Origin of the sequence: Bradyrhizobium sp. Tv2a-2 (assembly GCF_000472425.1) — a bacterium.
Classification (GTDB): Bacteria; Pseudomonadota; Alphaproteobacteria; order Rhizobiales; family Xanthobacteraceae; genus Bradyrhizobium.
The window spans coordinates 280814-338025 of record NZ_AXAI01000001.1 but is presented as its reverse complement, the minus strand read 5'-3'; the positions used below and the strand labels follow the sequence as shown (position 1 = coordinate 338025).

General features: G+C 63.9%; 50 protein-coding genes and 1 pseudogene (2 of these 51 running past the window's edge). 24 read left to right on the top strand and 27 right to left on the bottom strand.

Annotation, left to right across the window (positions count from 1 at the left end; translation table 11 throughout):
* The 7 genes from yjfF to mmsB all read left to right on the top strand — a co-directional run.
* Window positions 1-875 carry the 3' portion of a galactofuranose ABC transporter, permease protein YjfF gene (gene yjfF, locus A3AI_RS0101595; protein WP_024513888.1) on the top strand. The gene continues 106 nt to the left of window position 1, outside the view, so the window shows 875 of its 981 coding nt (coding positions 107-981); its start codon lies off the left edge, out of view; it ends in the stop codon at window positions 873-875.
* On the top strand, window positions 872-1633 hold the full coding sequence (locus A3AI_RS42000; RefSeq protein ID WP_036047263.1) for a FadR/GntR family transcriptional regulator: 762 nt from the start codon (window positions 872-874) through the stop codon (window positions 1631-1633). Before yjfF ends, A3AI_RS42000 begins: the two co-directional genes overlap by 4 nt.
* A 2-nt stretch (window positions 1634-1635) precedes the next feature.
* Window positions 1636-2724 (top strand): aldose epimerase family protein, encoded by a 1089-nt coding sequence (locus tag A3AI_RS0101580; protein WP_024513885.1) that lies wholly within the window; start codon window positions 1636-1638, stop codon window positions 2722-2724.
* Window positions 2724-3608 (top strand): SMP-30/gluconolactonase/LRE family protein, encoded by an 885-nt coding sequence (locus A3AI_RS0101575; RefSeq protein WP_024513884.1) that lies wholly within the window; start codon window positions 2724-2726, stop codon window positions 3606-3608. The genes A3AI_RS0101580 and A3AI_RS0101575 overlap by 1 nt, the downstream gene beginning before the upstream one ends.
* Window positions 3609-3685: 77 nt before the next feature.
* Window positions 3686-4759, top strand: coding sequence for a multiple monosaccharide ABC transporter substrate-binding protein (gene chvE, locus A3AI_RS0101570; protein WP_024513883.1), 1074 nt, complete (start codon window positions 3686-3688; stop codon window positions 4757-4759).
* Between the two features lie 80 nt (window positions 4760-4839).
* Complete coding sequence (gene mmsA, locus A3AI_RS0101565; RefSeq protein WP_024513882.1) at window positions 4840-6414, top strand: multiple monosaccharide ABC transporter ATP-binding protein; 1575 nt, start codon at window positions 4840-4842, stop codon at window positions 6412-6414.
* Entirely contained in the window at window positions 6411-7601 is a 1191-nt protein-coding gene (gene mmsB / locus A3AI_RS0101560) for a multiple monosaccharide ABC transporter permease (protein ID WP_024513881.1), read from the top strand. Before mmsA ends, mmsB begins: the two co-directional genes overlap by 4 nt.
* Before the next feature lie 79 nt (window positions 7602-7680).
* Here the strand turns inward: mmsB and A3AI_RS41995 are convergent, their stop codons facing one another.
* Window positions 7681-7908 carry a hypothetical protein gene (locus tag A3AI_RS41995; RefSeq protein ID WP_156927591.1) on the bottom strand — a complete coding sequence of 76 codons (228 nt, stop codon included), beginning with the start codon at window positions 7906-7908 and terminating at the stop codon, window positions 7681-7683.
* Between the two features lie 24 nt (window positions 7909-7932).
* Between A3AI_RS41995 and A3AI_RS41990 the strand changes: the two are divergent.
* Window positions 7933-8610: pseudogene (locus tag A3AI_RS41990) on the top strand (flagellin); the annotation flags it as partial.
* Window positions 8611-8782: 172 nt separating this feature from the next.
* Here the strand turns inward: A3AI_RS41990 and A3AI_RS0101550 are convergent.
* From A3AI_RS0101550 to A3AI_RS0101505, 10 genes are all read right to left on the bottom strand, one after another.
* Window positions 8783-10504, bottom strand: a complete 1722-nt coding sequence (locus A3AI_RS0101550) for a SulP family inorganic anion transporter (RefSeq protein WP_024513880.1) — start codon at window positions 10502-10504, stop codon at window positions 8783-8785.
* A gap of 175 nt (window positions 10505-10679) precedes the next feature.
* Complete coding sequence (locus A3AI_RS0101545; RefSeq protein ID WP_024513879.1) at window positions 10680-11255, bottom strand: LOG family protein; 576 nt, start codon at window positions 11253-11255, stop codon at window positions 10680-10682.
* A gap of 131 nt (window positions 11256-11386) precedes the next feature.
* Window positions 11387-12061 (bottom strand): HAD family hydrolase, encoded by a 675-nt coding sequence (locus A3AI_RS0101540; RefSeq protein ID WP_024513878.1) that lies wholly within the window; start codon window positions 12059-12061, stop codon window positions 11387-11389.
* Window positions 12062-12324: 263 nt separating this feature from the next.
* A complete protein-coding gene (garD, locus tag A3AI_RS0101535; RefSeq protein WP_024513877.1) occupies window positions 12325-13866 on the bottom strand; it encodes a galactarate dehydratase in 1542 nt (513 codons plus the stop codon).
* Between the two features lie 40 nt (window positions 13867-13906).
* Window positions 13907-15355 (bottom strand): aldehyde dehydrogenase family protein, encoded by a 1449-nt coding sequence (locus tag A3AI_RS0101530; protein ID WP_024513876.1) that lies wholly within the window; start codon window positions 15353-15355, stop codon window positions 13907-13909.
* Window positions 15356-15377: 22 nt separating this feature from the next.
* A complete protein-coding gene (gene gudD / locus A3AI_RS0101525; protein WP_156927615.1) occupies window positions 15378-16730 on the bottom strand; it encodes a glucarate dehydratase in 1353 nt (450 codons plus the stop codon).
* 36 nt (window positions 16731-16766) lie between these two features.
* Window positions 16767-17711, bottom strand: a complete 945-nt coding sequence (gene kdgD / locus A3AI_RS0101520; protein WP_024513874.1) for a 5-dehydro-4-deoxyglucarate dehydratase — start codon at window positions 17709-17711, stop codon at window positions 16767-16769.
* 124 nt (window positions 17712-17835) lie between these two features.
* Complete coding sequence (locus A3AI_RS0101515) at window positions 17836-18741, bottom strand: LysR family transcriptional regulator (RefSeq protein WP_024513873.1); 906 nt, start codon at window positions 18739-18741, stop codon at window positions 17836-17838.
* Window positions 18742-18857: 116 nt separating this feature from the next.
* Entirely contained in the window at window positions 18858-20195 is a 1338-nt protein-coding gene (locus A3AI_RS0101510; protein ID WP_024513872.1) for an MFS transporter, read from the bottom strand.
* A 134-nt stretch (window positions 20196-20329) separates the two neighbouring features.
* Complete coding sequence (locus tag A3AI_RS0101505; RefSeq protein WP_245286804.1) at window positions 20330-21991, bottom strand: FAD-dependent oxidoreductase; 1662 nt, start codon at window positions 21989-21991, stop codon at window positions 20330-20332.
* A 245-nt stretch (window positions 21992-22236) separates the two neighbouring features.
* Between A3AI_RS0101505 and A3AI_RS0101500 the strand changes: the two genes are divergently transcribed.
* Window positions 22237-23160 carry a LytTR family DNA-binding domain-containing protein gene (locus A3AI_RS0101500; protein WP_036047355.1) on the top strand — a complete coding sequence of 308 codons (924 nt, stop codon included), beginning with the start codon at window positions 22237-22239 and terminating at the stop codon, window positions 23158-23160.
* Between the two features lies 1 nt (window position 23161).
* On the top strand, window positions 23162-23782 hold the full coding sequence (pncA, locus tag A3AI_RS0101495) for a bifunctional nicotinamidase/pyrazinamidase (RefSeq protein ID WP_024513869.1): 621 nt from the start codon (window positions 23162-23164) through the stop codon (window positions 23780-23782).
* 95 nt (window positions 23783-23877) lie between these two features.
* On the opposite strand, the gene A3AI_RS49150 is transcribed toward pncA, so the two are convergent.
* The 7 genes from A3AI_RS49150 to A3AI_RS0101460 all read right to left on the bottom strand — a co-directional run bounded on the left by A3AI_RS49150 (window position 23878) and on the right by A3AI_RS0101460 (window position 35074).
* The gene (locus A3AI_RS49150; protein WP_024513868.1) at window positions 23878-24297 is read right to left on the bottom strand and encodes a BA14K family protein; all 420 of its coding nucleotides are present in this window, start codon (window positions 24295-24297) and stop codon (window positions 23878-23880) included.
* Window positions 24294-24605 (bottom strand): hypothetical protein, encoded by a 312-nt coding sequence (locus tag A3AI_RS41985; protein WP_036047259.1) that lies wholly within the window; start codon window positions 24603-24605, stop codon window positions 24294-24296. The genes A3AI_RS49150 and A3AI_RS41985 overlap by 4 nt, the downstream gene beginning before the upstream one ends.
* Before the next feature lie 3 nt (window positions 24606-24608).
* A complete protein-coding gene (locus A3AI_RS0101480) occupies window positions 24609-26072 on the bottom strand; it encodes an efflux transporter outer membrane subunit (protein WP_024513866.1) in 1464 nt (487 codons plus the stop codon).
* Window positions 26073-26135: 63 nt separating this feature from the next.
* The gene (locus A3AI_RS0101475) at window positions 26136-29423 is read right to left on the bottom strand and encodes an efflux RND transporter permease subunit (RefSeq protein WP_024513865.1); all 3288 of its coding nucleotides are present in this window, start codon (window positions 29421-29423) and stop codon (window positions 26136-26138) included.
* Between the two features lie 17 nt (window positions 29424-29440).
* Window positions 29441-32548, bottom strand: coding sequence for an MdtB/MuxB family multidrug efflux RND transporter permease subunit (locus A3AI_RS0101470; RefSeq protein WP_024513864.1), 3108 nt, complete (start codon window positions 32546-32548; stop codon window positions 29441-29443).
* Entirely contained in the window at window positions 32545-33870 is a 1326-nt protein-coding gene (locus A3AI_RS0101465; protein ID WP_024513863.1) for an MdtA/MuxA family multidrug efflux RND transporter periplasmic adaptor subunit, read from the bottom strand. The genes A3AI_RS0101470 and A3AI_RS0101465 overlap by 4 nt, the downstream gene beginning before the upstream one ends.
* A gap of 223 nt (window positions 33871-34093) precedes the next feature.
* The gene (locus A3AI_RS0101460; protein WP_024513862.1) at window positions 34094-35074 is read right to left on the bottom strand and encodes a LysR family transcriptional regulator; all 981 of its coding nucleotides are present in this window, start codon (window positions 35072-35074) and stop codon (window positions 34094-34096) included.
* 136 nt (window positions 35075-35210) lie between these two features.
* Between A3AI_RS0101460 and A3AI_RS0101450 the strand changes: the two genes are divergently transcribed.
* From A3AI_RS0101450 to A3AI_RS0101420, 7 genes are all read left to right on the top strand, one after another.
* Window positions 35211-36506, top strand: a complete 1296-nt coding sequence (locus A3AI_RS0101450) for a cation:dicarboxylate symporter family transporter (RefSeq protein WP_024513861.1) — start codon at window positions 35211-35213, stop codon at window positions 36504-36506.
* Window positions 36507-36512: 6 nt separating this feature from the next.
* The gene (locus A3AI_RS0101445) at window positions 36513-37550 is read left to right on the top strand and encodes a PdxA family dehydrogenase (protein WP_024513860.1); all 1038 of its coding nucleotides are present in this window, start codon (window positions 36513-36515) and stop codon (window positions 37548-37550) included.
* Window positions 37537-39006, top strand: coding sequence for an MmgE/PrpD family protein (locus A3AI_RS0101440; RefSeq protein WP_024513859.1), 1470 nt, complete (start codon window positions 37537-37539; stop codon window positions 39004-39006). The genes A3AI_RS0101445 and A3AI_RS0101440 overlap by 14 nt, the downstream gene beginning before the upstream one ends.
* A gap of 8 nt (window positions 39007-39014) precedes the next feature.
* Window positions 39015-40472: an MmgE/PrpD family protein gene (locus A3AI_RS0101435; RefSeq protein ID WP_024513858.1), complete on the top strand. Its 1458-nt coding sequence runs from the start codon at window positions 39015-39017 to the stop codon at window positions 40470-40472.
* A 156-nt stretch (window positions 40473-40628) separates the two neighbouring features.
* Window positions 40629-41423, top strand: coding sequence for a fumarylacetoacetate hydrolase family protein (locus A3AI_RS0101430; protein ID WP_024513857.1), 795 nt, complete (start codon window positions 40629-40631; stop codon window positions 41421-41423).
* A 61-nt stretch (window positions 41424-41484) separates the two neighbouring features.
* Complete coding sequence (locus tag A3AI_RS49145) at window positions 41485-41625, top strand: hypothetical protein (protein ID WP_245286803.1); 141 nt, start codon at window positions 41485-41487, stop codon at window positions 41623-41625.
* Window positions 41626-41905: 280 nt separating this feature from the next.
* Window positions 41906-43471 carry an FAD-dependent oxidoreductase gene (locus A3AI_RS0101420; protein ID WP_024513856.1) on the top strand — a complete coding sequence of 522 codons (1566 nt, stop codon included), beginning with the start codon at window positions 41906-41908 and terminating at the stop codon, window positions 43469-43471.
* A gap of 5 nt (window positions 43472-43476) precedes the next feature.
* Here the strand turns inward: A3AI_RS0101420 and A3AI_RS0101415 are convergent, their stop codons facing one another.
* The gene (locus A3AI_RS0101415; RefSeq protein ID WP_024513855.1) at window positions 43477-44025 is read right to left on the bottom strand and encodes a cupin domain-containing protein; all 549 of its coding nucleotides are present in this window, start codon (window positions 44023-44025) and stop codon (window positions 43477-43479) included.
* A gap of 150 nt (window positions 44026-44175) precedes the next feature.
* Between A3AI_RS0101415 and aptA the strand changes: the two genes are divergently transcribed.
* Together aptA and A3AI_RS0101405 are read left to right on the top strand one after the other, a co-directional pair.
* The gene (gene aptA, locus A3AI_RS0101410) at window positions 44176-45504 is read left to right on the top strand and encodes an omega-aminotransferase AptA (RefSeq protein ID WP_024513854.1); all 1329 of its coding nucleotides are present in this window, start codon (window positions 44176-44178) and stop codon (window positions 45502-45504) included.
* A gap of 66 nt (window positions 45505-45570) precedes the next feature.
* Window positions 45571-46836, top strand: a complete 1266-nt coding sequence (locus A3AI_RS0101405; RefSeq protein WP_024513853.1) for a D-amino acid dehydrogenase — start codon at window positions 45571-45573, stop codon at window positions 46834-46836.
* 88 nt (window positions 46837-46924) lie between these two features.
* Here the strand turns inward: A3AI_RS0101405 and A3AI_RS0101400 are convergent, their stop codons facing one another.
* Together A3AI_RS0101400 and A3AI_RS0101395 are read right to left on the bottom strand one after the other, a co-directional pair.
* Window positions 46925-47566 carry a glutathione S-transferase family protein gene (locus A3AI_RS0101400; protein ID WP_024513852.1) on the bottom strand — a complete coding sequence of 214 codons (642 nt, stop codon included), beginning with the start codon at window positions 47564-47566 and terminating at the stop codon, window positions 46925-46927.
* A 102-nt stretch (window positions 47567-47668) separates the two neighbouring features.
* Window positions 47669-48283: a cupin domain-containing protein gene (locus A3AI_RS0101395; protein WP_024513851.1), complete on the bottom strand. Its 615-nt coding sequence runs from the start codon at window positions 48281-48283 to the stop codon at window positions 47669-47671.
* A gap of 183 nt (window positions 48284-48466) precedes the next feature.
* Here A3AI_RS0101395 and A3AI_RS0101390 point away from each other — a divergent pair, with 183 nt between their 5' ends.
* Genes A3AI_RS0101390 through A3AI_RS0101375 form a run of 4 tightly spaced genes read left to right on the top strand, consistent with a single transcriptional unit; the run spans window position 48467 to window position 51959 of the window.
* A complete protein-coding gene (locus tag A3AI_RS0101390) occupies window positions 48467-49234 on the top strand; it encodes an ABC transporter substrate-binding protein (protein WP_024513850.1) in 768 nt (255 codons plus the stop codon).
* A 29-nt stretch (window positions 49235-49263) separates the two neighbouring features.
* Window positions 49264-49917, top strand: coding sequence for an amino acid ABC transporter permease (locus A3AI_RS0101385; RefSeq protein ID WP_024513849.1), 654 nt, complete (start codon window positions 49264-49266; stop codon window positions 49915-49917).
* Window positions 49914-50645, top strand: a complete 732-nt coding sequence (locus A3AI_RS0101380; protein WP_024513848.1) for an amino acid ABC transporter ATP-binding protein — start codon at window positions 49914-49916, stop codon at window positions 50643-50645. The genes A3AI_RS0101385 and A3AI_RS0101380 overlap by 4 nt, the downstream gene beginning before the upstream one ends.
* Window positions 50646-50666: 21 nt before the next feature.
* Complete coding sequence (locus tag A3AI_RS0101375) at window positions 50667-51959, top strand: NAD(P)/FAD-dependent oxidoreductase (RefSeq protein ID WP_024513847.1); 1293 nt, start codon at window positions 50667-50669, stop codon at window positions 51957-51959.
* Between the two features lie 75 nt (window positions 51960-52034).
* Here the strand turns inward: A3AI_RS0101375 and upp are convergent, their stop codons facing one another.
* On the bottom strand, window positions 52035-52667 hold the full coding sequence (upp, locus tag A3AI_RS0101370; RefSeq protein ID WP_024513846.1) for a uracil phosphoribosyltransferase: 633 nt from the start codon (window positions 52665-52667) through the stop codon (window positions 52035-52037).
* Between the two features lie 207 nt (window positions 52668-52874).
* On the opposite strand from upp, the gene A3AI_RS0101365 reads away from it, so the two are divergent.
* Window positions 52875-53297, top strand: a complete 423-nt coding sequence (locus A3AI_RS0101365) for a DOPA 4,5-dioxygenase family protein (RefSeq protein ID WP_024513845.1) — start codon at window positions 52875-52877, stop codon at window positions 53295-53297.
* Between the two features lie 136 nt (window positions 53298-53433).
* Here A3AI_RS0101365 and A3AI_RS0101360 read toward each other — a convergent pair whose 3' ends face one another.
* The 5 genes in view from A3AI_RS0101360 to A3AI_RS0101340 are tightly spaced (at most 14 nt apart) and all read right to left on the bottom strand, a layout consistent with a single transcriptional unit that may run on beyond the window.
* Window positions 53434-54474, bottom strand: coding sequence for a uroporphyrinogen decarboxylase family protein (locus tag A3AI_RS0101360; protein ID WP_198030043.1), 1041 nt, complete (start codon window positions 54472-54474; stop codon window positions 53434-53436).
* A 14-nt stretch (window positions 54475-54488) separates the two neighbouring features.
* A complete protein-coding gene (locus tag A3AI_RS0101355; RefSeq protein ID WP_024513843.1) occupies window positions 54489-55364 on the bottom strand; it encodes a fumarylacetoacetate hydrolase family protein in 876 nt (291 codons plus the stop codon).
* A complete protein-coding gene (locus tag A3AI_RS0101350) occupies window positions 55361-56026 on the bottom strand; it encodes a polysaccharide deacetylase family protein (protein ID WP_024513842.1) in 666 nt (221 codons plus the stop codon). The genes A3AI_RS0101355 and A3AI_RS0101350 overlap by 4 nt, the downstream gene beginning before the upstream one ends.
* A gap of 11 nt (window positions 56027-56037) precedes the next feature.
* Complete coding sequence (locus tag A3AI_RS0101345) at window positions 56038-56835, bottom strand: ABC transporter permease (RefSeq protein ID WP_024513841.1); 798 nt, start codon at window positions 56833-56835, stop codon at window positions 56038-56040.
* Window positions 56836-56842: 7 nt separating this feature from the next.
* Window positions 56843-57212: the 3' portion of an ABC transporter ATP-binding protein gene (locus A3AI_RS0101340; RefSeq protein ID WP_245286802.1), read on the bottom strand. 437 nt of this gene lie beyond the right edge of the window; 370 of the gene's 807 nt are visible here — the last part of the coding sequence; its start codon lies off the right edge, out of view — the gene reads right to left on this strand; its stop codon occupies window positions 56843-56845.

The window sequence follows — 57212 nt, the reverse complement described above, 5'->3', positions numbered from 1 at the left end:
ATCTCCTTACCGACAATGCCTTTCTCGGCATTGTCGCGACCGGAATGACATTCGTAATCATCTCCGGCGGCATCGATTTATCGGTCGGCTCGGTGATCGGTTTCACCACCGTGTTCGTTGCGATCGCGATCGAGCGACTGGGCATTCCGCCGTGGCTCGCCTTTGTCGCCATTCTCGTCATCTGCGCTGCCTTCGGTGCCGCGATGGGGGGCATCATCCATCTGTTCGACCTGCCGCCGTTCATCGTGACCCTGGCCGGCATGTTCCTCGCCCGTGGCGCGAGCTTCCTGCTCTCGACGGAATCGATCCCGATCAATGCGCCGATTTATTCGACAGTATCGGACTTCGCGCTGCGGCTGCCGGGCGGAGGGCGGTTGACGGCGATCGCGATCATCATGCTGATCGTGATCGCGGCAGGTGCGCTGCTGCTGCATCTGACGCGGTTCGGCGCCAATGTCTATGCGCTCGGCGGCAGCCGCGCCACCACGGCATTGATGGGTATCCCGGTTGGCTCCATGACGGTGCGCATCTACATGCTGTCGAGCGCGCTGTCGGGGCTCGCGGGTATCGTCTTCTCCTTCTATACCGCCGCCGGCTATTCGCTCTCCGCCGTCGGCGTCGAGCTTGACACCATCGCGGCTGTCGTGATCGGCGGCACGCTTCTGACCGGCGGGCAGGGAACGGTGATCGGCACTTTTCTCGGCATTCTCATCCAGGGCCTGATCCAGACCTACATTACCTTCGATGGAACGCTCTCGAGCTGGTGGACGAAAATCGTGACCGGCGTCCTGCTGTTCGCCTTCATTGCCTTGCAGCAAGCGATCATCGTCCTTGCCCGTCGCTCGGTCCTCCGCCGCGCAGGAGCAACGTCATGACCTCGCGCATCGTCGTCATCCCGACCCGGCGGGCCCATTCCAACCATGCGGAAGTCGCACGCTCCATAGGCGTCGACATCATCGCCGGCCGCTATGGCGAGGGCATGCGGCTGCCGGGCGACGCGGAACTCACCGCGATGTTCGGCGTGTCGCGGCCGGTGCTGCGGGAGAGCGTCAAGACGCTGGTCGCCAAGGGGCTGCTCTCGACCAAGGCGCGGGTCGGCACTGTGGTGCGCGAGCGCGGCGCCTGGAACATGTTCGACGCCGACGTGCTCGCCTGGCATCTCGACGCCGGCATCGACAAGCGTTTTCTTGGCGACCTCGCCGAGATTCGGCTTGCCGTCGAACCGCGCGCGGCCGCGCTGGCCGCGGTGCGGCGTACGGAGGCCGATATTGTCGAGCTCAGGCGCAGCATGGCGCGGATGCGGCAGGAGGCTTCCGACTCGATCGGTTTTGCAGATGCCGACCTTGCGCTGCATGTCGCGGTTGCCAAAGCGTCGGGCAATCTGTTCATGCGCTCGATCGGCCATGTCATCGAGGCGGCGCTGCGCGCCTCCTTCCTGCTCAGCGCACCAGTCGAGACCGACGATCGCGAGACCGTGCTGCTCTGGCACCAGCGCATTGTCGACGCCATCGCCGATGGCGACGTCGACATGGCGACCAGCGCCATGGTCGAGGTCATTCACAATGGCATGCAACGGCACGAGCGCTCGCCCGACGTGCAGGCGCCCGGCGAAGCCTCAGGACATCGGGACTGACCATGGCTGACACGAGTTCACGCGTTGCACGGGATGTGTTCGGCACGCTGCCTGATGGCCGCGCGGTGGAGCGCGTGGCACTTCGCGGTGAAAGTGGTTTTGAGGCGCGCATCATCACTTTCGGTGCCGCGATCCAGGCGCTGATCGTGCCCGATGCCGGCGGGCATTGCGACGACGTCGTGCTCGGCTATGACGACCTCGACGGTTTCCTGCGCGAGCGGAAGTTCTTCGGCGCGACCGTCGGACGCTATGCCAACCGCATTGCCAATGGTCGTTTCGACATCGATGGCAAAGTCGTGCAACTCGCCGCCAACAACGGCCCGAACGCGTTGCATGGCGGCCCCGACGGCTTCGACCGCAAGCTGTGGCAGATTGCCGACATCGGCAATGCGCCGGAGCCTTTTGTGACGCTTAGCTATGTCAGCGCCGATGGCGAGGAGAACTATCCCGGTACGCTCGACGTCCGCCTGACGTACCGGATCACGGGACCGCATGAGTTGTCGTTCGCCTTCACGGCGCGGACGGATCGGCCGACGATCATTAATCTCACCAACCACAGCTTCTTCAATCTCGAAGGCGCGGCCTCGGGGCGCGATATCCTCGATCACCGGCTGACATTGTTCGCCGAGCATTTTCTCGCCATCGATCCGACGGCGATTCCCCTGGCCGAGCCGCCGCGCGCAGTTGCGGGCACGCCGTTCGACTTCCGCACCGCGTCCGTGGTCGGCGCTCGTATCCGCGAGCATGATCAGCAGCTGCGGCATGGCAAGGGCTATGACCACAATTTCTGCCTGCCCAATGATCGCGCGCTGAAGCTTGCTGCACGGGTTGAGGCGCCGCGCTCGGGACGCATCTTCGAGCTTCTGACGGATCAGCCAGGCCTCCAGTTCTATTCCGGCAACTATCTCGACGGTTCGATTGTCGGAAAGCAGGGACGGCTGTACCGCCAGTCCGATGCTTTTTGCCTGGAGCCGCAGGTCTGGCCCAATTCACCCAACCGGCCGGATTTTCCCAGCCCGCGCCTCGTACCCGGCGAAGTCTACCGCCATCAGCTCGTCTATCGCTTCCTGTCGGGACGGGGAGAGGCGTGATGGAGCGCGTCGCGACATCGATCCTTTGTAATGAGCGCTGCCATCTCGGCGAAGGTCCGGCCTACGATGTGGCGACCGATACCGCCTGGTGGTTCGATATCATCGAGGGACGCTTGTTCGAGGCGCAGCTCGGCAGCGGCGCTACTCGTATCCATCAACTCGGCAGGATGGCGAGCGCGCTGGCGCGGGTCGATCGCGACCGCCAGCTGATCGTGGCGGAGGACGGCCTCTACATCCGCTCCCGCAGCGATGGCGCCATGCAGCTCTATCGTCCGCTGGAAGCCGACAATCCGCACACACGCTCCAACGACGCCCGCGTGCATCCGTCAGGAACGTTCTGGATAGGCACGATGGGGCGCAAGGCGGAGCAGGGGATGGGCGCGATCTACGCGCTCCATCGCGGTGAGATCTTGCAGCTCTTTCCGAACATCACGATTCCGAACGCGATCTGCTTCTCGCCCGGCGGCGCGACCGGCTATTTCGCCGACACCGGGGAGAATGTGCTCTACCGCGTCGGCCTCGATCCCGTGACGGGCTTGCCAACGGGTGCGCCGGAAGTGCTGCTGCGCCATCGCGGCGTCGGCGGTCTGGACGGGGCGGTGGTCGACGCCGACGGCTTGATCTGGAATGCGCGCTGGGGCGGCGGATGCGTCGACATCTACAACCCGCAAGGAACGCATCTGCGCTCGCTGCATGTGCCGGCGCTTCAATCAAGCTGCCCCGCGTTCGTCGGCCCCGACCTGTCGCGCCTGCTCGTCACATCGGCCTGGCAGGATATGGACGAGGCGGCGCGCGCTGCCGATCCCGATCATGGCCGCACGTTCCTGCTGGAGGCGGCCGCGCGCGGCCGCGCCGAACCGGATGTGCGGCTTGCTGGTCCTTAACCATCAACCACAGAAAGTCCTTCGTCGTAGCGTTCAATCCAACCAACCAAACCAAGACAACATCAAGGGAGTGAAGCATGCTCAAACTGAAGACCACCTGTCTCGCGCTTGCGTTTGCCGGCGTTGCCGCCGTGGCGACAAGCGGCGCCGTGCTCGCGCAAAGCAAGGGGACCGTCGGTATCGCCATGCCGACGAAATCGTCGGCGCGCTGGATCGACGACGGCAACAACATGGTGAAAGCGCTGAAGGAGCACGGCTATAGCGCCGACCTGCAATATGCCGAGGACGATATCCCGAACCAGCTCTCGCAGGTCGAGAACATGGTCGCCAAGGGTGAGAAAGCGCTGGTGATCGCGGCGATCGACGGCACCACGCTGTCCGACGTCCTGAAGCAGGCCAAGGCCGCCGGCATCACCGTGATCGCCTATGACCGGCTGATCCGCGACACCCCCAATGTCGACTATTACGCGACCTTCGACAATTTCCAGGTCGGCGTGCTGCAGGCGCAGTCGATCGAGCAGAAGCTCGGCCTGAAAGAGGGCAAGGGACCCTTCAACATCGAGCTGTTCGGCGGCTCGCCCGACGACAACAATGCCTACTTCTTCTACAACGGCTCGATGTCGGTGCTAAAACCCTATATCGATAGTGGTAAGCTTATCGTCGCAAGTGGTCAGATGGGCATGGACAAGGTTGCAACGCTCCGCTGGGATGGTGCGACTGCGCAGGCGCGCATGGACAATCTGCTCAGCGCTTACTACGGCAACAAGCATGTCGATGCGGTGCTGTCGCCCTATGACGGCCTCTCCATCGGCATCATCTCCTCGCTCAAAGGCGTCGGTTACGGCAGTGCCGACCAGCCGATGCCGGTGATCAGCGGGCAGGACGCCGAGGTGCCCTCGATCAAGGCGATCCTGCGCGGCGACCAATATTCCACCATCTTCAAGGACACCCGCGACCTCGCCAAGGTCGCAGCCGACATGGTCGACGCAGCGCTCGGCGGTAAGCAGGTCACCGTCAACGACACCAAGACCTACAACAACGGCGTCAAGGTGGTGCCTTCCTATCTGCTCAAGCCGGTCGTGGTGGACAAGGGCAATTGGGAGAAGGTTCTGGTTGACAGCGGCTACTACAAGCGCTCGCAATTCGAGTAACGGGCGTGCGCCGGCGGGCATGGAACCATGCCTGCCGGTAAGCCCTGGGGAGCCGTTCAAGGGTTGTGGGACAGGATGCGATGACGGCTATGCTTGAGATGCGCGGCGTCAGCAAGAGCTTTGCAGGCGTTCAGGCGCTGCGCGACGTCACCTTCACCGTTGAGCCCGGTGAGATCCATGCGCTCGTCGGCGAAAATGGCGCCGGCAAGTCAACGCTGATGAAGGTGCTGAGCGGCGTCTACCCCTTCGGAAGCTATGAGGGAACCATCACCTTCGACGGCGAGGAGCGCCGCTTCCGCGACGTCAACGACTCCGAAGAACTCGGGATCATCATCATCCACCAGGAACTGGCGCTGATCCCGCTGATGTCGATTGCGGAGAACATCTTTCTCGCCCATCCACCGGCGCGCTTCGGCGTCATCGACCGCGACGCGGTCTATGCGCGTACCCACGAATTGCTGGCGCAGGTCGGCTTGCGCGAGCAGCCGGACACGCTGGTCACCGATCTCGGCGTCGGCAAGCAGCAGCTGGTCGAGATTGCGAAAGCGTTGTCAAAGCGCGTGCGGCTGTTGATCCTGGATGAGCCGACCGCGAGCCTGAACGAGACCGACAGCGCCGCGCTGCTGGACCGGCTGGTCGCGTTCCGCGAGCAGGGCATCGCCTCGATCCTGATCTCGCACAAGCTCAACGAGGTTGCGCGCGTAGCCGACCGCATCACGGTGCTGCGCGACGGCCGCACTGTCGATGCCATCGATTGCCGCACCGAGCCGGTCGACGAGAACCGCATCATCCGCAGCATGGTCAATCGCGATCTCGCGGACCGCTTTCCAAAGCGCGAGGCTGCGATCGGCGCGCCCGTTCTCGAGGTGAAAAACTGGTCAGTGTATCACCCGCTGCATCCGGAGCGGCAGGTGATCAAGAACGTTGATTTCAACGTCAGGCGCGGCGAGGTCGTGGGGATCGCGGGCCTGATGGGCGCCGGCCGCACCGAATTCGCCATGAGCCTGTTCGGCCGTGCCTGGGGCACCAGGATCAGCGGTGGCGTCATGCTCGATCGACACGCCACCGATCTCTCCTCGGTGCCGGCCGCGATCGCTGCGGGCCTTGCCTATGTCACAGAGGATCGTAAGCAGCTCGGGCTGATCCTAACCGACGATGTGCGCAAGAACATCACACTCGCGAGCCTTGCGCGCGTCGCCTCGCACTGGGTGCTCGACGACGTCCGCGAGCTGAAGGCCGCGAGCGACTATCGCAACCGCATGCGCATTCGCTCATCCGACGTCTATCAGGAGACCGGCCAGCTCTCCGGCGGCAACCAGCAGAAGGTGGTACTGTCGAAATGGCTGATGACCGACCCCAAGGTGCTGATCCTGGACGAGCCGACCCGCGGCATCGATGTCGGCGCCAAGTACGAGATCTACCTTATCGTCAACGAGCTTGCCGAAGCTGGCAAGGCGGTGGTGGTGATCTCGTCCGAAATGCCGGAGCTGCTCGGTATCTGCGACCGGATCTATGTCATGAGCGAAGGTGCTTTTGTCGGTGAATTTGCCGCTGACGAAGCGACCCAGGAAAAGATCATGCATGCTATCATGCGTAACAGGGCGCTTCCGACAAGCGCACCTGCCGGCGAGTTGATGGGAGACATGCGGCCATGACCGACAAGACGGTGTCGCTGCCGGAAGAGCGCAAGGGCTCGGGCTTCATCAAGAACAATCTGCGAAACTACGGCATGCTGCTGTCGCTGGTCGCGATCATGCTGTTCTTCCAGGTCATGACCGACGGCACGCTGTTGCAGCCGCTGAACCTCACCAATCTGGTACTGCAGAACAGCTACATCGTGATCATGGCGCTCGGCATGCTGCTGGTGATCGTCACCGGCCATATCGACCTCTCGGTCGGCTCGGTCGCGGGCTTCGTCGGTGCAGTCGCGGCGGTGCTGATGGTGCGCTACCACATCGACTATCCGCTCGCCTTCATCGCCTGCCTCCTGGTGGGGGCGGCGATCGGTGCGGCACAAGGCTACTGGGTCGCCTATTTCGGCATTCCCTCCTTCATCGTCACGCTGGCCGGCATGCTGGTGTTCAAGGGGCTTGCGCTCGCGGTGCTGCAGGGCCAGTCGGTGGGACCGTTTCCGCCGGCCTTCCAGAAATTGTCGTCCGGCTTCATTCCGGAGCTGTTGCCTGGCGCCGGCACATTGCATCCTACCTCGCTCCTGATCGGGACGGTGCTGGCCTTGACGCTGGTCTATGCGTCCGCCAAGGCGCGCGCGCGCGAGCAGGCGCATCATATCGAGGTCGAGCCCTATCCGGTCTTCGTCGGCAAGAGCGCGGTGCTTTGTTTCGGCGTGCTCTATTTCACCTATCTGATTGCCTCGCATCGGGGGCTGCCCAATGTGCTCGTGATCATGACGGCGCTGATCGCGCTCTATGGCTTCGTGACGCGGCGGACCGTGATCGGCCGGCAGATCTATGCGGTCGGCGGCAATGCCAAGGCGGCAAAACTCTCCGGTATCAAGACGGAGCGGCTGACTTTTCTCACCTTCGTCAACATGGGAACGTTGGCGGCGCTTGCCGGCCTCGTCTTCGCGGCGCGACTGAATACGGCGACGCCAAAGGCTGGCGCCGGCTTCGAGCTCGACGTGATCGCTGCCTGCTTCATCGGCGGCGCCTCGGCCTATGGCGGCGTGGGGCGGGTCGGCGGCGCCGTGGTCGGCGCCATGATCATGGGCGTGATGAACAACGGCATGTCGATCCTTGGTATCGGCATCGACTATCAGCAGGTGATCAAGGGCCTGGTGCTGCTGGGTGCGGTTTGTCTCGATGTCTACAACCAGCGGCGGTGACGCATTAGCCGAATCGATGTTGCCGCGGGCTGCTATACCTCTCCTTTCGCGAGTGGTGGAAGATCCCCCATACGGCGTTCTATTCGCCGCTGGCCTGCAGCAGCGGGCGCTTGAGGAAGGAGCGGCCGTATCTGCCGCTGCGCTTCAGCTTGGCGCCGAGCAGCGGGTCGGCGAGGCGGAAGATCGCGGCGGAATCGATGATGGCGGCGGTCGAGCGCGGCGCTTGATTGGTTGACGCTCTCTCCTCGCTCAGCACCGGAAGTTTGCTGAAGGCGTCGAGCTGCAGCCGCTCGGACGGATCGGTCAACAACGTCCAGCTGCCGTCGGCGATCTGTATTCGGCGGTCGGATCGGTCACTACGCTGATCACCAACCTGCGCACCCAGCTTTCCGCGGCGACGACCGGCAGCAGCACCTCGACGGCGTCGCTGATCTCGTCGGCTCAGGACATGCTGCAGGAGATGGGCTCGATTCTCAACACGCAGTATGACGGTGAATATGTCTTCTCCGGTGCCAGCACCTCGACGGCACCGGTCGATCTCACTGGCTTCGATTCCGGGACCGGATCGCTCTCCACCGCCGACACCAGCTACTACCAGGGCGACAGCGAGACCGCCTCGGTGCGCGTCGCCGACGACCAGACGGTGGACTACGGCGTGACCGCGGACAATTCCGCCTTCGAGCAGGTGATGCGGGTCCTTAAATACATCGCCAACAACTCTTCGCTGTCGTCCTCCGACATCACTTCGGCGCTCGACATCGCAAGCAACGCGCTCGACGCGACCTCGATCGGGCAGTCGAAGCTTTCGGATGCCTCCTCTCAGATCGAGGGCGCATCATCCCGCCAGACCGACTACAAGAGCTACGCTTCCACCCTTTCAAGCGACCTCACCAGTGTCGATGTCGCAGCCGTGACGGCGCAGCTGTCGACCTATCAGGCGCAGCTGACCGCGTCCTATTCCGCGATCTCCAAGATCCAGAGCATGAACCGGGCGAGCTATCTGAAGTGACGGCCAAGCGCGCGATGCGCTTTGGCTGAATCGAGCTGCGGCAGACTCCGACCCGCCCCCCGACCCCGGGGTTTCTCCATTTTCGCGGCTTCGCCGCACCTCGCTCGCGTTTGTCGACGCGATCACGCCCGAGGTGCGCTTTACGGTCGGTCTGGCTGTCGGATTTTACGATCTAGGCTTGGGTCCCGTCCTCCCAATCCTCCCATGCCACGCGATTGACTTCGAGATAGCGAGAGACCGCGACGCCGATTGTTGGGAAAAAGCGGTTCTCACCAAGCTGAGCAAACAAGCCAAATCTCTTCAGCTTGTCTTTGACGGGATCCTTGAGTTCGGCAAAACACAACTCGATATCCTGGGCGTGCAGCGCCTCGTCCAGTTCGGCGACCATGTCGCAGGCGGTCACGTCGACGCTGGTGACCGGCTCCGCCGCAACGACCAGCCAGCGCACGGGTGTCGGCGATGTCGCCACCGCATCCAGGGCGCGCTCCTTGAAAAATTCAGCGTTGGCGAAGAACAGCGGCGCGTCCCATCGAAACAGCACCAGCCCGGGGATTCGGCGTGCGTCGGGATATCGCGTGATGTCGTGATAACCCTTGACGCCGTAGGCGCGACCAAGCACGGCCGAGTGGGGGCGCCAACCGTCCCATAGGAACTCGACGATGGCGAGAATGATGGCGAGGCCAATTCCGGGAATCACGCCGAGCACGGCGACGCCGACAAAACAGACGATCGCGAGCCAGAACTCCCACTGCTGAATGCGATAGATCCGTTTGAGATCGGCGACCTCGATCAGAGCGATGGCCGAGGCGATGACCACGGCGGCCAGCGCGGCAGTGGGCAAATGCCGAAGGAGGTTTGGGGCAGCCAGCAGGAGCAGGGCGATGGCAAGCGCGCCGACGACGCCGGTGAGTTGGGTATGAGCGCCGGCGGCTTCCGCAACGGGCGTCCGCGAGCTGCTGCTGCTGATCGAGAAGCCCTGGAAAAAGCCGGTCGCGAGGTTGGCGGCCCCGAGCCCTATCATCTCCTGGTTGGGATCAACCGGATGTCCCAATCGTGCGGCATAGGCGCGCGAAAGCACGCTGGTATCGGCAAAAGATATCAGCGCTATTGCGCAGCCGCCGGTCAGCACCGGGAGTATATCGCCGTAGCCGATCCAGGGCACGGCAAAACCCGGCAGGCCCTGAGGAAGAGGACCCTGGACTTTCACGCCATAACGCGCCCCGAGATCAAGCGCAGCGACGACGGCCGTTGCCCCGACGACCGCTATGAGAATGCCCGGCAGCCGCTTGTTGTTCTTGAGCAGTAGAATAACCATCAACGTGGCGAGTCCGACCGCAAACGCGACCCAGTTTGTCTTTCCGTCAAGGATGGCGCGGGCGATCGCCCACAGGCTCCGCAACGGTCCTTCGCTTTCGATCGAGAAGCCGAAAAGCCTTGGCAGTTGGCTGATCAATACGGTGAGTGCAATTCCGTTCATATAGCCGTAGCGTATCGGCTTGGAGAGCAGCTCGGTCACAAAACCCAGCCGTGCGATGCCCGCCAGAATGCACACCATCCCCGAGACGATCGCCATCATGCCGGCAAGGCTCACCGCGCGCAGGGGATCACCGCCAGCCAGCGGAGTGACAACCCCTAAGATGATTCCTGCCAGAGCCGAGTCCGGGCCGAGGATGAGGATGCGACTTGGGCCAAACAACGCGTAGACCAAAAGCGGCACGATCGTTGCGTACAGACCATAGATGCCAGGCAGGCCTGATGCCTCCGCATAGGCAATTCCAACCGGGACCAGCATTGTCGCCAGGACAATCCCTGCGAAGACATCCCGCGGAAGCCACGCTGCGTCATAGCGACGGAGGGTGTCGAGCCCTGGCAGCCAGCGCATCCAATGCTTCATTTGGCGGTCCCCCAAGCCCACTCGGGTCTGCTTGCCGCGCGCAATTTTCTTTTCTGCTTGTCGCGGCTGGAACGCAGCGTATTACGCTATTGGCAAGCTGAACAGGGATACGGCAGCGCAGCAAACGCAGCGCATTCCTAGGACGCGTTCTCGCTTGGGATGTTCGCGCGAATGATTACGGCTTCGGTGCGTGCGATTTCTGCGGCGGCGGGGAATAGGTCGCAAACCGCTGCAGCATCGGCTCGATCGAGGTCTCGATCACCAGCATCTCGAAATAGCGTTCGCCCGTAAAACCTTCCGTAACGGTTTTCTGCATCATCGCGATCAGCGGCGAGAAATAGTCCTGCACGTTCAGGAGGCCGCACGGCTTGCGATGGATGCCGAGCTGCGCCCAGGTCCATTGTTCGAAAAACTCCTCCAGCGTCCCGGCTCCGCCGGGCAGCGCGATGAAGCCGTCTGCCAGCTCGGCCATCTTGGTCTTGCGCTGGTGCATGGTCTCGACGACGTGAAGCTCGCTGAGGCCTGCGTGCGCAATCTCACGCTGGAATAACGCCCGCGGCATGACGCCGGCGGCGAGGCCGCCCGCTGCGATGATGGCGTCGGCGACTGCGCCCATCAGGCCGATCTTGCCGCCGCCATAGACGAGTTTCAGGCCAGCCTTTGCCAGCGCGGTTCCGACAGCGACGGCGGCCTCGTGATAGGCAGGATTTCGCCCAACATTAGAGCCGCAAAAGACGCAAACCGCTTTCATCCCGGTCGTCTCCGATTACAGCCAGCATTCGAATCGCCACCGATGGCACCACCTAGCATATCGATGCCTTCAGCGCGATGCGCTGGCCGAAGTCGAGCCCGCACGATTCGGGATGGCGTCGATCTGCGCGCTCACCTGCGCCCACCGACCTCGTCGATATGCTCCAGCAGATCGGCCGGATCCTCATAAACACGGATGGCGCCGGCCTGACGCAGCTCGTCGGTGCCATAACCCCCGCTGAGAAGCCCGACGCCGAGGGCGCGGCAGCGGGTGGCGGCAAGCATGTCCCAGATGCTGTCGCCGACCACAATCGCGCGCTCGATCTCGGCATCGAGCCGCGCGCTCGCGGCGAGAAAAAGATCGGGATCGGGTTTCGCATATTTGACCTGATCGCGGGTGACGACGGGAACGCGGTCCGGATCGACGCCGAGCGCCGCAAGGTTGACCGCGGCAGTCTCCATCCGTCCGCTGGTCGCGATCGCCCAGGGAATGCGCTGCTCCGTGAGCCACGCCAGCAACTCGCGTGCGCCGGGCAGGGGACGGATGTCGCGGCCGAGCCGGTTATAGGCCTCGGTATGCGCGCGACGCAGCCGTTCGATTCTGTCGGGGTCGATGTCGCAGCCGGTCTCGCGCAGCAGTTGATTGGTGAAGAGCCCGCCGCTCATGCCGACCTTGCGATGGATGCGCCACACGGACAGCTCGATGTTTTCGTCGTCGAGCGCCGACTTCCAGGCCAGCACATGTTGATAAACGCTGTCGACCAGCGTGCCGTCCAGGTCGAACAGAAACACCGTCTCAATACGCATCGCCATGTCTCCTTGGTTCCGTGCAGGCCAAGCTGTTAACGCGCAACCGCCGCCGTTGCTCCAAGACTATCAGATTTGATTGATGACCAGCCTGCTTCCGTTGTCCCGGCGAGTAGCAGGACGACGGAGCGATAGTCTGCGCATCTCCCCGCGTCACGATCAATGTGCGATCGGCATTGATCGATCTCGAAGAAAATTAGACCGTTCACAACTCATTCTATGCGCCCCTCACCCCGCGAGGGCGGGCAGAGGGAGGAGAAGGCTCACGTCACCGGCGCGGGATTGAACAGCGTGAGGTCGTTGTGAATGCCCCAGCGCTCCGACCAGACCTTGGTGCGGCCGGAGGCGACGTCGAGGATCAGGCGGAACAGCTCCCAGCCGGCCTCCTCGATACTCATCTCGCCGGTGGCGATGCGGCCGGCGTCGAAATCGATCAGATCCTTCCAGCGCCGCGCGAGTTCGCTGCGGGTGGCGACCTTGATCACCGGTGCCGCCTGCAGGCCGTAAGGCGTGCCGCGGCCGGTGGTGAACACCTGCAGCGTCATGCCGGAGGCCAGTTGAAGCGTGCCACAGATGAAGTCGCTTGCCGGCGTCGCCGCAAACAGCATGCCTCTCTGCCGCGCCTTCTCGCCCGGCGCCAGCACGCCCGCGATCGGGCTCGAGCCCGACTTCACGATCGAGCCGAGCGATTTCTCGACAATGTTGGCGAGTCCGCCCTTCTTGTTACCCGGCGTGGTATTAGCGCTGCGATCGCTGCCGCCGCGCGCAAGATAGGCGTCGTACCAAGCCATCTCGCGCACCAGCGCTCGGCCGACATCCGCGTTGACGGCGCGGCGCGTCAGCAGCTGGATCGCGTCCCGCACTTCCGTCACCTCGGAGAACATCACGGTGGCGCCCGCGCGCACCAGGAGATCGGCGGCAAAGCCGACGGCCGGGTTGGCAGTCACGCCGGAGAAGGCGTCGCTGCCGCCGCATTGCAAGCCGATCACGAGATCCGAGGCGGGACACGTTTCGCGCTTGCGCCGGTTGAGCACCGCAAGCCGCGTGTCGGCCATCGCGAGAATGCCATCGACAATGGCGCCGAAACCTTCGAAGGCTTCGTCCTGCATACGAACGATCGAATTGTCGACGCCTTCGGGCAAGAGACGTTCGGGCGTCAGCTTCTCGCAGCCGAGGCCGACCACCATGACCTCGCCACCGAAATTCGGATTGAGCGCGAGGTTCTGCAAGGTGCGGATCGGCACCACTGCATCGGGCGCGGTGATCGCGACACCGCAACCATAAGCATGGGTGATGGCAACGACGTCGTCGACATTGGGATATTTCGGGAGCAGCTCGGAACGAATGCGCTTGATGGCATATTCCAGCGTGCCGGCCACACATTGCACCGAGGTCGAGATGCCCAGGATGTTCTTGGTGCCGACCGATCCGTCAGGATTGCGATAACCCTCGAAGGTGTAGCCTTCGAGCGGCGGCAGGGCGGCTGGCACGGCAGTCGCTATCTCGAGATTGTCGAGCCCCGGTGCGTCGGGCATGCGAATGCGCGCCTCGTCCACCCACTCACCGGCGCTGATCGGCGCCGCGGCATAGCCGATGACCTCGCTATAGCGGGTGATCGGTGCGCCCTCGGCGATGTCGACCAGCGCGGTCTTGTGGCCCTGCGGCACAAAGCTCTTCAGTTCGAGCCCGCAGGCAAAGCGCGATCCCGCTGGCAAGCCGAAGTCGTTGACCACGATCGCGACATTGTCGCGCTCGTTGAGCTTGATGTAGCGGGGCTGCTCGACCGCGATGGACGAATGCTTCATGCGCGCTGCTCCCTGAAGATTCTCCCTGAAGATTCCTGGCTTACACCGGGTAGGTGTAGGCGGTCTTGACGGTGGTATAGAACTCCTTGGCGTAGGCGCCTTGTTCGCGCGCGCCGTAGCTCGAACCTTTGCGGCCGCCGAATGGCACATGGTAGTCGACGCCGGCGGTCGGCAGGTTGACCATCACCATGCCGGCCTCGCTGTTGCGCTTGAAATGCGAGGAATATTTCAGGCTCGAGGTGCAGATGCCCGCGGCAAGTCCGAACTCGGTGTCGTTGGCGATGGCGAGGGCCTCGTCATAGTTTTTGGCGCGGATGACGCAGGCGACAGGGCCGAAGATCTCCTCGCGCGCGATGCGCATGGTGTTCCTGGTCTCGGTGAACAGTGCCGGTTGCATGTAGAAGCCGGGCGTCTCGCGGTTCAACAGCTCGCCGCCCCAATAAAGCTTCGCGCCCTCATCCTTGCCAATCTTCAGATACTTCAGGTCCTGGTCGAGCTGGCTCTGGTCGACCACCGGGCCGAGATGCACGCCGGGCTTGAGCGCATCGTCCACCTGCAGGCCCTTCAGCCGTTCTGCCATCGCCTCGACGAAGCGGTCGTGGATGCCTTCAGTCACGATCAGCCGTGAGGAGGCGGTGCAGCGCTGTCCGGTGGAGAAATAAGCGCCGTTGGTGGCCGCCTCGACCGCGACCTTGAGGTCGGCGTCGTCGAGCACCACAAGCGGATTCTTGCCGCCCATCTCGAGCTGGAATTTCTTCATCGCCGGCGACAGCACGCAGGCCTGCGCGATCTTGCGGCCCGTGGCGACCGAGCCGGTGAAGGAAATCGCGGCGACGTCCTGGTGTTCCAGGAGCGTCTGGCCGACCACCGAGCCGGAGCCGACCACGAGGTTGAACACGCCGGCGGGAATGCCGGAGCGCGCGATGATTTCGCAGAGCGCATGCGCCGAGCCCGGCACGAGCTCGGCGGGCTTGAAGACGACGGTGTTGCCATAACAGAGCGCGGGCGCGATCTTCCAGGCGGGGATCGCGATCGGGAAATTCCAGGGTGTGATCATGCCGACGACGCCGAGCGGCTCGCGGGTGATCTCGACCTCGAGATTGGGTCGTACCGAGGGGCCCTTCTCGCCGGACAGCCGCAGCGCTTCGCCGGCGAAGAACGCAAAGATTTGCCCGGCGCGCGCCGCCTCGCCAATGCCTTCGGGCAGCGTCTTGCCTTCCTCGCGCGACAACAGGCGCCCGAGCTCCTCCTTCCGCGCCAGGATCTCGGCCGAGATCTTGTTCAGCGCGTCATAGCGCTCTTGCGGCGTGGAGCGCGACCAGGCGGGGAAGGCGGCCTTGGCGGCGGCGATGGCCTTCTCGGTCTGCGCCCGGTCGGCGCGGGCATATTCGCCGATGACGTCATTGGTGTTGGAGGGGTTGATGTTTTTGGTGATGCCAGAACCGTCGACCCACTCGCCGGCGATGAAGTTTTTAAGGATGGCTGACATGTGTTCCTCCGAAATTTCTTGTCTATCGTACGAGGCAGGGACGCTTGTCGTCAAAGGTCCAGCCGGGGATCAGGAACTTCATGGCGAGGGCGTCGTCGCGCGCGCCGAGGCCGTGTTTCTTGTACAGCGCGTTCGCAGCTTCGATAGCGCCCCGATCGATCTCGACGCCGAGGCCCGGGCGGTCGGGGATGTCGATCTTGCCGCCCTTGATCTTGAGTGGCTCCTTGGTCAGCGCCTGGCCATCCTGCCAGATCCAGTGGGTGTCGATCGCGGTGACCTTGCCCGGGGCTGCGGCGCCGACATGGGTGAACATCGCGAGCGAAATGTCGAAGTGGTTGTTGGAGTGCGAGCCCCAGGTCAGCCCGTTATCGCGGCAGGTCTGCGCCACCCGCACCGAGCCCTGCATGGTCCAGAAGTGGGGATCGGCGAGGGGAATGTCGACTGCCCCGAGCCGCAGCGCATGCGACAACTGGCGCCAGTCGGTTGCGATCATGTTGGTCGCGGTCGGCAGGCCGGTGGCGCGGCGGAACTCCGCCATGATCTCGCGGCCCGAGAAACCGGCCTCAGCGCCGCACGGATCCTCGGCATAAGCGAGGATGCCGTGCAGGTCCTTGCACAGCCTGATGGCCTCATCCAGTGACCACGCACCGTTCGGGTCGAGCGTCACGCGTGCTTTGGGAAAGCGCCTTGCAATTGCGGCGCCGGCCTCGATCTCGTCTTCGCCGCGCAGCACGCCGCCCTTCAGCTTGAAATCGGCAAAACCGTAGAGATCATGGGTGGCTTCCGCGAGCCGCACCACGGCCTCCGGCGTCAGCGCTGCCTGATGGCGCAGGCGGAACCAGTCGGTCTTCTCGTCCTCGCCAGCGACGTAGGGCAAATTGGTCTTGCGGCGGTCGCCGACGAAGAAGAGATAGCCGAGCGTCTCGACACTGGCGCGCTGCTGCCCTTCGCCGAGCAGGGCGGCGACCGGCAGCCCGAGATGCTGACCGAGCAGGTCGAGCAGCGCGGATTCCACCGCGGTCACGGCGTGGATCATCACCCGTAGGTCAAAGGTCTGCTTGCCGCGGCCGCCGGCATCGCGGTCAGCGAATTTGGTGCGGATCGCAGCGAGGATGTTGTTGCAGCCGCCGATGGTTTCGCCGATCACGAGATCGCGGGCATCTTCAAGGGTCTGCCGGATTTTTTCTCCGCCCGGTACCTCACCGAGGCCGGTATGGCCGGAATTGTCGGTGAGGATGACGATGTTGCGGGTGAAGAACGGCGCATGCGCGCCGCTCAGATTGAGGAGCATGCTGTCGCGTCCCGCGACCGGGATCACCTGCATGTCGGTGACGCGAGGTGCGCCGGAAGCGCCGGGTCCAACCGCTTGCGACATCATCTGCTCCTCCCGTTGTACCGCTTGGTCTTCGATTTATTCCGCAGCCTGCATGGCGGAAGCGCCGGTCGGCAGCTTCTTCACCAAAGCGGTGAGTTCCGCCACCTCCGCTTCGGTCAGGTCGGTCAGCGGTGGACGGACGGGCCCGGAATTGCGGCCGATGACCTTCATGCCGGCCTTGATGATCGAGACCGCATAGCCCTTCTTGCGGTTACGTATCTCGACCAGCGGCAGAATGAAATCCTTCAATCCTGCATGGATGGTGCGATGGTCGCGCCGCCGCACCGCGGCATAGAAGTTGGTGGCGAATTCCGGCACGAAGTTGAACACCGCGGAGGAATAGGTGGTGACGCCCATGTCGAGATAGGGCAGCGCAAACGTCTCGGCGGTGGGCAGGCCGCCGATATAGGTGAGACGGTCGCCGAGCTTGGTGTAGACGCGGGTCATCAACTCGATGTCGCCGATGCCGTCCTTGTAGCCGACGAGGTTCGGGCAGCGATCGGCGAGACGCGCCAGCGTATCGGGCTGCAGAATGGCGTTGTCGCGGTTGTAGACGATGACGCCAAGCTTGGTCGCGGCGCAAACCGCCTCGACATGCGCGGCGAGGCCGGCCTGCTCGGAATGGGTGAGATAGGGTGGCAGGAGAAGCAGGCCGTCAGCGCCGGCCTTTTCGGCCCCGATCGCGATCTCGCACGCGGTCGCCGTGCCATAGCCGGTGCCAGCGAGCACGGGCACGCGGCCCTTGGTCTCATCGACGGCGACCGCGACGACCTGCGGGACTTCCGCTGGTGTCAGCGAGAAAAACTCACCAGTGCCGCCGGCGGCGAACAGGCCTGCGACGTCATAGCCGCACAGCCAGTCCATGTTGGCGCGATAGCTTGCTTCATCGAAGGAAAAGTCGGCGTTGAAAGGTGTCACTGGGAAGGACAGAAGGCCGCCGCCGATACGCGCGGCCATCTCCTGCGGGGTCATCTTGCTCATGGCGCCACTCCGGTCTGGGAAACCGACGCGGGCGGTCAAGAAGGCCTCGCGTCCACCGTCTTTCTAGAAAACAGTTCGATGCGCGTCCAAGCCAATCACTGGATCGAACGATGCGCGATCAGCATCAATCCTTGGCACCCTCGGGGCCCGTGATGCTGGTTGCAATCTCAATCAGCGGCGGCAGCAGCGGGTTCTCGTGCTCGCGCGGCCAGACCAGAAAAAGCTCGACCGGGGCCGGCGTGCGCAGCTTCAGAGGGCGCAGCCGTACGTCGGCGATCTTGAGGCTCGCCGCGGCACTGGGCACAATCGCGAGTCCCAGTCCTGCGCGCACCATCGCGAGGATGGAATGAATCTGGCTCATGTGCTGGACATAGCTCGGCAGCACCTCTGCGCGCGAAAACTGCGCGACCAGGAGGTCGTGGAAGTAGCGCGCCTCGTAGGGCGAGTACATGACGAAAGGCTGGCCGTCGAAATCCTTGATCGACAGCGTCTCGGACGCTGCGAGCGGATGCTTCTTCGGGATCGCGGCGAGCAGCGGCTCGGCCAGCACGCGGCGGCTTTGCAACTCGGGCCGCGCGATCGGTGGACGCAGCAGGCCTGCATCGATCTGCCCGGAGGCGAGCGCCTCGAACTGATCGCCGGAGACCATTTCCTTCAGCGAGAAGTCGACCTCGGGAAGTTTGGCGCGGCAGGCCGCGATCAGCTCCGGCAGATAGCCATAGGCAGCCGCCGCGGTGAAACCGATCTTGAGCGATCCGGTCTTGCCCTTGGCAATGCGCTGCGCAACCTGCGAAGCGCTCTCGGCCAATTTCAGAATGCGCCGCGCTTCGGGCAGGAAGCTGCGGCCCGCGGGCGTCAGCCGCACCGAGCGGCTGGTGCGCTCGAGCAGCGGCGCGTCGATGATGTGCTCGAGCACCTGGATCTGTCGGCTCAGCGGGGGCTGGGTCATGTTGAGCCGCGCCGCCGCCCTGCCGAAATGCAGCTCTTCCGCCACTGTGACAAAACAGCGGAGCTGGTTGAGGTCGAACATCGATGCGTGTCCGGAATAGACGAGGCGCTGATTTGGCCTTTCTAGCATCGATGTCCCCAAAGACAAGGACGGCGGCAGGCTGCCGCCGTCCTGAGGTCGCGGCGCGGGCGGCGTCCTCAGGACGAGCGCAGCTGGACCCGCTCGATCTTGCCGACGATGACAAGGTAGGCGATTGCCGCGACCAGCGCGTTGGCGCCGACAAACACCAGCGCGCCGGCGAACGAGCCTGTTGCGGCCAGGATGTAGCCGATCACGATCGGCGTGGTGATGCTGGAGAGGTTACCGAAGCTGTTGAACAGGCCGCCGGAAATGCCGCCGGCCTCTTTCGGCGACGTATCGGAGACCACCGCCCAGCCCAGCGCGCCGATGCCCTTGCCGAAGAAGGCGAGCGCCATCAGGCCGACCACCATGGCTTGGCTGTCGACATAGTTGCAGCCGATGATCGCCATCGATAGCAGCATGCCGCCGACGATCGGGACCTTGCGGGCAAGGGTCAGCGAATTGGTTCGCTTCAAGATGTAGTCGGAAATCACGCCACCGAGCAGGCCGCCGATGACGCCGCACAGCGCCGGCAGGACGGCAACGAAGCCGGCCTGCAGGATGTTCAGCCCGCGCTCCTTCACCAGGTAGACCGGGAACCAGGTCAGGAAGAAATAGGTCAGCGTGTTGATGCAATACTGGCCGATATAGACGCCGAGCATCATGCGATTGGACAACAGCTGCCGCAGGTGATCCCATTTCGGCCCGCTGTCGGTGACGGTCTTTTCCTGCAGCCCGTCGAGGTCGACCAGCGCGCCGCCGTCCTTGATGTAGTCGAATTCGGCCTCGTTGATCCCAGGATGATCCTTCGGGCCGTACATCGTCTTGATCCAGACGGCGCCCATGATGAGGCCGAGCACGCCCATCACGTAGAACACGTAGCGCCAGCCGAAGTCGTGGGCGATCCAGCCCATCAGCGGCGCGAACAGCACGGTTGCGAAATACTGTCCGGAGTTGAAGAAGGCGGACGCCGTGCCGCGCTCATTGCCCGGGAACCAGGCTGCGACGATGCGGGCATTGGCGGGGAAGGAGGGGGCTTCCGCAAGGCCGACAAGGAAGCGCAGCCCGAACAGCACGATGACCGCCGCACCCGCGCTGAAAAAGCCGACCGAGCCCTGCATCATCGTGACGATCGACCACGCGATGATGCTCAGTGCATAGACCCAGCGCGAGCCGTAGCGGTCGAGCAGCCAGCCGCCCGGAACCTGCGCGATCACATAGGACCAGCCGAAGGCCGAAAAGACGTAACCCATGGCGATCGGATCGAGATGGAGTTCCTTGGAGAGGGCGGTGCCTGCGATCGAAAGCGTCGCGCGGTCGGCATAATTGACGGTCGTGACCAGGAACAACATGGTCACGATGAACAGACGGACGCGAGACCGCCTCGCCTCGGCCACGGACGCAATTGCGCTCATGCGCACCTCCTTGAAATCTTTCCTCCGGAAAACTTCCTAGAGAGATGTGCAAGCCCGGTCCAAGCCGAAGGCAGTATCGATCGATACCGTTTTTGGATCGATCGGCGGGTTCCGTTCCCGGCTGTTACGGGCGTCTAGCCTGGAATCGTTCCGGAAAAGCCATCATCGCTCCAGTTCTCGGTGCCGACGCCATGTCGGACGAAGAACAGGCCCTGCGGGTCGTATTTTCCCTTGATGGCGAGCAGGTGCGGATAGTTTGGCCCCCAATAGGATTGCTGCCAGTTCGATTCAAAATAATCGCTCTCGGCGACATACGATCCAGCTGCCGGCGCAATTCTCCTGAGCTCGCCCATCGCGCGGCTGATCTGCGCGGCTTCGTTGCGGGCGTTGGCAAGATTGGGTTCGTGGCCCGCAAGCCCAGGATAGGCCGGCGGTCCTTCGCCGGCGACGATCACGAGCATGAAGGCGCTGAGCACATCAGGATTGGTTGCGGTGTCGCGCGCGGCAGTGATGACCTCATCGGAGGCGCCCGACAGCCCCTTCTGAAAATGCAGCTCGAGCGGGTGCTGGCGGCTTGCGGCAAACAGCGTGTTCGCAAGTTGCTCCTGCCGACCTTGCGTGAGCAGGGATGCCGGCAGCCAGATCGATTGAAAGCCATAGAGAACGTGGCCGGCCTCGGCGAGGTTGCCGGCCCAGAAGATGTTGTCCGGCGAGGTGCCGGGGCGATCGTCGGTTTGGATAGCCTGCGGGAAATGGGCGCGGAGAAAATCCGGATCCCAGAGATGCCGCGCGGGGATTGCAACCACCAGCGGTGCGGAGGTGATGGTGTAGTCCGCCGGCGAGGCCTTGAGCCAATCGAAGAACGGCTGCCAGATGCTCTCGGCCTGGTCGCGCGAGAAACCCTGGAACGACATGCTGATTTCAAATGTGTTGCGGCGTCGCAGGTTGACGATCTCGCCCCAATGGGCGTTGTGAAGCTCGTCGGCGTAGAAAGCAACGAAACGGCCGATCAGCGCGCGGAACGCCGCATCGCTGTTGGCCTGCACGGACGCGAATACGCCGCCGAAAAAATCCGGCAACGGATGGGTACGCAGGGTGACGCGCGTCACCACGCCGAACGTCCCGCCGCCACCGCCTTTCAACGCCCAGAACAGGTCGGGATGCTCACTGGCGTTTGCGATCCGCAGACGCCCGTCGGCGGTGACGATCTCGGCTTCCAGCAGGCTCGCGGCTGCCGTGCCATATCGCTTAGAAAAACTGCCGAAGCCGCCGCCTTGCACGAGGCCGGCCACGCCGACCGTGCCGCAGCCGCCGCCCTGGACGTAACGGCCGGATTTGGTGGCTACCGCGTTGTAGGCATGCATCCAGATCGCGCCGGCGCCGATCGAGACAGCCTGTTGCGGCGCATCGCTGCAGCCCTGGCCGACGAAGGCGTCATGCACGATGATCTCGTCCATGGCGCGGGTCCAGATCAGAAGCGAGTCCGGCGCGTTGGAAGTGCCGAGATAGCTGTGGCCGCCGCCTTTGACGGCAAGGCGGAGATTGCGCTCGCGCGCAAAGTTGACGGCAGCGACGATATCGCTGGCCTGCCGGGCGGCCACCGCATAGACGCTCGGCTGATACGTCCAGGCGTCGATCCAGCCCAGCGTCTGCGTGACCCCGACCTGGTCGCGGATGTAGTAGGGGTTTTTCAATTCCTTGAAGAGGGCGGCGCAGGCTTCGAGCCCGTCCGGCTGCCTGCAGGCGGCGAGCGGCGTCTCGACCCTGACGAGCCTGCCGCCGACGGCTTGCTTCAACTGGTCCCAGGCCTGATCCGAGGGCCAATCCGGGCTGGACGGCCGGACGCGTTCAATGGCTCGCCCTGCTGCCAATTCGGCCGCGTCTGCAGGCCGAAGGAAAGGATCTGGTCCCACCAGGGGAACGATCGCGCAGGCCGCCAAAAAATCTCTTCGGTGCATTGGTCACCTCACGGCGCTTCGCGGCGAACCGCAAAGTTGCTAAGCTTGCCCGCAAATTCGCCCAACCCGCCGGCGCATCTGGCATGTTCGACGGCCGCAATAGACCCTCAACGACCGCATCAGTCGATCCGGCATGGGATGGCCGTGCGCCCTCGCGTGACCAGCAAGGGATCGCCGGGACGAGCGGACGCCTGAGAGGGGTCGGCGGACGGTGGCTGGCGGCCTATGGCTGGGTTGCGCTGCTCGTCGTCGCCGCCGGCTGCGTCAATGTGCTGAGTGCGGCTCAGCATGCGGGATCCGCCAGCTGGGCTGAGCTGCAGGGGCCGGTGCTGGACGAGATCACCAGCGCGCTGGTCATCATCTGCCTGTTGCCGCTGATCAAGCGCAGTGTCGATAGGCTGTCCACGACGGGCGACCGCCGCATCGCCCTGATCGTCATTGCACTGTCGATGATCGTCTATGCGCTACTGCACATTACGTTCATGGTGGCGCTGCGACATCTCGTCTACGGCATGATCGGCAGCACTCATGATTTTCACTGGCGAGACGAGTTCGTGACCGAGTTCCGCAAGGACCTCGTCTCGGCCTTCATGATCGCCTTGGTGTTCTGGCTGATCGATCGCAAGACCGCCGCGGCAGAGCCCGCTGTCACGCAGGCCCCGTCGGATGCGCGGCCGCCTGAAATCTGGCTGCGCGACGGCGCGAGGAGCATTCGGGTCGATCCTGTGCAAATCGTCTCGGTGACGTCGGCCGGAAACTATGTCGAGTTTGCGCTGGCTGACGCGCGGCACCTGATCCGCGGCACGCTGGCCGGCGAAGAAAGCAGGCTGAAGCCTTTTGGCTTCGTTCGCATTCATCGCACCCGGCTCGTCAACATGATGCGGGTGGTTGCGATTGAAAGCCGTTCCAATGGCGACTTTGTCGCGAAAATGGATACCGGCGAGATGATCGCCGGCAGCCGGCGCTACCGTGATGCGGTCGCCGCAATCAAGGGGACCGGTAACTGACATGGATACGCTGCCTTCGGACTTGCTGCTTGTGATAGACGTGCAGAACGATTTTTGCCCTGGCGGCACCCTGGCCGTCGCCGATGGCGACGCCGTCGTCCCGATGATCAACCGGCTTGCGCAGCGCTTCGCACATGTCGTGCTGACGCAGGACTGGCATCCTGCCGGTCACTCGTCATTTGCGACCAGCCATCCTGATGCCGCGCCATTTCAGACCATCACCATGGATTACGGCCCGCAGACGCTGTGGCCCGATCATTGCGTGCAGGGCTCGGCGGGAGCGGCGTTTCATCCCCAACTCGCGATCGAGCGCGCCGAGCTCATCATCCGCAAGGGCTTTCGCCGCGAGATCGATTCCTATTCCGCCTTCTATGAGAATGACCGCCATACCCCGACCGGGCTCGCCGGTTATTTGCGTGAACGCGGCTTGAAGCGGATTTTCCTGGTCGGGCTCGCGACCGATTATTGCGTGCACTATTCGGCGGTCGACGCGCGACGGCTGGGCTTTGAGACAGTCGTGATCGAAGCAGGCTGCCGGGCGATCGACCTGGCCGGCTCGCTGGCGTCAGCCTGGACAAGCATGCGCGACGCCGGCGTGCAGCGTCTGGCTGACCTCAGCTAGCGCATGATCCGGAAGTGTGTAGCGGTTTTCCGAAAAGATCATGCTCAATCAAAGACCAAAAGCGCGATGACGATTCAACCGAATCTCATCGTGCTTTAGCGCGTCGCCAGTGTGCAAGCGTGACGGACGCCGTCCTTGCCCAGATAGGTGTGAGAGGCCGGATCATAGGAGCGATAGCGCCGCGCGCAGATGCTCGTGTCGTTCGATGGTCCGAAATAGACCTGGGACGGATAGGGCCGCGGCGAGCGGTACGGGTTGCTCTCGAGCCAGCCCGCGCTGCCGATTGAAGCGGCGGGCGGGTTGGCCGCGAAATTTCCCGGAAACATGCCGTTGGTTGGGACGTCACGGTCGTCGTTGCGCGCGTCAAAGGTCCACCAGGGACTGGTGACACCGTAGCGCAGCTGACGCGGGCCGTAGTCATCGGCCAACGCCGGCGCAGTCAGCAGCAGCGAAGCGAGCAGTGCGACGCCGGCTTTGCGTGAGCGAAACATCATTGCCACAAGCTCGTCATTCATGGCCGGATCCTCCCCCAATCACCTTTCCATCCCGTGAGATGTCCCTTGCGAAATTGCAGGTACAGCCCATCGCTTCGGACGGAAAGCGCGCTGCCTTTCACATTGGGGATAGCCACCAACAGCTCATTTCCACGCGTGCCTCGAACATAATTGAGCGGCACGCCGAGCACTTGCGACGCCTGATCGGGCGTCATGCCGAAGCTGAGCGGCACGCCATTTGGCGGCACTGGGATGGTGGACTGGCCGAATGCGGGCCCCAGGGCGATGCAGGTCGAAAGAACAATCGCGCATGAATACCGTGTACGCATCGCTCACTCCACCGAGGCCGCAGCCAGTGTGCCCTGCGGCGTCCAGCCGCCGCCGAGCGCCTGGAACAGGCTCGAGGCGGCGAGCAGCTTGTTCAGTCGCACCGTGACGAGATTGTTTTCCGCGGTGAACAGCGTCTGCTCGGCCTGAAGCACAGTGACGAGGTTGACGGTGCCGCCGCGCAGCTGCGTCTCCGCGACCTCGAAGGCCTTGCGCGATGCCGCCACCGCATCCTGCTGCAGGCGCTCCTGCAGCGTAAACTTCTGCAGTCCGATCAGCGCCTTCTCGACGTCGGAGAAGGCCGAGATCACAGCCTTGCGATAGGTCTGCAGGTCCTGCAGTTGCAAGCCCTTGGCCTGCTTCAGCTGGCTCTCCAGCAGGAAGCCGTCGAAGATCGGTTGTGTCAGGCTCGCGGTCATGGTGTAGAACCACGCGCCCGGCGTGAACAGCGAGGCGAACGCGGTGCTCTGGATGCCCGTGGCCCCCGTCAGCTGGATCTGCGGAAAGAATGCCGCGCGTGCCGCCTCGACACTGAAATTGGAGGCGGCGAGCGTCGCCTCGGCCTGGCGGATATCGGGCCGCTGATAGAGCAGTTCCGACGGCAGGCCCGGGGTGACCCGCGGCACCACGATCTGGCCGGTCGAGCCGCCGCGCACGTTGAAATTCGCGGGCGCTCTCCCGACCAGCACCGCGAGTGCGGCGATGTTCTGGTCGCGCGTCACTTCAAGCGGGGGAATAGCCGCGCGCTCGGTCGCGACCAGGGCTTCCTGTTGCGACAAATCCAGCTGCGAGGCTGTGCCGCCGGCAAACTGGGTCCTGATCAGATTCAGGATCCGCTCGGCCGCGGCGAGGTTCTGCCGGGTGACGCGAATCTGATCCTGCGCGGCGAGAATCGTGAAATAGGTGTTGGCGACGGTCGCCATCGTGGTCAGCGTGACCACTTCGCGATTGTAGCGCGAGGCGGTCGCGCTTTCCTCGGAGGCCGAGAGCGTTGCGCGATTCTTGCCCCAGAAGTCGAGGATGTAGCTTGCGGTGAGGCTGGACGAGTAGACCGAGAATGTCGAGTTGCCGCTGTTGCCGATGCCGGTCAGGCTGCTGGATCCGGAGCTCGCGGTTCGCTCGCGCTCAGAGCTGGCATTCCCGCTGATGGTTGGCAACAGCGCAGCGCCGGAGACGCCGACCTGGGCATCGGCCTGGACGATCTGCGCGATCGCAACGGCAATGTCGTAGTTATAGACCTGCGCCGCATCCATCAGCGCAGTTAGTTCGCTGGAGCGGAAGCCGTGCCACCAGTCTAACGCCGGCACCGCTCTATCAGCCGCAGCCCCCTTCGGCGCGGCGCGATAGGCTGCCGGCACGTCGAGATTTAGCTCGGGCCGCTCCGAGCCGAGGATGCAGCCCGACAGTCCCGGGCAGAGGACAAGCGCAAACAGGGCGACCGCCGCGCGAGGCCTTGCGCCGACGCGCATGGGCTCACGCCGGACAAGCGCCGGGATGCCTTTGACAACTCTGGCTGATAGGGATTTCGGCATTTACTCGCCTGGCTGCAGTGACGGCCCGGGCGTGTAAGGTGCCACGTTGCCCCGACGACGTTGGCTCCGGAGGCGAAGCCTGTCCAGATACAAATAGATCACAGGTGTGGAATAAAGCGTCAGCAGCTGACTCAACGCGAGCCCGCCGACGATGGAGATGCCGAGTGGCTGGCGCAACTCGCCGCCATCGCCGACGCCGATCGCCAGCGGCACCGCGCCGAGCATGGCGGCCATGGTGGTCATCATGATCGGGCGGAAGCGCAACAGGCAGGCTTCGCGAATCGCATCGAGCGGCGAAAGGCCGCGCTTGCGCTCGGCTTCAAGCGCGAAGTCGATCATCATGATCGCGTTCTTCTTGACAATGCCGATCAACAGAATGACGCCTATCAGCGCCATGATGCTGAACTCGGTCCTGAAGGCCATCAGCGCGAGGAGTGCGCCGACGCCGGCCGAGGGCAGTGTCGAGAGAATGGTGAGCGGATGCACGTAGCTTTCGTAGAGAACGCCGAGCACGATGTAGATCGTCACCAGCGCCGCAAGGATCAGGAACGGCTGGTTGTTGAGCGAATCCTGAAACGCCTTTGCGGTGCCCTGGAAGGTGCCGCGAATCGTCGCCGGCACGCCGATCCGGTTCATGGTGGCCTCGATGGTCGCGGCCGCCGTGCCAAGTGAAACGCCCTCGGGCAGGTTGAAGGAGATGGTACTCGCGACAAGCAGGCCCTGGTGATTGACGCCAAGCGGCGTCGCGCCATTGGTGAAATGCGCGACCGCGGACAACGGAATCATCGTTTCCTGGCTGGTGCTCACGGCCGAGCCCGTCGAGGAAACGCCCTTGCCGGTGGCGCCGATCGAGTTGGTGGCGAGATTGCGCGCGGCCTGGGTATTGGCGGAGTTCGCGCTGAAGGAAGCGCCTCCGGCAACGACGGTGCCGGCCACCGCGTTGGTCGACTGCGAACCCCCGACCGATGCGCCCGACGTGCTGACATAGACGTCCTTCAGCGTCTCCGGGTTTTGCCAGTAGCGCGGTGCGACCTCCATGATGACGTGATACTGGTTGCGCGCGACATAGATGGTCGATACCTGGCGCTGGCCGAAGGCGTCATACAGCGTGTTGTCGATCTGGCTCACCGTGACGCCGAGCCTGGCCGCAGCGTCGCGATCGATCACGAGATCGGATTCCAGCCCCTTGTTCTGCTGGTCGCTGTTGACGTCGGCAAGATTGTGCTCGCGCTGCAGGGCGGTCACGATCTTCGGCGTCCACTCGCTCAGCTCTTCCAGAGTAGGAGCCTGCAGCGTGTATTGGTATTGGGCATTGCTGGCGCGGCCGCCGACGCGAATGTCCTGCACCGCTTGCAGGAACAGCGTTGCACCGGGCACCACCGCCATCTCGCGCCGCAGTCGGTTGATCACGCCATCGGCGGAGATCTTGCGCTGGCCGGTAGGGTAAAGCGAAAGGAACATGAAGCCGGAATTGGTCTGTCCGCCTCCGGTGAAGCCCACCACTGTTTCGACGGCGGGGTCCTTCTTGATGATGTTCTCGAATTGCGAGAGCTTCTGCTGCATCAGCTGGAACGAGATACTCTGATCGGCCTGGATGATGCCGATGATGCGCCCCGTATCCTGTTGCGGAAAGAAGCCCTTGGGGATGGCCTCATACAGGTAGAAATTCAGTCCGAACACCGCGAGCAGGATCAGCATCACGGACAGCGGATGCTCCAGCGCTGCTGTCAGGGTGCGTCGGTAAAAACCGAGCATCGCCTCGAAAAAGCGTTCTGACGTGCGGTAGAGCCAGCCGTGTCCTTCGGCCGCCAACGGCTTGAGCAAGACCGAACACATCATCGGCGTCGTGGACAGTGAGACGGCCAGCGAAATCAGGATGGAGATCGAGATGACCATCGCGAATTCGCGGAACAGCCGTCCGACGATGCCGCCCATCAGGAGGATCGGGATGAACACGGCAATCAGCGAGATGCTCATCGAGAGCACGGTGAAGCCGACCTCGCTCGCGCCTTTCAGGGAGGCCTCGAACGGTGACATTCCCTCTTCCAGATAACGCGTGATGTTTTCCAGCACCACGATGGCGTCGTCGACGACGAAGCCGGTCGCAACCGTCAGCGCCATCAGGGAGAGATTGTCGAGGCTGTAGCCCATGAGGTACATGGCCCCGAACGTCGCAACCAGCGAGACCGAGACCGCGACCACCGGAATGACGGTCGCACGCAGGTTCCGCAGAAACGCGAACACCACGAGGATGACGAGCAGGACGGCCAGAACCAGGGTCCGCTCGACGTCGTGCAGCGAGGTGCGGATGGTGGTCGAGCGATCGACCGCCAACCCCATGTCGATTGCCGGCGAAACCGAGGCGCGCAGCATCGGCATCAGGTCCTTCACGGCATCGACGGTCGAGATGATGTTGGCGCCCGGCTGCCGGTAAAGGATGATCAGGATAGCCGGCTTGCCATTGGCAAGCCCCGCATTGCGGATGTTTTCCTGCCCGTCGCTGACCTCGCCCACATCGGAAAGACGCACCGCCGCGCCATTGCGATAAGCGATGACCAAGGGTTTGTAGTCGTCGGCCTTGTTGGCCTGATCGTTGGCATAGATCTGATAGCGCTGGTCGCCGACGTCGATGCCGCCCTTCGGGCTATGGGCATTGGTATTCCCGAGCGCCGCGCGGACATCTTCCAGGCCAACGCCGTATTTGTAGAGGGCCTGCGGGATCAAGTCGACGCGGACTGCGGGAAGCGAGCCGCCACCGACCACGACCTCGCCGATGCCGTCGACCTGCGACAGCTTTTGTGCCAGCACGGTCGAGGCCGCGTCGTAAAGCTCGCCGCGCGTCAGCGTGTCGGAGGTCAGGGCCAGGACCAGGATCGGTGCATCGGCCGGATTGACCTTGCGATAGGTCGGATTGCTGCGCAGGCTGGTCGGCAGGTCTGCGCGCGCCGCATTGATGGCGGCCTGGACGTCCCGCGCCGCGCCATTGATATCGCGGTTCAGGCCGAACTGCAGGGTGATCCGGGTCTGCCCCACCGAGCTCGACGATGTCATCTCGGTGACATCCGCAATCTGCCCAAGATGCCGCTCGAGCGGGCTCGCCACGGTTGTTGCGACATCCTGCGGGCTCGCGCCGGGCAGCGTCGCCTGCACCGAGATGGTCGGAAAGTCCACCTGCGGCAGCGGCGAGACCGGCAGCTTGAAAAAGGCCACCGCGCCCGCCGCCGCGAGTCCGAAGGTCAGCAGCGTCGTTGCGACCGGTCGTCGAATGAAGGGTGTGGACGGACCCATTGTCTGATCGCCTTGCCTTAATGCGACCCGCTGACCTGGCCGATACCGTGTGGCCGTCCGCCGAAGCGGATCGCCAACCGGTCGAACCACAGATAGATTACCGGCGTGGTGTAGAGCGTCAGGAGCTGGCTGACCAGAAGGCCGCCGACAATGGACACGCCGAGCGGATGGCGCAGCTCCGAGCCGGCGCCGGTGCCGAGCATCAGCGGCAGCGCGCCGAGGATTGCTGCCATCGTCGTCATCAGGATCGGCCGGAACCGCAAGAGGCAGGCCTGGTAGATGGCATCGCGCGGCGCGAGCCCATCATTACGCTCGGCGTCGAGCGCGAAGTCGATCATCATGATCGCGTTCTTCTTCACGATGCCGATCAGGAGAATAATGCCGATGATCGCGACGATGGTCAGGTCGTGGCCGCCGATCATCAGGGCCAGCAGCGCGCCGATGCCGGCCGAGGGCAGCGTGGACAGAATGGTGAGCGGATGAATGAAGCTCTCATAGAGGACGCCCAGCACAATATAGACCACCACGATCGCCGCGAGGATCAGGAAGAGCTGGTTGTTCAGCGAGGCCTGGAAGGCAAGCGCAGCACCCTGGAAGCTCGTGATGAGGCCGATCGGCTGGCCGATATCGATTTGCGCCTGCTTGACGGCGGCGACCGCCTCGCCAAGCGAAGCGTCCGGCGCCAGGTTGAAGGATATGGTCGCCGACGGAAACTGTCCGAGATGCGACACCTGCAGCGGCGCAATCGTCTCCCGCACCCTGGCCATCGTCATCAGCGGAACCGGCGTGCTGCTCACTGAGGACGGCAGGTAGATGTCGCCCAGCGATTTCAGCGAGGTCTGCAGGGCGGGGTCGGCCTCGAGGATGACGCGGTACTGGTTGGAGTTGGTGAAAATGGTCGAGACGATGCGCTGGCCGTAGGAATCGTAGAGCGCGTTGTCGATGGTCGCAGGCGTGATGCCGAAACGCGCCGCCTGGTCGCGGTCGATGTCGATGGAGACGGCAAGGCCCTGCGCCGCGATGTCGCTTGCGACGTCGGCGAATTGCGGCAGCGTCCGCAGCTTGTCGACAAGCTTGGGCGTCCATTCGGCGAGCTGCGCGGGATCTGCGTCCTGCAGGATGAACTGGTATTGCGTCTTGCTGACGGTGCCCTCGATGGTCAGGTCCTGCACTGGCTGCATGTAGAGGGTAACGCCGGTCAGCCCGGACGTTGCATTCTTGATCCGCTGCATGACGGTCGCGATATCGGACTTGCGCTGATCATGGGGCTTTAGATTGATCAGGATGCGGCCGTTGTTCAGCGTGGTGTTGGTCCCGTCCACGCCAATGAAGGAGGAAAGGCTCTCGACCTCCGGGTCCTTGAGGATGATGCTCGCGAGCTGCTGCTGCCGCTCGGCCATCGCGGCGTAGGACACCGATTGCGGCGCCTCCGAGATCGCCTGGATCACGCCGGAGTCCTGCAGCGGAAAGAAGCCCTTGGGGATCACGATGTAGAGCCAGGCGGTCAGCGCAAACGTCGCAAGCGCAATCAGGAGCACGAAGGTCTGTCGGTTCAGCACCCAGTTCAGAGTGTGGCCGTAAAACGCGATTACGCGGTCGAAGGCTTCGCGGTTGAAGCGCTGGAATGCGTTCTCATGCGCCTCGTCCTCGGCCTTGAGCAGCTTGGCGCAGGCCATCGGCACCAGCGTCAGCGACACCACGGCCGAGATCAGGATGGTCACGGCGAGCGTGATGGCGAATTCGCGGAACAGGCGGCCGACCACGTCGCCCATGAACAGAAGCGGGATCAGCACGGCGATCAGCGACACCGTCAGCGAGATGATGGTGAAGCCGATCTGCTCGGAGCCGTGCAGCGCCGCCTGCAGCGGCGTTTCGCCTTCCTCGATATAGCGGGAGATGTTCTCGATCACGACGATGGCGTCGTCGACCACGAAGCCGGTCGCGATCGTCAGCGCCATCAGCGAGAGATTGTTCAGGCTGAATCCGAACATGTACATCGCGCCCAGCGTGCCGACCAGCGACAGCGGCACCGACAGGCTCGGGATCAGGGTCGCGCGCGCCGAGCGCAGGAACACGAAAATGACCAGCACGACCAGGATCACGGCGAGGGTCAGCTCATATTCGACGTCCTGGACGGACGCGCGAATGGTGACCGTACGGTCCGTCAGGATAGAGAGATCGATCGCGGCTGGCAGCGTCGCCTGCAATGACGGCAATAACGCCTTGATGCCGTCGACCACCGAGATCACGTTGGCGCCGGGCTGCCGCTGGATGTTGAGGATGATGGCTGGCGTCTCGTTCATCCAGGCGCCGAGCTTGTCGTTCTGTGCACCGTCGACGACGTCGCCGACATCGCTGAGGCGGACCGGCGAGCCGTTCTTGTAGGCGACAATCAGCGACGCGTAGTCGGCGGCGTTGTGGATCTGGTCGTTGGCATTGATGGTATAGGCCCGCATCGGGCCGTCGAAATTGCCCTTGGGCGTGTTGACGTTGGCGTTGCCGAGGGTGGTGCGCAGATCGTCGATGTTGAGACCATAGGCCGCAAGCTTGCGGATGTCGGCGCGGATGCGCACCGCCGGGCGCTGGCCGCCGCTGATGCTGACGAGGCCGACGCCGGGAAGCTGCGAGATCTTCTGCGCGAGCCGCGTGTCGGCGAAATCCTCGACCTTGGTGAGCTGCATGGTCTTCGAGGTCAGGCCCAGCGTCAGGATCGGGGCGTCGGCCGGGTTGACCTTGGCGTAGATCGGCGGCGCCGGCAGGTCGGAGGGCAACAGATTGCCCGCCGCATTGATCGCGGCCTGCACCTCCTGCTCGGCGACGTCGAGCGTGATGCTCAAACCGAATTGCAGCGTGATAACGGATGCGCCGGCCGAGCTTACCGAGCTCATCTGGTTCAGGTTCGGCATTTGCCCGAACTGCACCTCCAGCGGTGCCGTCACCGAGGACGTCATCACATCGGGGCTGGCGCCGGGATAGAAGGTCTGCACCTGGATGGTCGGATAATCCACCTCGGGCAGCGCTGCCACCGGCAGGAATCTGAACGCCAGCATGCCCGAGAGCATGATGGCGATCATGAGCAGCGTGGTCGCGACCGGCCGTAGGATAAATGGCTGCGATGGGTTCATTGTTGCTGCTTTTGTCCACCGTCCGAGTGCCGCTTCTTGCCGCCATTCGGATGGTTCTCGCCGCCATTGTCCGGACTGCTCTGGCCCGCTCCGGGTGCACCAGGCGCGTTGCCGGCATCGGCCGCGTTGCGCAAGGCGATCTTGGCGCCGTCGCGCAGCTTGTCCGCACCGTCGATCACAACGCGATCGCCCGGCGAGATGCCGGAGAGCACCTCGACGCGGTCGCCGTCGGTGATGCCAAGCTTGACCGGCCGCACCGACACCGTGCTGTCGGGATTGATTAGATAGACGAACGTTCCGGGCACGCCGCGCTGGATGCCGGCGGTCGACATCGTCGTCACGTCCTTGTGGGTGTCGAGCAGGAGACGGATGTTGACGAACTGGTTCGGATAGAGCGTGCGCTGCTCGTTCGGAAACAGCGCGCGCAGCTTGATCGTGCCCGTGGTCTGGTCGATCTGGCTGTCGAAGGTCGCAAGCGTGCCGTCTGCGAGCTTGTTGGCGCCGCCGCGGTCGAGCGCGGCCGCCGGCAGTACGGCGCCCGCCTGCAGGCGCCTGGCGATGGCCTGCAGATTGTCCTCAGGAACGGTGAACAGCACGCTGATCGGCGCAAGCTGTGTCACCACGACAATGCCGTTGGTATCGCCCGCTGTGACGTAGTTGCCCTGGTCGACCGCGCGGATACCGACGCGCCCATCGACCGGTGACACGATCCTGGTGTAGTTCAGGTTGACCTCGGCCGATTTCACGGCGGCGCGGTCCGCCTCGACCGTGCCCTGGTCCTGTGCCACCAGGGCGATTTGCGTGTCCAGCGTCTGATGCGGCACAGCGTTCTGCGCAGCGAGGCCCTGATAGCGCTGCAGGTCGACCTGCGCGCCCTTTAGCAGCGCTTCGTCGCGGGCCAGCTGGCCTTTGGCTTGCGCCAGCGCTGCTTCATAGGGTCGGGGATCGATCTCCGCCAACAGGTCGCCCTTCTTGACCTCATTGCCCTCAGTGAAATCGATCTTCATCAGGTAGCCGCTGATCTGGCTCCTGATGGTGACGGTGGCGAGCGAGGTGACCGTGCCCAGCCCGTTCAGGGTGATGTTGATGTCGCCCTTCTTGATGGTCTCGTCGACGACGGACATCGGCGGGGCGTTGCGGCCAAAGCCGCCGCGGCCCTGCTGTTGCGGCGCCGGGTTCTGCTTGGTCCACCAGACGACGCCCCCGATCAGCAAGAGCACGATGATCGTCGTGATCACGGAACCCTTGCGAGACCGCGGCTTGGCGGGCGAGGATTCGACCAGAGGCTTCCCGGTCGGTGGCGGCTTGAGCGGCTTGTCCATGAACCTTAAGTCACACGGGTTGAAGGATAGAGTTTTCGTCGTGCCCGGAGATTACCCGTTCCGCCATCCCCAGGACATTCCGACCCACAACATTTTGAACGTTTCGTCGGCGGCTTGTCCCATTAACTTTCTGAAAGAATTAGCATTTTATCGTCAAATCCGATTTGCTGAGGCAAATCCGCAACGTCCGACCGAGGGCCGTCATCATGGCCGTCGGTGGGGCTCACCGTTCCCGCGGCAACGCGACCAGCGATTTCCGTCCCGGCCTGTCCTTTGGGACGGCGCTCCAGAACGCTTCCGCGGAGTTGGTCATGCGCGAGCGCGGGCGGAACAGGCAGATGCTGATGGCGATGTCCCACTCTTCCGCGCCGGCCCGTAACAGCCGGCCTGTGGCGAGGTCGTCTTCGACCAGGCTGTGCGGCGCCCAGGTGATGCCTCGTCCTTCACGGGCCATGTCGATCAACAGCATCACCGGCGCAGCAAAGCTCGGTACCAGGGCAGGCGCCGGCTCCTTGCCGGCCAGCACCGCGCTGACGATGCGGCCGATGCCGGAGCCGGGATGATAGGCGAGATAGGGCAGGGGAGCTGCATCCGAGCCGGGCAAGCAGTAACGCGGCCTGGCGCTGGACTTGCCCCTCGTTTTGGTCCTGCCGCGACGTCCGGCACGTGCCAGCGGTGCCGAGACAGGAATCAGCACGTCGCTGTCCAATTCGATGCGCTGAAAATGATCGGAATCCAGCCGACTCGCCAGCGCCGTATGATGATGCGCGAGCAGGAAATGCACCCGTGCATCCAGCAGCAGCTTTTCGCAGGCCGCGAAATTTGCCGCCACCAGCTGGACGCCGGCGCCGGCCGCCGCGCTGTCGGCGCTCCGGATCCATTGCGGAAAGAAGGTCTGCGACAGTGCATGCGTTGCCGCGAAATGGACAGTTTCCGCCTTCAGACGAGCCACCTCGAGCGCTTCCTCGCGGCCGGCCACGACGCGGCGCAGCACGTCCTCCGCAACCGTGCGAAACGTCTTGCCGGCGGGTGTCAGCGTGAGCGTATGCGAAGAGCGTTCGAACAGCGATGTTCCCAGCCAATCCTCCAGGGCCCTGATGCGACGGCTGAGCGCAGGCTGGGTGACATGGCGGCGCTCGGCGGCGCGGGAGAACCCGCCGTCCTCGGCGATGGCCAGGAAATCCTCCAGCCAAATCAAGTCCATGATGACGTTTCGTCCTCAATTCATACCGATATGGCATTAGCGCCCGCGCGCATCCTGGTCCAATGTAAATCCGTCCAAAAAGCCAAAGAACAACAGGACGCTTCGCGCGCAGCCGCCAAAGCCCGGGGGAAAGACATTGCAGATCGCCGCCACTTCGCTCGCTGAAATCGTCACGCGACGCCGCAAGCCGCTCTGGCGCGAGCAATATGTTCTGGTCGTTCTGGGCGCAGCGCTGGGGGCGCTGGCCGGCGCGCTGTTTCCAACCGTGGCCGTCGACTTCAAGCCGCTTGGCGACGTCTTCATTTCCCTGATCAAGATGACGATCGCGCCCTTGATCTACCTGGTCGTGGTCACGGGCATTGCGCAGGTCGGCGACATGCGCGCGGTCGGGCGCATCGGGCTCAAGGCCTTCGTCTATTTCGAGGCCGTCACCACGCTTTGTCTCCTGCTCAGCCTCGTAGTTGTCCGCTGGGTGCAGCCCGGTGCGGGCGTGGCGCCCGCAACGGCGCAGCAAGCTCAGACCGTGTCGCGCTTTGCGCAGGCGCATATGGAATCGCTGTCCGACTATTTGCAGCACATGATTCCCGACAGTTTCGTTGGCGCCTTTGCCAAGGGCGACGTGCTGCAGGTCCTGGTGTTGGCGCTGCTGACCGGGATCGGCCTGTTGATGCTCGGCGAGCGCGGCGCCACGTTGCGCAGTGCCATGGAGCGGGTGACCGAACTCGTGTTCAAGGTCGTGCATGTCGTCGTTGCGCTGGCGCCGATCGGCGCTTTCGGCGCCATGGCGTTCACGGTCGCCAAATTCGGTGTGAGCACGCTCTATGCGCTCGCGCTGCTGGTCGGCACCGCCTGGGCGATGATGGCGTTCTTCATCTTCGTCGTGCTGGGCGTGATCTGCCGCTCTATCGGCATTCGCCTCATGGACCTGCTGCGCATGCTGCGCACCGAACTCCTGGTCGTGCTCGGCACCTCCTCGTCGGAGACCGCGATTCCCGGCATGATGGAGAAGCTGCCCGCGGCGGGCGTCGGTCGCGCTGTGGCCGGCCTCGTCATTCCCTCCGGCTATTCCTTCAACCTCGATGGCGTTGCGCTGACGCTGCCGCTCTCCGCCATGTTCGTCGCTCAGGTCTACGGCATCGAGCTCACCGCCGCGCAGCAGCTCAGCCTGTTCGTGGTGATGCTGTTCACCTCCAAGGGCGCGGCCGGCGTCACCGGCGGCGCCTTTGCCGCACTCGCCGCGACCGTAATCGCCGCAGGCCTGCCAGCAGAGGGGCTTGCGCTTTTGCTTGGCATCGACCGCTTCATGTCGCTGGCGCGCGCCATCACCAACACCATCGGCAATGCGGTAGCCGCGATCGTCGTCGCCAAATGGGACGGCGAGTTCGATGCCGCGGCCTGGACCGCATCCACCACAACACCGACTGCGAAGTGAGTATCGATGGACACCAATAGAGACACTCTTCCGATCATCGCGCTGGTCCCTGGCGACAGCACCGGCATCGGCCCGGAACAGACCGCGCGCATCCTCTCCGACGATCGTCTTGCCGACGTTGCGCGCCTCGTCGTGGTCGGCGACGCGCGCGTGCTGGAGATGGGCATGGCGCATGCCGGCGTGAAGCTCGATGTCGAGCGAGTTACCTCGCCCGCCAGGGCCTCCTTCAAGAACGGCAAGGTACCACTGGTCGATCTGGGCAACACCGATCCCAAGCTGTTTCCGCTTGGCAAGGCCAACGCCGAATCCGGCCGCCTGACCGGCGAGACGCTGTCGCGCGCCATCGACTTTGCCAAGGCCGGCGAGGTCGATGCCATCACCTTCGCGCCGCTGAACAAGCGCGCGATGTTCGACGGCGGCTGGAAGTTCCCCGACGAGCACAAGATGTTCGCAAGCCTGCTCGGCCACAAGACCTACTTCTCCGAGATGAATGTGCTCGATGGACAATGGATGTCCCGGGTGACCGGTCACCAATCGCTGCGCGAGGCGCTCGACGGCATCAATCCCGAGAGCATCACCGATGCGATCGAGCTTGCCGACCGCATGATGAAGAAGGCCGGCATGGGCAAGCCGCGGATTGCGGTCGCGGCGCTCAATCCGCATGCCGGTGAGGGCGGACTGTTTGGCCGCGACGAGATCGAGATGATTCGCCCGACCGTCGAAGCGGCCGCCAAGCGCGGCATCGCCTGCAGCGGGCCCTTTCCGGCTGACACCGTCTACATCCGCGCCTTTGCCGGCGAGTTTGACAGCGTGGTCGCGATGTATCACGACCAGGGTCAGATCGCGACCAAGCTGCGTGGATTCAACCGCGGCGTTACGGTAACGGCGGGGCTCGACACCGTCTTCACGACGCCTTCGCATGGCACGGCCTTCGACATCGTCGGCCAAGGCGTCGCAAAGACCGGCGCACTCGAAAGTGCCGTGCGGCTCGCCGCGCAACTCGCCAATGTAAAGACACGGGAGGTTTCCTATGCCCATCACTGATCGCAGAACCCTGCTGCAGGCTGCGGCCGCGCTTCCGCTGGCCACTGCCGGCGCCAGCGTGGCTCTTGCCGATGCCGCGCCCGCTCCGGCCGCGGCGCCCGCGAAACCCGCGCCGGCAAAGGGCGTCACGCGCGCGCTCGCACACTATATCGTCACTGCCTCCTACGACGACCTCCCGGCCAATGTGCGCAAGGAAGGCGTGCGCACGCTGCTCAACTGGGTCGGCGTCGCGATCGGCGGCTCGCGTCACCAGACGGTCGATATCGCGGTCAGTGCACTTGCGCCGTTCTCCGGTCCGCAACAGGCCTCGCTGTTCGGCCGCCGCGAGCGCTTCGACATCATGAACGCGGCCTTCATCAATGGCGTGTCGAGCCACATCTTCGACTATGACGACACACATCTGAAGACCATCATTCACCCTGCGGGGCCGGTGGCGTCGGCTATTCTCGCCCTGTCGGAAATGCAGCCGGTCTCGGGCAAGGATTTTCTCAACGCGCTGGTGCTGGGCGTGGAGACCGAATGCCGGATCGGCAATTCGGTCTATCCTAACCATTATGACGTCGGCTGGCACATCACCGGCACCGCCGGGGTGTTCGGCTCGGCGGCGGCCGTCGGCAAATTGCTGAAGCTCAACGAGCAGCAGATGGTGTGGGCGCTCGGGCTCGCCGCCTCGCAGCCGGTCGGCCTGCGCGAGTCCTTCGGCTCGATGAACAAAAGCTTCAATCCGGGCCGCGCCGCGTCCAACGGCATCTTCGCGGCGATGCTCGCCTCGAAGAACTTCACCTCGTCGGACGAGATGATCGAGGCCAAGCGCGGCTGGGCCAACACCATCAGCACCAAGCAGGACTATAACGAAATCCTCGGCGATCTCGGCAAGCGCTACGAGGCGGCGCTGAACACCTACAAGCCGTTTGCCTGCGGCATTGTCATGCATCCGGCGATCGATGCCGCGATCCAGCTCCGCAACGAGAACAAGCTGACCGCCGACCAGATCGACCACGTCGATCTCAAGGTGCATCCGCTGGTGCTTGAGCTCACCGGCAAGAAGACGCCGCATGAGGGCCTGGAGGGCAAGTTCAGCATCTATCATGCGGTGGCTGTCGCGCTGGTCGAAGGCGCCGGAGGCGAGAAGCAGTTCAGCGACCGCGCGGTGAACGACCCGACCATCGTGGCGCTGCGCGGCAAGGTCAATCCGGTGATCACGCCCGGCATCAAGCCTGAGCAGGTCGACCTGACCGTCGTGCTCAAGGATGGGCGGCAGCTGCATCGTTACATCGAGCATGCGGTGGGCAGTGTCGAAGTGCCGATGACCGACAAGCAGCTCGAGGTGAAGTTCACTGACCTTGCCGACGGCATCCTGCCGGCGCCGGCGATCCGGCGGGTGATGGATGCCTGCTGGAACGTCGAGGGCCTGTCGGATGCGGCGGAGATCGCCAAGATGTCGGTTTCGGCGTGACCGCTCGCATGTTTGGTCAGAAGCAATCCCGGCGCCGCCTGCTGCAGTCCGCAGCCGGCGGCGTTGCCGCGCTCGCAGTCTCGCCGCTTCGTATGGCCTTGGCAGCCGACGCGAGCGCGGGCGTCACGGCGCGCCTGGCGCGCTACATGGTCGCCGCGCGCGAGCAGGAACTGCCGGATGCGGTGGTGCTCGCCTGCAAGCACCGCATTCTCGATACGCTCGGTGCCATGGTCTCGGGCTCGCGGATGGCTCCCGGCATCATGGCGACGAGATATGTGCGTACGCTCGGCGGCGAGCCGCAGGCCTCCGTCGTGGGCTCCGACTTCCGTACCACAATGGTGAACGCAGCGCTCGCCAACGCAATGTGCGCCCATGCCGACGAGACCGACGATTTCGAGCCCGTCACCAAGGCACATCCCGGCAGCTCGGTCGTGCCGGCTGCGCTGGTCATGGCGGAGAAGGAAGGCCGCAGCGGACAGGACCTCATTCGCGCGGTGACGCTCGGCTACGATCTCGGCTGCCGGCTCTTGATGGCGCTGGGGCCGGATCTCGTGCGCGGCACGCATCGCAGCGCCGAGGGAACGGCGTCGACCTTCGCAGCACTTGGGGCCGCCGCCTCGCTTGCCCGGCTCGACGAGAAGCAGACGCGCTTTGCGATCTCCTATTCGGCGCAGCAGGTCTCGGGCCTGTGGAGCTGGGTGAAGGACAAGGACCATATCGAAAAGGCCTTCGACTTCGCCGGCATGGGTGCGCGCAACGGCGTCACCGCGGTCACCATGGTGCAGGCGGGCCTGACCGGCGTCGACGACGTGCTCGACGGCACGCACAATCTCTTCATCGCGCTTTCCACCGCGCCGAAGCCCGAGCAGATGCTGGAGGGACTGGGCAGCCGCTTCTACGTCACGGAGACGGCGATCAAGACCTATTCGGTCGGCTACCCGATCCAGTCGCCGCTCGACGCATTGCTCACCTTGCGTAAGCAGTATGGGCTGACGCCCGCCAATGTCCGCAATGTCCTGGTCAAGCTGCCGATGGATGCCATGGGCATTGTCGGCGACAGTGCGATGCCCGACGTCAATTGCCAGCACCTGGTCGCGCTCGCGCTGGTCAAGGGCGCGGTCTCTTTCGCCGACAGCCATGACATGACGCTGATGCATGATCCGCAAATCCTGGAGCAACGCGCGAAGATCGTGCTGGCTGGCGACGAGACGCTGATGGACCCGGCCGCGCCGCGCGGCGCCATTGTCGAGGTGACCATGACGGACGGCAAGAAGGTGCAGCACTTCACCAAATTTCCGCCGGGCACCAAGGAAAATCCGCTCAGCACCGAAGCGGTCAGCGCCAAGGCGCGCGACCTCATGGCGCCGGTGCTCGGCGCAGACAAGACGGACAAGCTGGTCGCACAGATCAACGCGCTGGAGCGCGTGGATGACGTGCGCGCGCTGCGTCCGCTTTTCACCATGTGAGAGGCGAGCGGTTGCCCCGGCGGGGCGGCCATTCGCCAAAACCGCTCGACAAGAGCGGGCCGTTGGTCAACGTTCCAACCCCGAACCGGGCACAGGGCCCTTCAACCTGTTACGGGCTTGCGCGTCACGGCGCGGAGCCGATCGATGGAGCAAGAGATGCGAACTACCTCCCGACGCGATCTGCTGACTGTGGCGACCGGGGCCGCGGCGGCCGCAGCCATTTCCGAGGCGACGCCGGCCGCGGCGCAAACCGGGCCAAAGCCGATCTTTGACGTGCCGATCACGACGATCCCGATCGTCGGCGAAGCCGGCGTGTTCCAGGTCCGCCGCATCTACTGCATCGGCCGCAACTACGCGGCGCATGCGATCGAGCGCGGCTCCGATCCCAACCGCGAGCCACCGTTCTTCTTCCAGAAACCGACAGATGCGATCCAAAACGTCGCGATCGGCCAGGTTGCCGATCATCCCTATCCATCGCTCACCAAGAACTATCATCATGAGGTCGAGTTGGTAGCCGCGCTGAAGTCGGGCGGCACCAACATCGCACCCGAGCAGGCTCTCGACCATGTCTATGGCTACGCGCTTGGCCTCGACATGACCCGGCGCGACCTGCAGAACGGCATGGCCGCCGAGAAGAAGCCGTGGGAGATCGGCAAGAGCTTTGATCATGCCGCGGTGCTCGGGCCGATCCACCCGGTCTCCAAGGTCGGCCATCTCGCCAAGGGAGCGATCTCGCTCGCGGTGAACGGCACGGTGCGGCAGTCGTCCGATCTGGACAAGATGATCTGGAGCGTCGCTGAGCAGATCGCCAAGCTCTCCGAGGCCTTCGAACTCAAGGCTGGCGACATCATCTATTCCGGCACGCCGGAAAATGTCGGACCGGTCGTGAAGGGCGATGTGCTTCTGTGCAGGCTCGAGGGGCTGCCCGACATGTCGATCAGGATCGTCTAGAAAAGCAATAAATCGTCCGGGGAGAGAACAACGTGAATGGTTCGAGCACGATCCGCTTGCGATGAAGGCCGGGCTCGATCCTGATGTCGCTAAGGCTATCGCCAACGGCGTGCGGCCGGAAAAGATGAAGGACGACGAAGCCGCGCTCTACGATCTCGCCATGGCGCTCGATCGCCATAAGAAGGTACCTGATCCGGTTTGACAAGGCGGCGCTGGAGAAGTTTGGCGAGCGCGGCATCATGGATATCATCGGCATCATCGGCTATTATGACCTGGTCTCGATGACCCTGATCACCAGGCAGGCGGGCGCGCCGAACGACAGCGTGCCGCCGCTGCCGGTGCTTGCGAAGTGGAGTTCGCCATTTCCGACCCCTTGCACCGGGAACTTTTTCTGGCCAGGGCCGTCTAAGCAGAGGCGGCAGGCGCGCGAGAAGTTGGAGGCGTTTGCCGCCGCTCCTGCACCGGCCAGCGGAGATACGACCATGGGCGAGGACAACAAGCCGAGCGGACCTGATCTCACCCAAGGCGTGTCGCCGGCCGACTTCGCCGATGGGAAGTTGCTCGGCCATATCGGGCAAGATCAGGTGCTGCTGGTGCAGCAGGGCGCCGAGATTCTCGCGATCGATGCTTTTTGCAGCCACTATCACGGGCCGCTCGCGGAAGGGCTTCTGGTCGGCGATACAATCCGTTGTCCTTGGCACCATGCCTGCTTCTCCTTGCGAAGCGGCGAGGCGACGCGTCCGCCGGCGCTGAGCGCGCTCGCGGTCTGGCAGGTCGAGCGCGAAGGCGACAGACTATTCGTGCGCAGCAAGTGCGAACCGGCCAAGCAGCCGCTCAAGGAAGCGCCACGGCAAGCGCAGAGTGCAGCTGCCCAGCAAGCTGGCTCCGTGCCCCGCAAGATCGTGATTGTCGGCGGCGGCGCCGCGGGCTTTGCCGCAGCGGACATGCTGCGGCGCGAAGGCTTTGGCGGCACGATCAGCATGATCAGCGACGCCGCCGCTCCGCCGGTCGATCGGCCCAATTTGTCGAAGGATTATTTGGCGGGCCACGCTCCGGAGGATTGGGTGCCGCTGCGTCCCGACGATTTCTATGCCGAGGCCGGCATCGATCTGCGCCTCACCACCCAGGTTGGCTCAATCGATGCGAAAGAGCGCAAGGTCGTGCTTGGGGATGGAAGCGCGCTGCCGTTCGACCGGCTGCTGCTTGCAACCGGCGCCGAGCCGATCCGGCTGACGATCCCCGGCGCTGACCAGCCGCATGTTCACACCCTTCGCACGCTGGCCGACAGCCGCGCAATCATTGCCGTGGCGAAGGGAGGCCCAAAGCGTGCGATCGTCATCGGCGCGAGCTTCATCGGGCTCGAAGCCGCAGCCGCGCTGCGTGCCCGCGATATCGAGGTTCACGTCGTGGCTCCCGAAGAGCGGCCGATGGCGCGCATCCTGGGGCCCGAGATCGGCGATTTCGTGCGCGCTCTCCATGAGGAACACGGTGTCATCTTCCACCTCCAGGACACTGTGACCGCATTCGAGGGCAAACGCGCGCAGCTCAAGAGCGGCGGCACCATCGAGTCCGATCTTGTGGTGGTTGGCATCGGCGTGCGGCCACGCCTTGCGCTCGCCGAACAGGCCGGGCTTGCAATCGACCGAGGCGTGACCGTCGATGCTTATCTCGAAACCAGCATACCAGGCGTTTTCGCCGCCGGCGATATCGCACGCTGGCCCGACCCGCATTCCAGGGCCAATATCCGTGTCGAGCATTGGGTCGTCGCGGAGCGGCAGGGCCAGCTGGCTGCGCGCAACATGCTCGGACAGCGCGAGCGTTACGATGCCGTCCCGTTCTTCTGGAGCCAGCATTACGACGTGCCGATCAATTATGTCGGCCACGCGGAAGCCTGGGACGAGATCAAGATCGACGGCAGCGTCGCGGATCGGGATTGTCTCGTTCAATATCGACAGAAAGGCCGCGTGCTCGCGGTGGCCTCGATTTATCGCGACCTCGACAGCCTCAAGGCCGAGCTAGCAATGGAGCGCGATGTCCAGCCGGTGTGAGGCCATCAGAACGTCGGCGGCGTGCAGGCGCTGATCACCTCGCAGGGCTTGTTGCCGACACAACGGAAGCGGTGCGGTCTCCGGCTCTCGAAATAATAGGCATCGCCCGGACCCAATATGCGCCGCTCGCCGTCGACCGTGACCTCCAGCCGCCCCGAGATCACGATGCCGCCTTCCTCGCCGTCGTGCACCAGCGGGACCCGTCCGGTGTCGCCGCCGGGGCCGTAATGCTCTTTCAGGATTTGCAGCGCGCGGCCGAACAGATTGTCGCCGACCTGGCGGTACGAGATCGGCTTCTTGCCGATCTCGGTCAACTCCTCGGCCTTGTAGAAGGCCTTGCGCGGCTTCTCCGGCTCGATGGCGAAGAATTCGGCAAGGCCCATCGGGATGCCATCGAGGATGCGCTTGAGTGCACCGACCGAGGGATTCATTTGATTGGACTCGATCAGCGAGATGGTCGAATTGGTGACGCCGGAGCGCTTGGCGAGCTCCCGCTGCGACAGCTTGTGCCGGTCCCGCACGAAGCGGAGTCGTCCACCGATATCGACGCTCATCGGAAATCCCGTGTTTGAGGTGTTGCGGATCGCGCAAATATGCCTTTGGCTATCCAATAAAATCAATAGGTTGCGGCGGCACAGAAAAGGACTTGTTGCGAATTCTTGACCGTGGCCTGTTTCTTTCGAGCAACGCAAGGGAGCGCCGCCGTGACCGTCCATCAGATTCCGAACACCCTGCAACTCGAGTCCTTCTGGATGCCGTTCACGGCCAATCGCCAGTTCAAGACGACGCCCCGTCTTGTCGCTTCCGCCGAGGGTATGCACTACACCTCGGTCGACGGCCGCAAGATCCTCGACGGCTCGGCCGGGCTCTGGTGCGTCAATGCTGGCCACGCCCGCCCGCAGATCGCGGCTGCCGTCGAACGGCAGCTGATGACGCTGGACTACGCGCCCTCGTTCCAGATGGGCCACCCGATCGCGTTCGACTTTGCGCAGAAGCTTGCCGAGATCGCGCCCAACGGACTCGATCGCATCTTCTTCACCAATTCCGGCTCGGAATCGGTCGACACCGCGCTCAAGATTGCGCTCGCCTATCAGCGCGCCGCGGGCCAGCCGACCCGCACCCGGTTGATCGGCCGCGAGCGCGGCTATCACGGCGTCGGCTTCGGCGGCATGTCGGTCGGCGGCATTGTCAACAACCGCCGCGCCTTTGCCACCCATCTGCCCGGCACCGACCACATCCGCCACACCCACGATCTCGCCCGCAATGCGTTTTCGAAGGAGCAGCCGGAACACGGTGCGGAATTCGCCGACGACGTCGAGCGGCTGGTGGCGCTGCATGGCGCCGAGACCATTGCCGCCGTCATCGTCGAGCCGGTCGCGGGATCGACCGGCGTGCTGGTGCCGCCGAAGGGCTATCTGCAGCGGTTGCGCGACCTCTGCACCAAGCATGGCATCCTGCTCATCTTCGACGAGGTCATCACCGGCTTCGGCCGTCTTGGCACGCCGTTCGCGGCAAATTATTTCGGTGTCACGCCCGATCTGATGACGACTGCGAAGGGCATCACCAACGGCGTGATCCCGATGGGCGCAGTGTTCGCAAGCCGCAAGGTTCACGATGCGTTGATGACTGGGCCCGAGAGCCAGATCGAGCTATTCCACGGCTACACCTATTCGGCGCATCCAGTGGCCTGCGCTGCCGGCCTTGCGACGCTCGGGATCTACCAGAGTGAAGGGCTGTTGACGCGAGGCGCGTCGCTCGCCGCGCACTGGCAGAAGACCATGCATGGCTTGCGCGACCTGCCGAACGTGATCGACATCCGCACCGTCGGGCTCGTCGCCGGCATTGAGCTCGCAGCGCGCCCGGATGCGGTCGGTGCCCGCGGCTATGAAGCGATGGTCGATTGCTTCAATCACGGCCTGATGATCCGTATTACCGCTGACACAATCGCGCTGTCGCCGCCCTTGATCGTCAAACCCGAGCAGATCGACGAGATGGCCGGCATCGTGGCCGATGTCATCAAACGAGTGGCCTGATCCTTGCTCTTCGCGGCTGCCGTGAACATCTTTAGGTGCGCGGCCATCGCGCGGGAGCATTAGCCCTTGAACGTTCTCATTCTCGGCGGCGGCGTCATTGGCGTGACGTCCGCCTACTATCTTGCCAAAGCCGGCCATGCGGTCACGGTCGTCGACCGTCAGCCGGATGTTGCGCTGGAAACATCATTCGCCAATGCCGGCGAGGTTTCGCCCGGCTATGCCTCGCCCTGGGCCGGCCCCGGCGTGCCGGTGAAGGCGATCAAATGGCTCGTGATGACGCACGGTCCGCTGGTGATCCGCCCCAAGCTCGATCCCGCGATGTGGGTGTTCATGGCTAAGATGCTGCGCAACTGCACCGATGCGCGCTATGCGGTCAACAAGAGCCGGATGATCCCGATCGCGGAATACAGCCGCGACTGCCTGCGCGCCCTTCGTACAGACATTGGCATCAGCTACGACGAGGAGAGCCTCGGCACGCTGCAGCTGTTCCGCAAACAGCAGCAGCTCGATCACACCGGCGGTGACATCGCGGTGCTCAAGCAGTACGGCGTTCCTTACGAGGTGCTGGATCGCACCGGCTGCATCAAGGCCGAGCCCGCGCTCGCTGCGGTGAAGGACAAGTTCGTCGGCGGCCTGCGCCTGCCGCAGGATGAGACCGGCGACTGCCACCTGTTTACCCAGGCGCTTGCCGCGCACGCGGCTGGGCTTGGTGTGCAGTTCAAGTTCGCGACCTCGATCCAGCAGCTGGTGGTGGAAGGCAAGCGCGTCAGCGGCGTCGCCACCTCGGCCGGGCTCATGAAGGCCGATGCCTATGTCGTGGCGCTCGGCAGCTGGTCGCCGCATCTGCTGCGGCCGCTTGGCATCTCGATCCCGGTCTATCCCGTGAAGGGCTATTCCATCACCGTGCCGGTGATCGATACGGCGGCCGCACCGGTTTCGACTGTCATGGACGAGAGCTACAAGGTCGCGATCACGCGGCTCGGAAAGCGCATCCGCGTCGGGGGCACTGCTGAGCTCTCCGGCTACACCAACACTCTGCATGCGGCGCGGCGCGCCACGCTCGATCATTCGCTGACCGACCTGTTCCCCGGCGGCGGCGATCTCAAGGATGCAAAGTTCTGGAGTGGTCTGCGCCCGATGACGCCGGACGGCCCCCCGCTGATCGGGCCGACGCCTTATACCAATCTGCACCTCAACACCGGCCACGGCACGCTCGGCTGGACCATGGCCTGTGGCTCCGGCCGCGTGCTCGCCGACACCTTGAGCGGCCGCAAGCCCGACGTCGACATCAGCGAGCTCGCGATGACCCGCTATGAGACGTGGTTCGGGTGAGACGTTAGTGTTCGCTGCGCTCTCTCCTCGTCCCGACGCAGGCCGGGACCCCTTACCGCGCGCTTCGCTTGTCCGGGACGACAAGCGTTCAAGTTAGAAGCAGTGCCATCCCCGGATCGCCCTTTTCCATGGCACGGCGGTAGGCCGGACGGCCGGCGATGCGCGCGAGATATTTGATGATGTTGGGACAGCGCACGAGATCGTAGGGCTGGAAGTAGCGCATGGTTGTGAGCGAGAAACCGATCATGATGTCGGCTGAGGTGAACTCGTTCCCGGCGAGGTACTCCGCCTCGCGCGTCCGCGCATCGACAAGATTGAAGGCAAGGTCGAGGCGGGCTCTGATGGCGGTGAGGATCGGATTGTCGTCTGCGAGCTTCAACCTGTTCAGGATCATTAGCCGGCCCATAGTCGCTTGCAGCGTGCCGTTGGCGAAATGAAACCAGTACAGGAATTGCGCAAAGTCGGGATCATCGGCGCGGAGTGTCAACCGGCCGTTGCCGTATTTTGCAATGATGTATTCGACGACGGCGCCGGATTCCGCCAACACCACATCGCCATCGGTGATGATGGGCGCCGTTCCGATTCGATGCAGCGCTTTATAGTCGGGCGGCGCCAGCATGGTCTTGGCATCCCGCGCATAGCGCTTCAGCTCGTAGGGAATTTGCAGCTCCTCGCAGAGCCAGACGATGCGCTCGGATTGCGACTTGCCGAGATGATGGACGGTAAGCATGGCTGGCCCCTGACGCGCCATATGCGACAGGCATGGCGCAGTGCGTTGCTCATCCCATGATAAGGGAAGCTGCGAGGCGCTCCAACCGGCAAGTTTCCGAGCTTAGCGGCCCGTCACGCAATTTACCCACAGCACGACCGCCTTCGCGCGTTTCGACGGATTGCTGAAGCGGTGCGGCCTTCGGCTCGCAAATCTGAAGCTGTCGCCGGTCTTCAGGCACCAGCTTTCACCGCCCACGGTGAGCGTCATCTCGCCTTCGAGCACAAGGCCCGCTTCCTCGCCGTCATGGGTGTAGAGCTCGTCGCCCGTGGAGCCGCCGGGGTTCATATGTACCAGGAACAGGTTGAGCTTGCCGTCGGCGCCGGTGGGATTGAGCAACTCCTTGGAGATGCCGGTGCGCCATAGTTTTAGCTCCGCGCGATCGGCGGCACGGATAATGACGCCGTGCGGCGCGCCGCTGTCGCTCCCCTGATTGCCAAACAATGCGGCGATGCCGACACCGAGTACGTCGGCGAGCGTCGCGAGCACGCGCAAGGACGGCGAGGACAGGCCGCGCTCGATCTGGCTCACGAAACCGACCGAGAGCGCGGCGCGGCTCGCGACCGTCTCCAGCGACAGATTGGCCGTGCGGCGCAGCTCGCGCAGCCGCATGCCGACCGCGACGTCCATCGCCGGCTCAATTGGCTTTGCCTTCGCTCTCGATGCCGCCTTGCCCATTCTGCCGCCGAGGTCGGGTCAATTCTGCGCTTTCATGTGCATGAAAATTGCTTGCCAAGTCTAGCCGGATGTGACCACAATTTCATATTGGTGAAAATAGGTTCCGAACGGTCGCCCGCAACAAAATCTCGCTGATCACATCCCGCGGAGCTCAGGCCTGCCGGCGCAGTCAAGGAGGCGATCATGCCTTTCAAGCGTCTTGTCCAATTCGCGCTCGTTGCGCTATCGCTGGATATGAGCGTGCCTGCTTCCGCGCAGCAGGTTCTGAAAGTCGGCTCGACCCCGACCGGCGTGCCTTTCACCTTCCTCGACACCAAGACCAACCAGATCCAGGGCGTGATGGTCGATCTCATCACCGAGGTTAGCAAGGATGCCGGCTTTGCGGTGCAGGTAGAACCAATGCAGTTCTCGGCGCTGATCGCTTCGCTCACCTCCAACAAGATCGACATCATCTCCGCCGCGATGTTCATCACTCCGGCACGCAAGCAGGTGATCGATTTCTCAGACCCGATCTACACCTATGGCGAGGGCCTGCTGGTACCGAAGAGCGACACCAAGGAGTACAAGAGCCAGGAAGATCTGAAAGGTGAGACCGTTGGCGCGCAGGTCGGCACCGCCTTCGTCGATGCCTTGAAGAAGTCCGGCCTGTTTGCCGAGGTGAAGGCTTACGACACGATTCCCGACATCCTGCGCGACGTGAACACGGGCCGGCTGAAGGCCGGCTTCGCCGACTATCCGATCCTTGCTTACAATCTGAAGCAGGGCGGCTTTCCAGACGCACGCATTGTCGAGAGCTACAAGCCGACCGTGATCGGCTCGGTCGGCATCGGCGTGCGCAAGGGTGACGCCGAGCTGCTCGGCAAGATCAACACGTCACTGGCAAAGATGAAGGCGAATGGCACCGTGGAAAAAATCCTCGCAAAATGGGGCCTGAAGGCACAAGGGGTTTGAAAGGGCGTCTGATCGGAAAGGGTGCGTGAATGGAAAATTTCGCACGCGACGCCGTCGAGTTCCTGCCGATCCTGATGCACGGCGTCGCGCTGACGATTGTCGTCACGCTCGGTTCGCTCGCGCTCTCCACGCTGCTCGGCCTGGTATGGGCCTTGATGCGAGTCTCCGGCATCGCGCCGCTGTCGTGGACGAGTGCTGCAATCATCAATCTGATCCGTGGTATCCCGATCATCGTGCTGTTGTTCTATCTTTATTTCGTGATGCCAGATCTCGGCGTCACGCTCTCGGCGCTGCAGGCCGCGATCATCGGGCTCGGCATTGCTTATTCGGCGTATCAGGCAGAAAATTTCCGCGCCGGCATCGAGGCCATCGACAAGGGGCAAATCGAGGCGGCGCAGGCGATCGGCATGGGCTGGGGGCTCACCATGCGGCGCGTGGTGCTGCCGCAGGCGGTGCGCATCGTGCTGCCGCCCTACGGCAACGTCATGATCATGATGCTGAAGGACTCGTCCCAGGCTTCCACCATCACGGTGGCCGAGCTTGCGCTGCAGGGCAAATTGATTGCGTCGTCGACTTTCAAGAACACCAGCGTCTTCACGCTGGTCGCGCTGATGTATCTCACGATGAGCATTCCGCTGATCCTGCTGGTGCGACATTTCGAGAAGCGCGCGGGCCACAGATGATCGAGCTTCGCGACGTTCGTAAGCGCTTCGGCAACCACGAGGTGCTCAAGGGCATCACCGCCTCTGTGACAAAAGGCGAGGTGGTCTGCATCATCGGCCCGTCGGGCTCCGGCAAGTCCACCATCCTCCGCTGTATCAACGGGCTCGAAAGCTACGATGCCGGCGACATCACGATCGAAGGCACGCCTGTCGACCGCAACGCGGCGTCGATCGTCGCAATCCGCACGCGGGTGTCGATGGTGTTCCAGCGCTTCAATCTGTTCCCGCATCGCACGGCGCTGGAGAACGTCATCGAGGGGCCGGTCTTCGTGAAGAAGGAGCCACGGTCGCAGGCGATCGAGCGCGGTCGCGCGCTACTGGCCCAAGTGGGCCTTGCGGACAAAGCTGACGCGCATCCGACGCAACTCTCCGGCGGCCAGCAGCAGCGCGTCGCGATCGCACGCGCGCTCGCCATGCAGCCCAAGGCGATCCTGTTCGACGAGCCGACCTCGGCGCTGGATCCGGAACTGGTCGGCGAAGTGCTGTCGGTGATGCGCAAGCTTGCGGAAGCCGGCATGACCATGGTCGTCGTCACCCACGAAATGGGTTTTGCCCGCGAGGTCGCCGACCGCGTGCTGTTTATCGACGGCGGCGTCATTGTCGAGCAGGGACCGGCGAGAGACGTGCTCAACCAGCCGCAGCATGCCCGCACCCAGGACTTTTTGCGACGTGTGCTGCATCCGATGTAAAGCATTCGTTGGATTAGATTGATGACCACGCCCGTCCGCCTTCCCCTGCCGCCGAGCCTTTACGCCGACACCGCCGTGCCCGCCGTGCCGACGCCGCCGCTCGACACCGACAGACGCGTATCCGTCGCCATCGTGGGCGGCGGCTTTACCGGACTGTCGACGGCGCTGCATCTGGCGGAGCAAGGTACTGACGTGGTCGTGCTGGAGGCGCACGAGCCCGGGTGGGGCGCATCGGGCAACAATGGCGGGCAGATCAATCCGGGGCTCAAGCATGACCCCGACCAGATCGAGGCGGATTTCGGCGGCGAGCTCGGCCGCCGCATGATCGACTTCGCCTACGACACCACGAACTTCACGCTCGATCTGGTTCGCCGCTACCAGATACCCTGCGAGTCCAGGCAGAACGGCACGCTGCGCGCAGCCTATAACGAGGCGGCCGCTACCGGCATCAAGACGACCGCCGAGCAATGCATCAGCCGCGGCATGCCGGTGAAGCTGCTGGGGCGCGAGGAGATGCGCGCGATGACCGGCAGCGACCGCTATCTCTGCGCCATGCTCGACGAGCGCGGCGGCGATCTGCACCCCTTAAGCTACGCACGCGGGCTGGCGCGGGCCGCCATCTCGGCCGGTGCGGCCGTTTACGGCGAGACGAAGGCCTTGTCGCTGTCGCGCGAGGGATCGCGCTGGCGCATCACAACGCCGCGCGCGACAGTCACCGCGGACAAGGTGCTGCTTGCGACCAATGGCTTTACGGACGATCTCTGGCCCGGATTGCGCCGGACCGTCGTGCCGGTATTCTCGTCGATCGCCGCGACCGCGCCGCTGTCTGACGAGCTCGCGCGTGCCATCATGCCGAGCCGGCCGGTGCTCTATGAAAGCGGCCACATCACCGTCTATTACCGCATCGATCAGCGCAACCGCCTCCTGATGGGCGGCCGCGGCCCGATGCACTGGATCAAGAGCCCGTCCGACATCTCCTATCTCATCCGCTATGCCGAGCGGCTGTGGCCGCAGCTCAAGGGCGTCAGCTGGACCCATGGCTGGAACAGCCGGCTTGCCATCACCGCCGACCATTATCCGCACGTGCACGAGCCCACGCGGAATTTGCTGATCTCGCTCGGCTGCAACGGCCGCGGCGTTGCGCTGTCGAGTGCGATGGGCGTGCAGCTCGCGCGGCGGCTTGTGGGTGGCACCAGCGCGGAGATCGACATGCCGATTACGGGAATCAAGCCGATCCGGATGCATGCGCTCTGGCCGGTCGCGGTGACCGCGACGGTGCTCGCGGGGCGCGCGCGGGATCGGCTGGGGATTTAGCGATCAAGAGATCAGATTTGGGGCTGACGCCGCATCGTCCGCCTCTCTCGAACTCGCGGCCGAATATGCGTGCGCTTACTTCGTCCCGAACATGCGGTCGCCAGCGTCGCCTAAGCCCGGCAGGATATAGCCGTGGTCGTCCAGCCGCTCGTCGACGGCCGCGGTCCAGATCGGCACGTCGGGATGCCTCTTCTGGAATTGCGCAATGCCTTCGGGGGCGGCGAGCAGGCAGACGAAGCGGATGTCGCGAGCGCCGCGCGCCTTGAGCAACGACGCGCCGGCGCAGGCCGAGTTGCCGGTCGCCAGCATCGGGTCCATCAGCACCGCGGTGCGGTCCGAGAGGTCGGTCGGCGCCTTGAAGTAATACTCCACCGCTGCAAGCGTGTTGGGATCGCGGTAGAGGCCGATATGGGCGACGCGCGCGGACGGCACCAGCGCCAGCATGCCGTCGAGAAAACCGACGCCGGCGCGCAGGATCGGCGCGAAGGTGATCTTCTTGCCGGCGATCTTCGGCGCCTTCATCGGCGACATCGGCGTCTCGATCTCGACCATTTCCAGCGGCAAATCGCGCGTCACCTCATAGCACAGCAGCGTGCCGATCTCGTTCAAGAGCTCGCGAAAGCCCTTGATCGACCGGTCGCGCTCGCGCATCAGCGAGAGCTTGTGTTGCACCAGGGGGTGGCTGACGACATTGACGCTGGCTGTCATGTTCCAAGGTGTACAGGCTTGAAGCGGTCGCCGCCAGCTTGAAGCGCAGGCATTTGCCGCTCGATTGGGGAAGGCCGGCGTTCGACGCGCCTTTGAGCGGCGCGGTTATGCGCGCGCGGGGCGCAATTCCCGATTGCTGGCCGGCCCAATTTTTTGGTTTAGTTGGGGACCAAATCCGGTGGAAGTCCGGGCTGTGAGGAGATCGAAATGAGCAATGAGAGCGAGGGTGCAGTGCGGCCGATCGGCGAGATCGCGAGCTTCCATGCCCATGTCTACTACGATCCGGCGACGACGAAGGCGATGGCCGAGCGGCTGCGTCAAGCCGTCGGCGAACGCTTTGCCGTGACGCTCGGCCGCTGGCACGATGTGAACGTTGGGCCGCACGACCAGGCGATGTACCAGATTGCCTTTGCGCCTGAGGTGTTCGCCGGGCTGGTGCCCTGGCTGATGCTCAACCATGGCGGTTTGAGCATCCTCGTGCACCCCAACACCACCAATCCGCGGCGCGATCATCTCAAGGACGCGCTCTGGATCGGGCCGCAGCTTGCGATCCATGAGGACAAGCTGCCGCACGAGATGGAAGCCGAGATCGCACCCGCGCCGAACACACAGCCGGTGCTGCGGCCCTAATGCCTATGCGCTTGAAGTGGCGCGGATGGTCGCCGGGCGGGTTGGACAAGCGTAACGTGCCCATTATCCGAGAGTGAGCGATGTGCTGGGCACGGCCCAAGCGCGCCTTTGCCCACCCTACAGAGGCGCGGTAAGCCTACCCGATCTCATGCCGTACCACCGCTGCGGCATCCGCCATCGCCTTCAGCTTGCCGAAGGCGGTGGCGCGAGGCATGTATTTCATGCCGCAATCGGGGGCGAGGACGAGCCGCTCGGCTGCGACATGCTTCAGCCCGTTGCGGATGCGCGTCGCGACTACCTCCGCCGTCTCGATCGCGGGATCGCCGAGGTCGAGCACGCCGAGCATGATCTTCTTGTTGGAGAGATCCTTGAGCACGCCGAGATCGAGTTTCGGCTGAGCGGCCTCGATGGAGATCTGCTGGGCTGACGTGTCGGCGAGCTCGGCGAGGAAGGAATAGCCGGCCGGCTTGCTCGAGCCGGGCACGACCGCCGCATAACCGAAGCAGAGGTGAACGACGGTCGGCACTGTGAGGCCTTCCAGCGCGCGGTTGATGGCCTTCACCGCATAGCGTCGCGCGAGGTCCGGATTGTTGCGCACCCAGGGCTCGTCGAGCTGGATCACGTCGGCGCCGGCCTTTTCCAGCTCATGTGCTTCGGCATTGACGGCTTCCGCCAAGGCCATCGCGAGCTCTTCGTCGTCCTTGTAGAACTCGTTCTTCGCCTGCTGGCTCATGGTGAAGGGGCCGGGCAGGGTGATCTTGGCCGCGCGATCGGTATTACGGCCGAGGAATTCCATGTCGCCCAATTCGACTGGCCGCGTGCGCCTGATCTTGCCGACCACGCGCGGCACGGGTGTCTGCAGGCCTGCGCGCGAGGTGATGATGGCCGGATTGTCCGCATCGACGCCGTCGAGCGCAGTGGCAAAGCGGTTGGAATAGCTTTCGCGGCGGATTTCGCCGTCAGTGACGATGTCGATGCCGGCGCGCTCCATGTCGCGGATAGCGACGATGGTTGCGTCGTTCTGCGCTTCCTCCAGATGCTCCTCCGGCAGCCGCCAAAGCCCGCGCATGCGCGTGCGCGGCACCGATTTCGACAGCATGGCGTGATCGACCAGCCAGTCCGGCTGCGGATAGCTGCCGACCACGGTGGTCGGCAACAGATGGGTCGGCAGGTTCATGGCTGAACTCCCGTTCATTGTTGTTGAGATGCGGTCCAGGCCGCGTGCATTTCGTTCTTGACCGGATTGCGCAAGATGCCGATGCCGGAAATCTCGACCTCGACCACGTCGCCTTCCTTCATCCACAAAGGCGGCGTGCGATAGGCGCCGACTCCGCCCGTCGTTCCCGTGACGATGACGTCGCCGGGCGCGAGTTCGGTGAAGGTCGAGCAATATGCGATCAGCGCCGGCACGTCGAACACGAGATCGGAGATTGGCGCTGCCTGCACCTCGACGCCGTTGAGGCGGGTTGCGATGTTGAGCTTGCTGACGTCAGGGATTTCATCTGTCGTCACCAGCCATGGCCCAAAGGCGCCGGTCCCGATAAAGTTCTTTCCCGGCGCGAATTGCGAGGTGTGCCGCTGCCAGTCGCGGATGCTGCCGTCGTTGTAGCAGGCATAGCCGGCCACATGCGACAGCGCGCGCTCGCGCGGGACGCGGCGGCCGCCCTTGCCGATGACGACCGCCAGCTCGCCCTCGTAGTCGAAGCGCTCGGACTCCAGAGGCCGGATCATCGGCTGGCCACCGCCGACCTGGCTGTTGGCAAAGCGGGTGAAGATCATCGGATGGGCCGGCGTCGGATGGCCGCTTTCGGCGAGATGGGTGGCGTAGTTCACGCCGATGCAAAAGATTTTGTCCGGATCAGGAACGGTCGGCAACAGCTCGATCTCGGTCAGTGCGTAATCGGGACGCTCGTCCCTGAGCGCACGCAGATCGGAGAGTGAACCGTATGCAAGCAGGGTTTTCAGCGTTGGATGGCCGGGCGATCGCCGGCCGACGTCGATTACACCCGCATCGGTGACGATGCCGTAGCTTGTGGTTGAACCTTTGCGGAAACTCGCGATCTTCATGAGGTTGCACTTTCCTGGATGTTGGAAATATAGGCGTCAACGGGCTGCACGATCCGCCCTTCGCGGATCGGCACGCAATCGGGCGGGAAGTCCTGGTGGAAGCGGGCGCCGGCTTTGTCAGCGCGGTCGAGAAAATCCTCCAGATGGTCCATCGCGCCGGTCGGCAGGTCGTGCAGCACCATCAAAGTCCACGCTTGCGTGCGGCATTGGGTGAGCGCGCGCGCGACCCAGCCGTCCGGATCGTCCCAGTCGCGCGGGATCGCGTTCCAGAGCACGCAGGAATAGCGGTTGCGGGTGAGATAACTGACGACCGATGGCTTGAGCAGCCGCGTATCGAGATTTCCGCCGCCGCCGAAGGGACGAAACCAGCGCTTGTCATGCGCAAGCTCGCCGATCAACTCCTGCGTCCGGCCGATCTCGCGCTCGGCCGTGCGCGGATCTTCCTGCTGTCCGAGCGGCAGCGAATGAGTAAAAGTGTGATTGCCGATCCAGTGCCCCTCGTCGCGCGCGCGCGCGGCAAGCCGTCGGCGTTCCGGGTCTGCGAGCTTCTGGCCGATCACGAAGAAGGTGGTCTTGATGTTGCGCTCGCGCAGGATATCGAGCACGCGCGGCGTGACGTCCGGCTCAGGCCCATTGTCGAAAGTGAGCGTCAGGTCGAACACGTCTCGCTCCTTCAGGTCGCCGGCTGGATTGCGCCGGAGATATCGTCGGCGGCAGCCTGTGCGCCGCGCGTGCCGGTCTGCCAGATCGCGCATTTGCGCTCGATCCATCTGATGGCAGCGTTGAAGGCGACCGCCATGGCGAGCACCAGGAGCACGCCGGCAAAGACATGGGGACTGTCGAGAATGGTGCGGTAGCGCGAGATCAGATAGCCGATGCCTGCGGACGAGATCAGCATTTCCGAGACCACGACGCCGACGATCACCAGCGCGCCACCGACGCGCAGGCCCGACAGCACGGTCGGTATAGCCGCCGGCAGGATCACGCGGACAAGACGCTGGCTCAGCGTCGCGCCCATGCTGCGCGCGGCGAGCAACAGTTGCGGATCGATGGTCTGGATGCCCGCGGCGGTCGCGAGCATGGTCGGCAGGAAGCCGTAGATTGAGGCAAACGCAATCTTGGACTCGGGACCGATGCCGAGCCACACGGTGAAGACGGGATAGAGGATCACAAGCGGCACCGCATAAAGGCTCGAGACCATCGGCATGATCAGCACGCGCGGCCGCGGCAGGCTCCCGATCACGGCGCCGAGCAGAATGCCGCCGCCGCAGGCGAATAGCATGGACAGGCCGACCTCATACAGCGTCACCAGCAAAGCCTGGCCGTATTCGCCGGCATCGGCGAAGCCGGCGATCAGCGTCACCGACAGCGGGGGCAGGAACAGCTCGGGGATCAAGCCCGCACGCGGAAGGATCTCCCAAAGCGCGATCAGGATACTCACGATCAGCCATCGCAGCGTGGACGCTTTCATCGTCGCCTCACGCCGATTTGCGGATATGGCGCCAGATGCGGTCGCGCAAGCTGCCGAACACATCGCCGCTCAGCATCTCATAGGTGCGCGGTCGCGGCAGCGAGACCTGCAGATGATCGACGATGCGGCCCGGGCGTGCTGACATCACCACCACCTCGTCGGCGAGATAGACGGCTTCAGTGAGAGAGTGAGTGACGAAGACGATGGTCTTGCCGGTGGCGGCCCAGATCCGCAACAGCTCGTCACCCATGGTCATGCGGGTCTGCTCGTCGAGCGCGGCAAAGGGCTCGTCCATCAACAGCACCGGCGGATCCTGCACGAGGCCACGCGCGATCGAGACGCGCTGCTTCATGCCGCCCGACAGTTCATGCGGATGC

What these genes read in the sequence shown, in the direction of transcription:
- A3AI_RS42000 (WP_036047263.1), top strand. Translation starts at nt 872, where the DNA reads ATGACCTCGCGCATCGTCGTCATCCCGACCCGGCGGGCCCATTCCAAC.
- A3AI_RS0101580 (WP_024513885.1), top strand. Translation starts at nt 1,636, where the DNA reads ATGGCTGACACGAGTTCACGCGTTGCACGGGATGTGTTCGGCACGCTG.
- A3AI_RS0101575 (WP_024513884.1), top strand. Translation starts at nt 2,724, where the DNA reads ATGGAGCGCGTCGCGACATCGATCCTTTGTAATGAGCGCTGCCATCTC.
- chvE (WP_024513883.1), top strand. Translation starts at nt 3,686, where the DNA reads ATGCTCAAACTGAAGACCACCTGTCTCGCGCTTGCGTTTGCCGGCGTT.
- mmsA (WP_024513882.1), top strand. Translation starts at nt 4,840, where the DNA reads ATGACGGCTATGCTTGAGATGCGCGGCGTCAGCAAGAGCTTTGCAGGC.
- mmsB (WP_024513881.1), top strand. Translation starts at nt 6,411, where the DNA reads ATGACCGACAAGACGGTGTCGCTGCCGGAAGAGCGCAAGGGCTCGGGC.
- A3AI_RS0101550 (WP_024513880.1), bottom strand. Translation starts at nt 10,504, where the DNA reads ATGAAGCATTGGATGCGCTGGCTGCCAGGGCTCGACACCCTCCGTCGC.
- A3AI_RS0101545 (WP_024513879.1), bottom strand. Translation starts at nt 11,255, where the DNA reads ATGAAAGCGGTTTGCGTCTTTTGCGGCTCTAATGTTGGGCGAAATCCT.
- A3AI_RS0101540 (WP_024513878.1), bottom strand. Translation starts at nt 12,061, where the DNA reads ATGCGTATTGAGACGGTGTTTCTGTTCGACCTGGACGGCACGCTGGTC.
- garD (WP_024513877.1), bottom strand. Translation starts at nt 13,866, where the DNA reads ATGAAGCATTCGTCCATCGCGGTCGAGCAGCCCCGCTACATCAAGCTC.
- A3AI_RS0101530 (WP_024513876.1), bottom strand. Translation starts at nt 15,355, where the DNA reads ATGTCAGCCATCCTTAAAAACTTCATCGCCGGCGAGTGGGTCGACGGT.
- gudD (WP_156927615.1), bottom strand. Translation starts at nt 16,730, where the DNA reads ATGTCGCAAGCGGTTGGACCCGGCGCTTCCGGCGCACCTCGCGTCACC.
- kdgD (WP_024513874.1), bottom strand. Translation starts at nt 17,711, where the DNA reads ATGAGCAAGATGACCCCGCAGGAGATGGCCGCGCGTATCGGCGGCGGC.
- A3AI_RS0101515 (WP_024513873.1), bottom strand. Translation starts at nt 18,741, where the DNA reads ATGTTCGACCTCAACCAGCTCCGCTGTTTTGTCACAGTGGCGGAAGAG.
- A3AI_RS0101510 (WP_024513872.1), bottom strand. Translation starts at nt 20,195, where the DNA reads ATGAGCGCAATTGCGTCCGTGGCCGAGGCGAGGCGGTCTCGCGTCCGT.
- A3AI_RS0101500 (WP_036047355.1), top strand. Translation starts at nt 22,237, where the DNA reads ATGTTCGACGGCCGCAATAGACCCTCAACGACCGCATCAGTCGATCCG.
- pncA (WP_024513869.1), top strand. Translation starts at nt 23,162, where the DNA reads ATGGATACGCTGCCTTCGGACTTGCTGCTTGTGATAGACGTGCAGAAC.
- A3AI_RS49150 (WP_024513868.1), bottom strand. Translation starts at nt 24,297, where the DNA reads ATGAATGACGAGCTTGTGGCAATGATGTTTCGCTCACGCAAAGCCGGC.
- A3AI_RS41985 (WP_036047259.1), bottom strand. Translation starts at nt 24,605, where the DNA reads ATGCGTACACGGTATTCATGCGCGATTGTTCTTTCGACCTGCATCGCC.
- A3AI_RS0101480 (WP_024513866.1), bottom strand. Translation starts at nt 26,072, where the DNA reads ATGCGCGTCGGCGCAAGGCCTCGCGCGGCGGTCGCCCTGTTTGCGCTT.
- A3AI_RS0101475 (WP_024513865.1), bottom strand. Translation starts at nt 29,423, where the DNA reads ATGGGTCCGTCCACACCCTTCATTCGACGACCGGTCGCAACGACGCTG.
- A3AI_RS0101470 (WP_024513864.1), bottom strand. Translation starts at nt 32,548, where the DNA reads ATGAACCCATCGCAGCCATTTATCCTACGGCCGGTCGCGACCACGCTG.
- A3AI_RS0101465 (WP_024513863.1), bottom strand. Translation starts at nt 33,870, where the DNA reads ATGGACAAGCCGCTCAAGCCGCCACCGACCGGGAAGCCTCTGGTCGAA.
- A3AI_RS0101460 (WP_024513862.1), bottom strand. Translation starts at nt 35,074, where the DNA reads ATGGACTTGATTTGGCTGGAGGATTTCCTGGCCATCGCCGAGGACGGC.
- A3AI_RS0101445 (WP_024513860.1), top strand. Translation starts at nt 36,513, where the DNA reads ATGGACACCAATAGAGACACTCTTCCGATCATCGCGCTGGTCCCTGGC.
- A3AI_RS0101440 (WP_024513859.1), top strand. Translation starts at nt 37,537, where the DNA reads ATGCCCATCACTGATCGCAGAACCCTGCTGCAGGCTGCGGCCGCGCTT.
- A3AI_RS0101435 (WP_024513858.1), top strand. Translation starts at nt 39,015, where the DNA reads ATGTTTGGTCAGAAGCAATCCCGGCGCCGCCTGCTGCAGTCCGCAGCC.
- A3AI_RS0101430 (WP_024513857.1), top strand. Translation starts at nt 40,629, where the DNA reads ATGCGAACTACCTCCCGACGCGATCTGCTGACTGTGGCGACCGGGGCC.
- A3AI_RS49145 (WP_245286803.1), top strand. Translation starts at nt 41,485, where the DNA reads ATGAAGGCCGGGCTCGATCCTGATGTCGCTAAGGCTATCGCCAACGGC.
- A3AI_RS0101420 (WP_024513856.1), top strand. Translation starts at nt 41,906, where the DNA reads ATGGGCGAGGACAACAAGCCGAGCGGACCTGATCTCACCCAAGGCGTG.
- A3AI_RS0101415 (WP_024513855.1), bottom strand. Translation starts at nt 44,025, where the DNA reads ATGAGCGTCGATATCGGTGGACGACTCCGCTTCGTGCGGGACCGGCAC.
- A3AI_RS0101400 (WP_024513852.1), bottom strand. Translation starts at nt 47,566, where the DNA reads ATGCTTACCGTCCATCATCTCGGCAAGTCGCAATCCGAGCGCATCGTC.
- A3AI_RS0101395 (WP_024513851.1), bottom strand. Translation starts at nt 48,283, where the DNA reads ATGGGCAAGGCGGCATCGAGAGCGAAGGCAAAGCCAATTGAGCCGGCG.
- A3AI_RS0101390 (WP_024513850.1), top strand. Translation starts at nt 48,467, where the DNA reads ATGCCTTTCAAGCGTCTTGTCCAATTCGCGCTCGTTGCGCTATCGCTG.
- A3AI_RS0101385 (WP_024513849.1), top strand. Translation starts at nt 49,264, where the DNA reads ATGGAAAATTTCGCACGCGACGCCGTCGAGTTCCTGCCGATCCTGATG.
- A3AI_RS0101380 (WP_024513848.1), top strand. Translation starts at nt 49,914, where the DNA reads ATGATCGAGCTTCGCGACGTTCGTAAGCGCTTCGGCAACCACGAGGTG.
- A3AI_RS0101375 (WP_024513847.1), top strand. Translation starts at nt 50,667, where the DNA reads ATGACCACGCCCGTCCGCCTTCCCCTGCCGCCGAGCCTTTACGCCGAC.
- upp (WP_024513846.1), bottom strand. Translation starts at nt 52,667, where the DNA reads ATGACAGCCAGCGTCAATGTCGTCAGCCACCCCCTGGTGCAACACAAG.
- A3AI_RS0101365 (WP_024513845.1), top strand. Translation starts at nt 52,875, where the DNA reads ATGAGCAATGAGAGCGAGGGTGCAGTGCGGCCGATCGGCGAGATCGCG.
- A3AI_RS0101360 (WP_198030043.1), bottom strand. Translation starts at nt 54,474, where the DNA reads ATGAACCTGCCGACCCATCTGTTGCCGACCACCGTGGTCGGCAGCTAT.
- A3AI_RS0101355 (WP_024513843.1), bottom strand. Translation starts at nt 55,364, where the DNA reads ATGAAGATCGCGAGTTTCCGCAAAGGTTCAACCACAAGCTACGGCATC.
- A3AI_RS0101345 (WP_024513841.1), bottom strand. Translation starts at nt 56,835, where the DNA reads ATGAAAGCGTCCACGCTGCGATGGCTGATCGTGAGTATCCTGATCGCG.